General features: G+C 69.4%; 41 protein-coding genes and 2 tRNA genes (1 of these 43 only partly in view). 23 read left to right on the top strand and 20 right to left on the bottom strand.

Annotated elements, in window-relative coordinates; all coding sequences use genetic code 11:
- A protein-coding gene (locus JD292_RS06800; protein ID WP_200131970.1) for a class C sortase crosses the window boundary here: on the top strand, positions 1-59 show its final stretch. The gene continues 874 nt to the left of window position 1, outside the view; only the last 59 of its 933 coding nucleotides appear in the window; its start codon lies off the left edge, out of view; the stop codon is at positions 57-59.
- 65 nt (positions 60-124) lie between these two features.
- Here the strand turns inward: JD292_RS06800 and JD292_RS06805 are convergent.
- Positions 125-212 (bottom strand) — tRNA-Ser (locus JD292_RS06805).
- A 287-nt stretch (positions 213-499) separates the two neighbouring features.
- Between JD292_RS06805 and JD292_RS06810 the strand changes: the two genes are divergently transcribed.
- Complete coding sequence (locus JD292_RS06810) at positions 500-1,132, top strand: CHAP domain-containing protein (protein ID WP_200131971.1); 633 nt, start codon at positions 500-502, stop codon at positions 1,130-1,132.
- 50 nt (positions 1,133-1,182) lie between these two features.
- On the opposite strand, the gene JD292_RS06815 is transcribed toward JD292_RS06810, so the two are convergent.
- The 3 genes from JD292_RS06815 to JD292_RS06825 all read right to left on the bottom strand — a co-directional run bounded on the left by JD292_RS06815 (position 1,183) and on the right by JD292_RS06825 (position 5,012).
- Positions 1,183-2,403 (bottom strand): glycosyltransferase, encoded by a 1,221-nt coding sequence (locus tag JD292_RS06815; protein ID WP_200131972.1) that lies wholly within the window; start codon positions 2,401-2,403, stop codon positions 1,183-1,185.
- 11 nt (positions 2,404-2,414) lie between these two features.
- On the bottom strand, positions 2,415-3,602 hold the full coding sequence (locus tag JD292_RS06820) for a glycosyltransferase (RefSeq protein ID WP_369411177.1): 1,188 nt from the start codon (positions 3,600-3,602) through the stop codon (positions 2,415-2,417).
- 123 nt (positions 3,603-3,725) lie between these two features.
- Complete coding sequence (locus JD292_RS06825) at positions 3,726-5,012, bottom strand: MFS transporter (protein WP_200131974.1); 1,287 nt, start codon at positions 5,010-5,012, stop codon at positions 3,726-3,728.
- Positions 5,013-5,175: 163 nt separating this feature from the next.
- Here JD292_RS06825 and JD292_RS06830 point away from each other — a divergent pair, with 163 nt between their 5' ends.
- Positions 5,176-5,505, top strand: a complete 330-nt coding sequence (locus JD292_RS06830) for a helix-turn-helix domain-containing protein (RefSeq protein ID WP_200131975.1) — start codon at positions 5,176-5,178, stop codon at positions 5,503-5,505.
- On the opposite strand, the gene JD292_RS06835 is transcribed toward JD292_RS06830, so the two are convergent.
- The 5 genes from JD292_RS06835 to dnaK form a co-directional block, all read right to left on the bottom strand.
- A complete protein-coding gene (locus JD292_RS06835) occupies positions 5,447-6,643 on the bottom strand; it encodes a class I SAM-dependent methyltransferase (protein WP_200131976.1) in 1,197 nt (398 codons plus the stop codon). The two genes, JD292_RS06830 and JD292_RS06835, sit on opposite strands and share 59 nt — an antisense overlap.
- Entirely contained in the window at positions 6,640-7,047 is a 408-nt protein-coding gene (locus JD292_RS06840; protein ID WP_200132032.1) for a heat shock protein transcriptional repressor HspR, read from the bottom strand. Before JD292_RS06840 ends, JD292_RS06835 begins: the two co-directional genes overlap by 4 nt.
- A 149-nt stretch (positions 7,048-7,196) precedes the next feature.
- Entirely contained in the window at positions 7,197-8,150 is a 954-nt protein-coding gene (locus tag JD292_RS06845) for a DnaJ C-terminal domain-containing protein (protein WP_200131977.1), read from the bottom strand.
- Entirely contained in the window at positions 8,143-8,745 is a 603-nt protein-coding gene (locus tag JD292_RS06850; RefSeq protein ID WP_200131978.1) for a nucleotide exchange factor GrpE, read from the bottom strand. The genes JD292_RS06845 and JD292_RS06850 overlap by 8 nt, the downstream gene beginning before the upstream one ends.
- A 2-nt stretch (positions 8,746-8,747) precedes the next feature.
- A complete protein-coding gene (gene dnaK, locus JD292_RS06855) occupies positions 8,748-10,598 on the bottom strand; it encodes a molecular chaperone DnaK (protein WP_200131979.1) in 1,851 nt (616 codons plus the stop codon).
- 280 nt (positions 10,599-10,878) lie between these two features.
- Here dnaK and JD292_RS06860 point away from each other — a divergent pair, with 280 nt between their 5' ends.
- Together JD292_RS06860 and JD292_RS06865 are read left to right on the top strand one after the other, a co-directional pair.
- Entirely contained in the window at positions 10,879-12,303 is a 1,425-nt protein-coding gene (locus JD292_RS06860) for an MFS transporter (protein ID WP_200131980.1), read from the top strand.
- A gap of 25 nt (positions 12,304-12,328) precedes the next feature.
- Positions 12,329-13,645, top strand: coding sequence for an ATP-dependent DNA helicase (locus tag JD292_RS06865; protein WP_200131981.1), 1,317 nt, complete (start codon positions 12,329-12,331; stop codon positions 13,643-13,645).
- A 105-nt stretch (positions 13,646-13,750) separates the two neighbouring features.
- Here JD292_RS06865 and JD292_RS06870 read toward each other — a convergent pair whose 3' ends face one another.
- Positions 13,751-14,818 (bottom strand): biliverdin-producing heme oxygenase, encoded by a 1,068-nt coding sequence (locus JD292_RS06870; protein ID WP_369411178.1) that lies wholly within the window; start codon positions 14,816-14,818, stop codon positions 13,751-13,753.
- A 143-nt stretch (positions 14,819-14,961) separates the two neighbouring features.
- On the opposite strand from JD292_RS06870, the gene JD292_RS06875 reads away from it, so the two are divergent.
- Together JD292_RS06875 and JD292_RS06880 are read left to right on the top strand one after the other, a co-directional pair.
- Complete coding sequence (locus JD292_RS06875; protein ID WP_200131982.1) at positions 14,962-16,221, top strand: serine hydrolase domain-containing protein; 1,260 nt, start codon at positions 14,962-14,964, stop codon at positions 16,219-16,221.
- 133 nt (positions 16,222-16,354) lie between these two features.
- Positions 16,355-16,425 (top strand) — tRNA-Gly (locus JD292_RS06880).
- A gap of 92 nt (positions 16,426-16,517) precedes the next feature.
- Here JD292_RS06880 and JD292_RS06885 read toward each other — a convergent pair.
- Entirely contained in the window at positions 16,518-17,474 is a 957-nt protein-coding gene (locus JD292_RS06885) for an AlkA N-terminal domain-containing protein (protein WP_200131983.1), read from the bottom strand.
- A gap of 91 nt (positions 17,475-17,565) precedes the next feature.
- Between JD292_RS06885 and JD292_RS06890 the strand changes: the two genes are divergently transcribed.
- The 3 genes from JD292_RS06890 to solA all read left to right on the top strand — a co-directional run bounded on the left by JD292_RS06890 (position 17,566) and on the right by solA (position 20,761).
- Positions 17,566-18,108, top strand: coding sequence for a TetR/AcrR family transcriptional regulator (locus tag JD292_RS06890; RefSeq protein ID WP_200131984.1), 543 nt, complete (start codon positions 17,566-17,568; stop codon positions 18,106-18,108).
- Positions 18,109-18,381: 273 nt separating this feature from the next.
- The gene (locus JD292_RS06895; protein ID WP_369411179.1) at positions 18,382-19,512 is read left to right on the top strand and encodes a tyramine oxidase subunit B; all 1,131 of its coding nucleotides are present in this window, start codon (positions 18,382-18,384) and stop codon (positions 19,510-19,512) included.
- Between the two features lie 76 nt (positions 19,513-19,588).
- Entirely contained in the window at positions 19,589-20,761 is a 1,173-nt protein-coding gene (solA, locus tag JD292_RS06900; RefSeq protein WP_200131985.1) for an N-methyl-L-tryptophan oxidase, read from the top strand.
- Positions 20,762-20,824: 63 nt separating this feature from the next.
- Here solA and JD292_RS06905 read toward each other — a convergent pair whose 3' ends face one another.
- Positions 20,825-21,493, bottom strand: a complete 669-nt coding sequence (locus JD292_RS06905) for a TrmH family RNA methyltransferase (RefSeq protein ID WP_200131986.1) — start codon at positions 21,491-21,493, stop codon at positions 20,825-20,827.
- A gap of 68 nt (positions 21,494-21,561) precedes the next feature.
- Here JD292_RS06905 and JD292_RS06910 point away from each other — a divergent pair, with 68 nt between their 5' ends.
- A complete protein-coding gene (locus JD292_RS06910) occupies positions 21,562-22,746 on the top strand; it encodes a glycerate kinase (protein ID WP_200131987.1) in 1,185 nt (394 codons plus the stop codon).
- Positions 22,747-22,771: 25 nt separating this feature from the next.
- On the opposite strand, the gene JD292_RS06915 is transcribed toward JD292_RS06910, so the two are convergent.
- Entirely contained in the window at positions 22,772-23,725 is a 954-nt protein-coding gene (locus JD292_RS06915; RefSeq protein WP_200131988.1) for an aldo/keto reductase, read from the bottom strand.
- Between the two features lie 209 nt (positions 23,726-23,934).
- Between JD292_RS06915 and JD292_RS06920 the strand changes: the two genes are divergently transcribed.
- Positions 23,935-24,750: a GIY-YIG nuclease family protein gene (locus JD292_RS06920; RefSeq protein ID WP_200131989.1), complete on the top strand. Its 816-nt coding sequence runs from the start codon at positions 23,935-23,937 to the stop codon at positions 24,748-24,750.
- Between the two features lie 171 nt (positions 24,751-24,921).
- Here JD292_RS06920 and JD292_RS06925 read toward each other — a convergent pair whose 3' ends face one another.
- A complete protein-coding gene (locus JD292_RS06925) occupies positions 24,922-27,171 on the bottom strand; it encodes an ATP-dependent Clp protease ATP-binding subunit (protein ID WP_200131990.1) in 2,250 nt (749 codons plus the stop codon).
- A 237-nt stretch (positions 27,172-27,408) separates the two neighbouring features.
- On the opposite strand from JD292_RS06925, the gene ddaH reads away from it, so the two are divergent.
- Positions 27,409-28,179, top strand: a complete 771-nt coding sequence (gene ddaH / locus JD292_RS06930) for a dimethylargininase (RefSeq protein ID WP_200131991.1) — start codon at positions 27,409-27,411, stop codon at positions 28,177-28,179.
- Between the two features lie 219 nt (positions 28,180-28,398).
- Positions 28,399-28,767, top strand: a complete 369-nt coding sequence (locus JD292_RS06935; RefSeq protein ID WP_200131992.1) for a hypothetical protein — start codon at positions 28,399-28,401, stop codon at positions 28,765-28,767.
- 54 nt (positions 28,768-28,821) lie between these two features.
- Here JD292_RS06935 and JD292_RS06940 read toward each other — a convergent pair whose 3' ends face one another.
- Positions 28,822-29,997, bottom strand: a complete 1,176-nt coding sequence (locus JD292_RS06940) for a thiolase family protein (protein ID WP_200131993.1) — start codon at positions 29,995-29,997, stop codon at positions 28,822-28,824.
- A gap of 168 nt (positions 29,998-30,165) precedes the next feature.
- The gene (locus JD292_RS06945) at positions 30,166-31,221 is read right to left on the bottom strand and encodes an FUSC family protein (RefSeq protein WP_369411180.1); all 1,056 of its coding nucleotides are present in this window, start codon (positions 31,219-31,221) and stop codon (positions 30,166-30,168) included.
- A 225-nt stretch (positions 31,222-31,446) separates the two neighbouring features.
- On the opposite strand from JD292_RS06945, the gene JD292_RS06950 reads away from it, so the two are divergent.
- From JD292_RS06950 to JD292_RS06985, 8 genes are all read left to right on the top strand, one after another.
- Positions 31,447-32,469 (top strand): iron-siderophore ABC transporter substrate-binding protein, encoded by a 1,023-nt coding sequence (locus JD292_RS06950; protein WP_200131994.1) that lies wholly within the window; start codon positions 31,447-31,449, stop codon positions 32,467-32,469.
- 7 nt (positions 32,470-32,476) lie between these two features.
- Positions 32,477-33,517 carry a FecCD family ABC transporter permease gene (locus tag JD292_RS06955; protein ID WP_200131995.1) on the top strand — a complete coding sequence of 347 codons (1,041 nt, stop codon included), beginning with the start codon at positions 32,477-32,479 and terminating at the stop codon, positions 33,515-33,517.
- Entirely contained in the window at positions 33,514-34,557 is a 1,044-nt protein-coding gene (locus JD292_RS06960; RefSeq protein WP_200131996.1) for a FecCD family ABC transporter permease, read from the top strand. The genes JD292_RS06955 and JD292_RS06960 overlap by 4 nt, the downstream gene beginning before the upstream one ends.
- A complete protein-coding gene (locus JD292_RS06965) occupies positions 34,554-35,354 on the top strand; it encodes an ABC transporter ATP-binding protein (RefSeq protein ID WP_200131997.1) in 801 nt (266 codons plus the stop codon). The genes JD292_RS06960 and JD292_RS06965 overlap by 4 nt, the downstream gene beginning before the upstream one ends.
- Positions 35,344-36,330, top strand: coding sequence for a siderophore-interacting protein (locus tag JD292_RS06970; protein ID WP_200131998.1), 987 nt, complete (start codon positions 35,344-35,346; stop codon positions 36,328-36,330). The genes JD292_RS06965 and JD292_RS06970 overlap by 11 nt, the downstream gene beginning before the upstream one ends.
- A gap of 114 nt (positions 36,331-36,444) precedes the next feature.
- Positions 36,445-38,247: an ABC transporter ATP-binding protein gene (locus JD292_RS06975; RefSeq protein ID WP_200131999.1), complete on the top strand. Its 1,803-nt coding sequence runs from the start codon at positions 36,445-36,447 to the stop codon at positions 38,245-38,247.
- Entirely contained in the window at positions 38,244-40,010 is a 1,767-nt protein-coding gene (locus JD292_RS06980) for an ABC transporter ATP-binding protein (protein ID WP_369411181.1), read from the top strand. Before JD292_RS06975 ends, JD292_RS06980 begins: the two co-directional genes overlap by 4 nt.
- 10 nt (positions 40,011-40,020) lie before the next feature.
- Positions 40,021-40,683, top strand: coding sequence for a TetR/AcrR family transcriptional regulator (locus JD292_RS06985; protein WP_200132000.1), 663 nt, complete (start codon positions 40,021-40,023; stop codon positions 40,681-40,683).
- 118 nt (positions 40,684-40,801) lie between these two features.
- On the opposite strand, the gene JD292_RS06990 is transcribed toward JD292_RS06985, so the two are convergent.
- Positions 40,802-41,977 (bottom strand): acetyl-CoA C-acyltransferase, encoded by a 1,176-nt coding sequence (locus JD292_RS06990; protein ID WP_200132001.1) that lies wholly within the window; start codon positions 41,975-41,977, stop codon positions 40,802-40,804.
- Between the two features lie 174 nt (positions 41,978-42,151).
- Between JD292_RS06990 and JD292_RS06995 the strand changes: the two genes are divergently transcribed.
- Positions 42,152-43,510: a D-alanyl-D-alanine carboxypeptidase family protein gene (locus tag JD292_RS06995; RefSeq protein ID WP_200132002.1), complete on the top strand. Its 1,359-nt coding sequence runs from the start codon at positions 42,152-42,154 to the stop codon at positions 43,508-43,510.
- 54 nt (positions 43,511-43,564) lie between these two features.
- Here JD292_RS06995 and JD292_RS07000 read toward each other — a convergent pair whose 3' ends face one another.
- The 3 genes from JD292_RS07000 to JD292_RS07010 are packed head-to-tail and all read right to left on the bottom strand — an operon-like array spanning position 43,565 to position 48,190.
- A complete protein-coding gene (locus JD292_RS07000; protein ID WP_200132003.1) occupies positions 43,565-44,812 on the bottom strand; it encodes a M20 family metallo-hydrolase in 1,248 nt (415 codons plus the stop codon).
- A gap of 46 nt (positions 44,813-44,858) precedes the next feature.
- On the bottom strand, positions 44,859-46,508 hold the full coding sequence (locus tag JD292_RS07005; protein ID WP_200132004.1) for an amidohydrolase: 1,650 nt from the start codon (positions 46,506-46,508) through the stop codon (positions 44,859-44,861).
- Positions 46,505-48,190 (bottom strand): thiamine pyrophosphate-dependent enzyme, encoded by a 1,686-nt coding sequence (locus JD292_RS07010; RefSeq protein WP_200132005.1) that lies wholly within the window; start codon positions 48,188-48,190, stop codon positions 46,505-46,507. Before JD292_RS07010 ends, JD292_RS07005 begins: the two co-directional genes overlap by 4 nt.
- Between the last annotated feature and the right edge of the window lie 126 nt (positions 48,191-48,316).

Genomic DNA, 48,316 nt, shown 5'->3' on the forward strand with positions numbered 1-48,316 from the left:
CCACCGACGGCCTTCAGCGCCCGCGCGCGGCAGGCGCCAGGGACCGCGCCGCCGCGTGAGTCGCCGCCGCGAGCTTCCTCGCGCGGACACGCAAAAGGGCCCCGCACTGCTGCGGGGCCCTTCGTGGCGGAGGATGGGGGATTTGAACCCCCGAGGGCGTGAACCCAACACGCGTTCCAGGCGTGCGCCATAGGCCGCTAGGCGAATCCTCCTCACTGGTCGAAACCAGCGCGCTCCAGTCTAGCGGGTTCGCGGCGATCCGCCGAAACGGGCCCGAACATCCGCGCGCTGCCGGGGTCCGTGCGGGGTCGCGCTCGGTCACGGCGCCCGGGTGAATGGGCCCGGGGAGACTCATTAACGCGCCGCGACACCCCGCCCGGACCAGGGAAACCTCCAAAAACAACGGCCTCGGCTTGAAAGTAACAGAACGATAACGCATACTGTTCTGGTGCCCGATTTCGTTCGGGCCCTGTTCTTGTTGGGCGATCTTGGAGTGCGAATGCAGGGAACCGCGAAGGCGTTCATCGTCGGGTTAGTCGCGTCGGTCACGTTTGCGCTGGGTGCTGCACCCGCCATGGCCGCCCCTCCCGTCGAGGACTTCGCCCCAGCGGCCGTCCAGCCCTCCACCGTGTCGCAGTCGCTCGATACGACCGGCGCGGCCATCGCGGGCGAGGAGATCGACTCGGTGCTCCCCGTCGAGCAGGTCAGCAGCTCCATTCCCGCAGGCTTCGACGTCGAGAAGTCGATCGCGCTCGCCGAGAGCGAGGTCGGCACGAGCCGCGCCACCGGCTGGAGCGCCCCCGGCGAGTGCATCATGTCGGCCCAGCGCTGGATCCGCGCCGGCGGCGGCGCCTGGGGCGGCGGCGGCAACCCCGTCTCCAATTACGAGGGCGCGACCCGCATGACCCTCGCAACGGCCCAGCCCGGCGACATCATCCAGTACGAGAACATCGCCTCCCCGACCTCCTGGGTCACGGGCGTGCACACGCTCATGATCACCAAGATCAACGGCGACGGCACCTTCACCATCATCGAGTCGAACAACCCCGGCGGCTCGGGCCTCGTCAGCAAGGACGAGCACTGGACCCCGAAGCCCCCGGAGGGCTTCCAGGTCGCCGTCTGGCGCTTCTAAGCCCCGCGCGGCTCACCCGGGGTGCGTGCACCGTTCCGTCCGGCTCTTCCTCAGCTCTCGAGCGCCCGCTCGTAGAGCGCGACCAGCTCGCGCACGCGCGTGGACTGCAGGAAGCGCTCAGCGGCCCCCTCGGCCACGTGCAGGCCCGGGTTCGCGGTCAGCTCGGCGACCGCGGTCCGCAGCGCAGCAGCGAGCGCGCTCACGCTGCCGTCAGCCGCGCGCCACTCGGGCGACACCGCGACGTCATCGGCGATGTTCGGGTCGCAAAAGATCGTGGGCGTGCCGAGCGCCGCGGCCTCGAACGGGGTGAGCCCCTGCGTTTCGAAGCCCATCGAGGTCTGCACAAGCGCGTCCGCGTTTCGCATGGCGAACAGGGCTTCCTCATAGGAGACGGGGCCGGGGATCGACACGCGATCCGCGAGGCCGAGCTCGGCGATGCGGCGCTCCACCCGCGGCAGCAGCAGCCCTGCGCCGTGCAGGGCGACGTCGGCGTCGATGCCCGATTCCGCGATCGCCTCGATGAACTCGAGGATGCGCTTCTCCTGGCTCATGCGCCCGAGCCAGACGAGCCGCGGCCTGGAGCGCGGCTCCCGCTGGCGGGCAAGAGTCGCCGCGATCGCCTCGTCGTCGACGCCGTTCGCGGACACCTCGACCTGCTCCGCGACGCCCTGCGCGCGGAGTGTCGCCGCGAAGTGCGCCGACGGCGCCGCGACGACGGCCGCCTCCGCTGCGAGCTCGGCGAGATATCGCCAGGCTCCCGTGGCCCGCGGCTTGCCCGCCGTGGTCGGGAGCGCGCCGCGCACGGCACCGAGGCAGAGTCGTCGCCAGGCCCGGAGCCCGGCGAAGGCGGCGGGCGCGAGCCGGGTGACGGCGCGCGTCCCCTCGTGGACGTTGTTGTGCATCGTGTGCACGACGGGCACACCGAGCCCGCGGGCGGCGCGGAGTCCGATCAGCGCTCCCCAGAAGTCGCCCTGGATGTGCACCAGATCGACGGGCGGCAACTGTGCGAGACGCTTCGCGATGGCGCGATCCGTGCGGCGGCCCGGCCAGCTCACTCCGTACTCGCGGTCCTTCGTGATGGGGCGCGACGGCAGGTCGATGTAGGCCTCCCGATCGGCGGAATCGGTGGCATAGCCTGGCCGGTGCAGCTCGGGCGCGACGATGGTGACCCGGTGGCCGAGCCGTTCGAGGAAGCGCCGCTGGAGCCGGATCGCCACCTGCACGCCGCCGAGCGACTCCGCTTGCTGATCGGTGACGACGAGGATGTGCACGGGGGCGCCGCTCAGCTCTCGACGGGGGTGCCGCGGTAGAGCGACTCGAAGGTGTCGAGGGTGCGGTCGATGTCGTGCACCTGCACGGCCTCGAGCGAGGCGCGCTGCATCTTCTCGTACCCGGCGGTGTCGCGGCGGAGGACGTCCTGGATGCGGTCCGCGAGCTCGCGGTCGTTCCCCGGCTGGAACAGGAACCCGTTCTCTCCGTGGTGCACGAGGTGCGGGAGCGCCATCGCGTCCGCCGCGACGATCGGCAGGCCCGAGGCCATGGCCTCCATGGTGGCGATGGACTGCAGTTCGGCGATCGACGCGATCACGAATGCGCTCGCGCCCGTGAGATGCGCGCGCAGCTCCTCGTCCGAGACGCGCCCCGTGAACTCAACGCGGGAGGAGACTCCCAGTTCACGGGCCAGTTTCTCGAGGTTCTTGCGCTGATCGCCGTCGCCGACGATCGTGAACGAGACGTCGAGCGCCGGATCGAGCCGCGCGAGCGCGCGCAGGATCACGTCGATCTCCTTCTCGAGCGTGACGCGGCCCACGAACACAATCCGGTTCTGCGTGCGCGGCCCGACGACCGCGGTGTAATCGGAGGCCCGCAGGCCGCAACTCACGGGGAGGACACCGCGGCGGTGCGTGTTGCGCTCGAGGAAGTCGGCGGCGCGCCTCGTGGGCGTGGTGATGGCCGAAGCGAGCTTCAGCACCCGGTCGGCGGCGTTCCAGCCCCAGCGCACGAACACGCGCTTCGCTTTCTCGGGGAGCAGCGTGAAGTCGAGCACGTTCTCCGGCATGACATGGTTCGTCGCCACGATCCGGATGCCGCGTTTCGCCCCTTCAATCGCGAGCGCGCGGCCGATGACGATGTGGGACTGAATGTGGATGACATCGGGCTGCACGCGGTCGAGCAGTTCGCGGGCGTAGCGGCGGGCACGCCAGGGCAGGACGAAGCGCAGCCAGTCGTGCGGATACCAGCGCCAGCTCGCCCAGCGGTGCACCGTCATCTTCTCGCCCTCGATCGTCTCGACGAAGGTCCCGGTGCGGCTGTGCCTGATCGACGGCGCGACCACGTGCACGTCTTCGCCGCGGCGGACCAGGCCCGCGGCGAGGCGCTCCGCGAATCGCGCAGCACCATTGACGTCGGGGAAAAAGGTGTCGCACCCGATCAGGATGCGAATTCGAGCGGGACGATCGGTGGTGCTCACGTGGGTACTGAGTCCTTCGGTCGGGGAGGCCGCGGGTGTGCGGGGCGTCTTAATTTTAGGCCGAGGACGCTTGCGAAGTCGGTGAACGGCCGTGAACTGTGGAGAAGTCATCCGAACGGCCGGCTATGGGGCGACGGTCGGAAGAAAACGCGGGATCCACCGAGCGAACCCGGCAGCTCCGAGCACCGCGACCAGACCGACGGCGCCCGCGGCGAGCGGCAGCGAGGCGATCGCGATCGCGGACACCCCCAGCGGGATCACCGCGCCGCCGAAGTCCACGAGCGTGCGCCACGCACCGAGGAACGGCGCCGGCTCCTCGCGCGGGGCGAGGTCCGCTCCGAGGGTGAGGATGATCCCGCTCGACAGCCCGTTTCCGATCCCGATCACGACCGCACTCGCGATCAGCCACGGGACCGCGGCGGGTGAGTCGTGGGTGAGGGCGAGGGCGAAGAAGCTGAGGGCCATCGCGATCGTCGGGGGCAGCGCCGCCCACATCCGCCCGAATCGGTCGGTGATCTGGCCCCCGAGGTAGAAGAGCGCGAAGTCGATCGTGCCAGAGAGTCCCATCACGAGGGCGACGCCCGCGGGGTCGAGGCCGATCGAGACGCCCCAGAGCGGGAGCAGCACGTCTTTCACCGCGCGCAGCCCGGAGAGGATCGCCGCCGATCCGCCCACGCGCCACAGCGCGGACCCGTGCGCGCGCACCGCTCCGATGATGCCGCTCGACCCCCGCGCGGCCGCCGCGGCAGCTCCCGCTCCTGAGCCGCCCTGCCCCGCGGCCGGGCGAGCGGATCCGACCCCCGATCCGGCTTCGCTGGGCGCGGGAAGCGGAACGACGCGCTCCGGATCGGGGGCGAAACCGACGAGCAGCGCGGTGAGCACGAGGCACCCGGCGAACGCCCACACGGCGCTCAGCGGGTCACCCGTCGCGGCGACGAGTCCCGCGGCGAGGAACGGCCCGGCGAAGCGGCCGAGGCGGTGGGAACCGCCGATCAGCGCGAGCGCCCGCGCCCGAAAGGCGAAGGGGACGCGCGTCGTCATGAAGGAGTGCCTGGCGAGCCCGAAGGTCGCGGCGGCAAAGCCCACGACGAACACGGCCACCGCGAGCACCCCGAGGCTCGGGGCGAACAGCACGCCGAGAACTCCGAGCAGGGCGACCCCGGCCGCCACGAGCATCGCGATGCGCTCCCCCGCGCGGGCGACGAGCCAGCTGGCCGGGAGATTCCCGACGAGCTGGCCGATCACCATTGTCGATGCGATCAGCCCGGAAAGCCCGAGGCTCGCCCCCATGCGCACGGCGAGGACGGGGATGAGCGGCATGAGCGCGCTCTGTCCGAGCGTGTACAGGATCGTCGGTCCGTACATGCTGGGTGCCATTCGCAGCAGGATGTGGCGCAGGGAATTCGTCATCGGAGTCCCAGAGTATCGGCGCCAGGGTGCCATGAGCGCGGGGAAGGCGCTCCACATTGACGAGTCGATCGGCAGGGAGTTTGAGTCGTTCGCCTCACGAAATGGCGCGGCCTGTGCATCTGCGACCTGGCATCTCACCCATATTTCACCCCAATCTGGTTCGGTGCCGAAAATTCACTCCGACGCCGCCGCCGAGATCGGGCGCAGAATCCGCGCCCGCCGACATCGCCTCGCGCTCTCGCTCGAGGACCTCGGAGACCTCTCGGGGGTGAGCTGGACCACCGTCGGGAAGATCGAACGAGGCGCGCAGAGCCCGTCGGCGGAGACGATCGTCCGTCTCGCGCACGCGCTCGAACTCGACGCAGGCGAGCTTCTCACCGGGATCTCGATCGAGGACTACGGACGCGAGGAGCGCCGATTCACCGCCCGCGATTTCATTTCGGCTCAGACGGTCCGCGCTGCCCGGATCGTCGAAGCGCGGAGAGCACGGTGAAGGTGCGGTCCCTCGCCACCTGACGCGTCGGCCCGATCGCCCGCTCCACGAGCGGTCGATAGCCGAGATGCGAGTTGAACACGAGCCGCAGTTCGCCCCCCGGCGCGAGCGCGCGGGAACAGGCGCGGATCAGCCGGTGCGCGACTCCGGCGTGGACGAGCGCGCCGCTGTGGAACGGCGGGTTGAGCAGGATCAGCTCGGCCCAGCCGTCCGGGATCTCCTCGACGCCGTCGGCGCGAACGACCTCGACGCGCTCGCCCACTCCCGCAGCGTCGGCCGTGGCCCTGGTGGCCCGTACCGCGGCCGCGGACTGGTCCGTCGCGATCACGCGGGCGTGCGGGCGCGCGAGTGCCGCGGACACGGCGAGCGAGCCGTTGCCGCACCCGAGGTCGACGATCCGGGTCGCCCGAGGCGCAGCGTCCTCGAGTCCCGCGAGGAGGAGCCTGCTGCCGTGGTCCAGTGTGGCGCCCCCGAACGTCGCGCCGAAGGCAGCGAGCCGGAAGCCGAGCTCGGGGTCGTCGTCCCAGCGCGGGAAACCAGGCGAGGTCTCCGGGGCCGGCCGCGCGCCCCGCGCGGTCAGGACGCGCGCCTTCCGCGCGCCGAGACCGGCCGAGACCTCCGAAAAATGCTGGGACAGGACGTCGTTCATGGAGCGGCTCATGTGCTTGACCCGGCCGCCCGCGTACAGGATCGCGTCGGGCGCCGCGAAGCGCGCGACCGCCTCCGCGATCTCGTCAAGCGCGTCGAGCGAGCGCGGGAGCTGCAGCAGCACCACGCGCGCGCCATCCAGCAGGCCCGCTTCGAGCGGCAGAGAGCGGATCCGGTCCGCGACACCCGCGCGCTCAGCGTTCCCGGCGAGCGCGCGCTCGCCGAGGAGGGGATCCTGATGGACGCGAATATCGGTGGCTCCGAGGACGAGCGCGGCCCCGACGGCGAGCGCCCCGTGGCGATCGCCGATCACGGCGAGCTCGCCCGGGGCGACGCCGCGGATCCGATCGGCAGCGGTGGCGAGCAGGAGCTCGTCGGCCGCGTCGTGCGCCTGCAGTTCTGCGGCGTCGAAGTCCGGTTCGCGCGAGAGCGCCGCGAACACCTCGGCGAGGCCCGGCGGCGTCTCCGGGACACCGCGAGGCTCGCTCACGGGCGCCACACGACGACTTCGGAGCTGCGCCGAACCCGCGTGCCGCGGCGCAGCGTGACGACCTCGCCGCCCGCGCCGCCCGCCGCGAAAACACGGCGCTCGGGGCGCTGCAAGCGCTCCTCGGAGAGTGCGCGCTCGAGCTCGCGGACGTGCTCCTCGAGCTCGCGGACGCGATTCTCGAGCTTCAGCACTCGCCGGATGCCCTCCAGGCTCAGGCCTTCGGCGGAGAGCCTGCCGACCTCCTGCAGCTGCGAGACGTCGTGCAGGGAGTACCGCCGGGTGTTCCCCGCGGTGCGCTTCGGGGAGACGAGCCCGATCCGGTCGTACTGGCGGAGCGTCTGCGGGTGCAGTTCCGCGAGCTCGGCGGCCGCCGCGATCGCGAACACGGGGGTGTATCGATCCATCTGAGGGGGAACCACGTCTCGTCTCCTTTCCAGCGGTATTGCGTTGTCTGGGTCCTCGTCCGCGGTACCGACGAGGGCATTCGAGTGTCCCCTGATCCTGGCCGCTTTTAAAATCGTGGCCGGATCAGGGGAAACTCAAAAATCTGGGGCTAGCCCCTGGCGCGCGCGAGCAGATCCTCGCGCGGGTTCTCCTTCGGTTCGACGGCGCGGAAGGCCTCGAGGGCCTCCTTCGCCTCGTCCGAGAGGTGCGACGGGACGACCACCTGGACCTCGGCGAGCAGGTCGCCGGTGCCCTTCGAGCTCTTCACGCCGCGGCCCTTCACGCGCAGCACGCGGCCGCTCGGGGTTCCGGGCTGCACGCGCAGCTTGACGGTCGGGCCGCCGAGCGTCGGCACCTCGACGGTCGCGCCGAGCGCGGCCTCCGAGAACGTGACCGGGAGCTTCAGGCGCAGGTTCTGGCCGTCGCGCTCGAACACCGGGTGCTTGCGCACCGTGACCGTGAGGATAATGTCCCCCGCCGGTCCGCCGTTCGGGCTCGGTTCGCCCTTGCCTCGCACCTTGATCTTTTGCCCGTCGGAGACGCCGGCGGGAATCTTGACCTTGACCGAGCCGGTCGAGGCCTCGAGCGTCACGGTCTTGCCCTGCACGGCCGTCTCGAAGTCGAGGGTCGTGGTGGCGTGGATGTCCCTTCCGGGCTGCGGACCGCGCGGGGCCCCGCCGCCGAACATCCCGAAGATGTCCTCGAAGTTCTGGCCGCCACCCGACTGCTGGTAGCTGAAGTTGCCCCGGCCTCCGCCGAACATGCCTCCGAATACGTCCTCGAAACCCTGTCCGCCGCCACCGCCCGAGGTGAAGCGGGCGCCGCCCGCTCCCATCGCACGGATCTGGTCGTACTCGGCGCGCTCCTCCTTGTCGGAGAGCACCGAGTACGCCTCGCTGATCTCCTTGAAACGCGCCTCCGCTGCGGCATCGCCCGGATTGGAGTCCGGGTGGTACTTCCGCGCGAGCTTGCGATAGGCCTTCTTCAGCTCAGCATCGCTGACGTCTTTTGAGACGCCGAGGATCTGGTAAAAGTCCTTCTCGAGCCAATCCTGACTAGCCATCAGCCCCCACCGCCACCGCTACCTTGGCGGGGCGCAGTTCGACGTCGCCGATCCGGTAGCCCCGCTCGATCACATCGAGGACGGTGTCCTGCTCGGTTCCGGGAACGGGCACCTGGGCGATCGCCTCGTGGATCTGCGGATCGAAGGGCTCGCCCTTCTCGCCGTAGGCCTCGAGTCCGAGTCGCTCGAGCGAGCCCCGAATCTTCTGCGCGATCGTGGCGAACGCGGTTCCCTCTTCGAGGTCGCCGTGCTGTTCGGCCCGATCGAGATCGTCCAGCACCGGCAGGAGCGCCGATACTGCGACCGCGGTTGCCCGCTGCTTCTCGATAACCGCGTTGGCCTCGGTCCGCTTGCGGTAGTTCGCGTACTCCGCGGTCAGACGTCGCAGATCGTCGAGGTACGGGTTGTCGGAACCGGCGGCTTCGCCGTCGGCCTCCGCCGCCTCGCTGCTCTGCTCTGCGCCCAGGATGTCGTCGACGGTGAGGTCTTCGCCCTGCGGCGCGGGGCCGGAGGCACCGGCCTCCGGCCCCGCTGCGGGAACCTCATCGCGCGGCTCGTCTCCCGAGCCCTGTGCGTGCTGCTCCTCGTGCGTCATGGTTACTTCTTCTCCTCGTCGTCCTCGACGACCTCGGCATCGACGACGTCGTCATCGTTGCTGTCGGCCGACTCCGCGCCGGCCTCGGGGGCCTCGGACTGCGCGGACGCGTAGATCGCCTCGCCGAGCTTGCCCTGGCTCTCGCCGAGCTTCTCAGCGGCGGCCTTCACCGCGTCGTCATCCTCGCCGGCGAGCGCCTCCTTGAGCGCGTCGAGATCGCCCTGGACCTCGGTCTTCACGTTCTCGGGCAGCTTGTCCTCGTTCTCCGAGATGAGCTTCTCCACCGAGTAGGCGAGCTGCTCGGCGTTGTTGCGCTGCTCGGCGGACTCGCGGCGCTTCTTGTCCTCTGCCGCGTGCTCCTCGGCCTCGCGGACCATGCGATCGATGTCCTCCTTCGAGAGGGTGGACCCGCCCGAGATGGTGATCGTCTGCTCCTTGCCGGTGCCCTTGTCCTTCGCGGAGACCTGCACGATGCCGTTGGCGTCGATGTCGAAGGTCACCTCGATCTGCGGGATGCCGCGGGGCGCGGGTGCGATGCCGGTGAGCTCGAAGGTGCCGAGGTTCTTGTTATCGCGGGTGAACTCGCGCTCGCCCTGGAAGACCTGGATCGCGACGGAGGGCTGGTTGTCCTCGGCCGTGGTGAAGGTCTCGGAACGCTTGGTCGGGATCGCGGTGTTGCGCTCGATGAGCTTCGTCATGATCCCGCCCTTCGTCTCGATGCCGAGCGAGAGGGGGGTGACGTCGATCAGGAGGACGTCCTTGCGCTCGCCCTTCAGGACACCGGCCTGCAGCGCGGCGCCGACGGCGACGACCTCGTCCGGGTTGACGCCCTTGTTGGGCTCCTTGCCGCCGGTGAGCTTCTTCACGAGCTCAGTGACGGCGGGCATGCGGGTCGAGCCGCCGACGAGCACGACGTGCGCGATATCGGAGACCTTGACGCCCGCCTCCGCGATGACGTCCTGGAACGGCTTGCGGGTGCGCTCGAGCAGATCCTTGGTGAGCTCCTCGAACTTGGCGCGGGTGAGCGTCTCGTCGAGGTTCGCCGGGCCGTTCTCCGTGAGGGAGAGGTAGGGCAGCTGGATCTGGGTGCTCATCGAGTTCGAGAGCTCCTTCTTGGCCTGCTCAGCGGCCTCCTTGAGGCGCTGGAGGGCGATCTTGTCCTTCGAGACGTCGACGCCGGTCGAGTTCTTGAACTGCTGGATCAGCCAGTCCACGATCCGCTGATCCCAGTCGTCGCCGCCGAGGCGGTTGTCGCCAGCGGTCGCGCGGACCTGGATCGTCGAGAAGTCGTCGTCCTTGCCCACCTCGAGGAGGGAGACGTCGAAGGTGCCGCCGCCGAGGTCGAAGACGAGAATGAGCTCGTCCTCTTTGCCCTTGTCGAGGCCGTAGGCGAGAGCGGCAGCGGTCGGCTCGTTGATGATGCGGAGCACGTTGAGGCCAGCGATCTCGCCCGCCTCCTTGGTGGCCTGGCGCTCGGCGTCGTTGAAGTACGCCGGAACGGTGATGACCGCGTCGGTGACCTTGTCGCCGAGGTAGGTCTCAGCGTCGCGCTTCAGCTTCATGAGCGTGCGCGCGCTGATCTCCTGCGCGGTGTAGTGCTTGCCGTCGATGTCTTCCGACTTCCAATCGGTGCCCATGTGGCGCTTCACCGAGGCGATGGTGCGATCGACGTTCGTGACGGCCTGGCGCTTGGCGGTCTCGCCGACGAGCACCTCGCCATCCTTCGTGAACGCGACGATCGAGGGCGTCGTACGGAAGCCCTCTGCATTCGCGATAACCTTCGGCTCGCCGCCCTCGAGGACCGAGACGACCGAGTTCGTGGTGCCGAGGTCAATACCGACTGCACGTGACATATGTGTTTCTCCTTGTTGATTCGTTCTTGATTCGTTCAGAAGGGCCGCAGCGCGACCCCGGGTCTAGGGGGCAAGAGTCGGGGACCTTCGCGTCCACCAAACCCTGAGCCTCATGCACTCAAGTTTACCGAGCGGCACGATTCAGTCAAGCCGGTTTGGGTGAACTTGAGTCGAATACACTCAACTCTCAGCTTCCATTGATTCATGGCGCGATCAGGCCTCCGTAACACCTGCCCCAAATCGTTGCCCTCCGGACTCCTTCGCTCGATACGCTGAACCCATGAGCGACCTCCCCGCCTCCCCCACCCCCACTTCCCCCGAGGGTTCCGGGGCAGACGCCGCAACCGCGGCGACTCCTGGTCACCCCGCCACAGGAGCGTTCTCCGCTCCGGCCGCTCCCCTGGAGCCGGCGAAGAAGCGCACTATCTTCGCCTGGTCACTCTGGGACTGGGGGTCCGCCGCGTTCCAGGCGGTCGTCACGACGTTCGTGTTCACCGTCTACCTCACCTCCGGCGCATTCGGCGAGGAGGCCGAGGTCTCGGTGAAGCTCGGCTTCGCCCTCACGATCGCCGGCGTCACCATCGCGCTGCTCGCTCCCGTGCTCGGCAAGATCACCGACGCCACGGGCAACCGCAAGCACTGGCTCGCCATCACCACGGGCATCACGGTCGCCTGCACCGCGCTCCTCGTGCTCGTCGCCCCGGAGCCGCAGTACCTGATCCTCGGCCTGATCCTGCTCGCCATCGGCAACATCGCCTTCGAGTTCGCCGGCGTCAGCTACAACTCCATGCTCAACCAGCTCGCCACCCCCGCAACGCTCGGCCGCATCTCAGGTTTCGGCTGGGGCATGGGCTACCTCGGCGGGATCGTCCTCCTGAGCCTGGTCCTCGTCGGGTTCATCCTCCCGGAGACCGGCTGGTTCGGCGTGACGAGCGAGGGCGCCTGGAACGTGCGCGTCGCCATGGTGCTGTGCGCGGTGTGGTTCGCGGTGTTCGCGATCCCGGTGTTCGTCGCGGTCCCCGAGGTGCCCGCGAACGAGAACAGCAGGGTCACCGGGCTGCTCTCGGGCTACGCGGAACTGTTCCGCAGCATCGCCGGGCTCTGGCGCGGATCCCGCTCGACGCTCTTCTTCCTCATCTCGAGCGCCGTCTTCCGCGACGGCCTCGCCGGCGTCTTCACCTTCGCGGGGATCATCGCCGCCCGCTCCTTCGACTTCGCGCCGCAGACCATCATCGTGTTCGCGATCGTGGCCAACGTGGTCTCGGGGGCCGCGACCATCATCGGCGGCTTCCTCGAGGACCGCTTCACGGCGAAGGGCGTCATCATCACCTCGCTGGCCGCAATGGTGATCGGCATGCTCCTCGTGTTCATGCTCGCCCCGCTCGGCCCCTGGGTGTTCTGGACCTTCGGGCTGCTGTCCTCGATCTTCGTCGGGCCCGTGCAGGCGGCCAGCCGCAGCTACCTCGCGGCCCGAATCCCGGCCGGTATGGAGGGCGAGATCTTCGGCCTCTACGCCACGACCGGGCGCGCGGTCTCCTTCCTCGCCCCGGCGGCGTTCACCGCGGCGGTCGCCCTCGGCGGCACCACCATCTCCGGCACGATCGGCATCGCCCTCGTGCTGCTCCTCGGCCTCGTCCTGCTCCTCGTCCTGCGCGATCGGAGGCCGGCGGCTTCGCTGCAGGCCGGTCCGGCCAGCGCCGCCTGAGTCGTTTCGCGAGTACCCTGGAGCGGTGCCCCGTCCAGATCTCAGCCCCGAGCAGCTCGCCGTCTACGAGCGGATCGAGCACACGCGGGAGCACGTCTTCGTTACCGGCCGAGCCGGCACGGGCAAGTCGACGATCCTGAACCATCTCTCGTGGAACACGAGCAAGATCATCGCGGTCGCCGCGCCCACGGGCGTCGCTGCCCTGAACGTCGGCGGCCAGACCCTGCACTCCCTGCTCCGCCTCCCCACCGGGATCATCGCCGATCATGAGCTCGATCAGCCCGCGGAACTCAAGAAGATGCTGGCATCGATCGACACCCTGGTCATCGACGAGATCTCGATGGTCTCGGCCGATCTGATGGACGCGATCGACCGCTCCCTCCGCCTCGCCCGAGGGAAACGTCACGATCCGTTCGGCGGGGCCCAGATCATCATGTTCGGCGACCCCTACCAGCTGCCGCCCGTGCCGCCGAGGGATCCGCACGAGCGGGCCTATTTCCACGACACCTACCGCTCGCTGTGGTTCTTCGACGCGAAGGTGTGGGCCACGACCCCTATGGCGGTGATCGAGCTCACCGAGGTCCACCGGCAGCGGGACGACCGCTTCAAGCAGATCCTCGGCGCCGTCCGCCACGGCGTTGTCGAGGCCGATCAGGCCGAGGAACTCAACGCGGCGGGCGCCCGCCCCGCGCCGCGGGACGTGATCACGCTCGCCACGACGAACGCGACGGTCAACCGGATCAATGCCGAGCGTCTCGCCGAGATCAAGGGGCCGGCCCTCCGCGCCGTCGCCGAGGTGAACGGGGAATTCCGGGAGAACACCTACCCCGCGGACGAGGTGCTCGAGCTGAAGCCCGGAGCGCAGGTCATGTTCCTCCGCAACGACTCGGACGGCCGCTGGGTGAACGGCACGATCGGCACGGTGTCGAAGGTCGACGGAACCGTGTGGGTCGAGGTCGATCGCGAGGAGTTCGAGGTCGAGCCGATGGTGTGGGAGCGGTACCGGTACCGCTACGACGCCGAGACGAAGAAGCTCGAGAAGGAGGTCGTGGCCGAGTTCGAGCAGTTCCCGCTGCGGCTCGCCTGGGCCGTCACGGTGCACAAGTCGCAGGGCCACACCTACGACGCCGCGATCGTGGACCTCGGTCCGCGCGCGTTCAGCGCTGGACAGACCTATGTGGCGCTCAGCCGGGTGCGTTCCCTCGACGGGCTGTTCCTGAAGCGGCCGCTGCAGCCGCGCGACGTGATCGTCGATCCGAATGTGGTGCGGTTCATGAATTCGCGGGTTGCGGCCGCGGGCGCGGGAACCGCTGCCGGGGCGAACGGCTCACCCGCGGCCTAGTCCCTGCGCCGTGCGCTTCGGTGCCGGTGCCGAGACTGGAGCCGGGACCGGAGCCGGCGCGCTGAGGCCCTCGCTCGCGGGCCCGCCGCGCCCCGGCCTCACCGCTCAGGCGCTGGCGGAGGCGTGCTCGCGCTTGCGCTTGCCGAGGTCCACGAACACCGCGGTGTTGAAGTGGTAGGCCGTGCGCACCTCGTCGAGCATGCGCTCCCGCTCCGCCTCGTCGAGTTCGGGGCCCAGCGCGTCGAGCGCCTCCCGGTAGGCAGCCTTGAACTCGGGGATCGAGCCGAGCTCCGTGAAGTCGTAGAAGGCGATTCCGGCCCGATCCAGCTCGTGCTGCTTCGCGACGCGCTTCGCGATCATCTGGCCGCCCGAGAGGTCGCCGAGATAGCGGGTGTAGTGGTGCGCGATCACCCCGGCGGCCCAGCCTTCGGCCGCGACCTCGTCGATCCGCGCGACGTACGCCTCGGTCGCGGGGACCGGGGAGATCCGATCACGCCAATCGGCGCCGATGAGGTGCTCCAGATCCTCCTCGAGCGCCGGCAGGCGCACGAGGGCGGCGGGGTGGAACGCCGCGTATGCGGGATCCGCGAGCACCCGGGCGGCCGCGGCTTCGAGGGCCACATACATGAAGTAGTGCTGCGCGACGAGGTCGATGTAGTCCTCGCGGGTGCCGTGACCGCGCATGATGTCTTCCATGAACGTTGCGCCCTCGCTGTCGGAGTGATCCGACCAGGAGCTCTCGCGGATCACCTTCGAGAACTGCTTCTCGCCCTCGGGCTCGTGATCGGCTCCGTGATGAGCGTGTGATCCATGGGCTGCACCGCCGTGCGCCCCACCGCCGTGCGGCCCCTTCGCGTCCCCCTCGGCCGGGGCGTGCTCCTCGCGCGCGGGAACGCCGAGGCGTTCGCACGCGGTGCGGTACAGCTTGACGACCTCGCGCCGGATCTCCGGGCGCTCGCTGATTGATCCGCCGGGCCAGGCAACCTCGAGATCGCTGGTGCCTTCCGCGTCGGTAACCGACCAGACGCCGCCCTCGCTCGTGACCCCCACCATCGTGCTCGCGGTGGCCCCGGGACGCCCGAACGCACGCGCGATCAGAAGATTATCGTCGGAATGGTCGCCGTTCATGTGGCCGGTTACCCCGGCGACGACGGCCTCGCTAAAGGAAGTCACCCGACTATCCTAGGCCGCGAAAATGCCCGCTGTCAGGGGCCATAGGTCCGATCTACCCGCCCGTTCCGAGGCGTTTTCAGAGAGACCTACTAGACTTCCGCGTGTTCTGTGTCCCTATCCCTCGTGGAGTTAGGTGGTCGAGTGTGAGCTCGAGAATTGCGCGCCGCGCTCGCGCCGTCGTCATCGGTATGGTCGCGGTCGCTTCGCTCGGACTCACGGCCTGCTCGGGCGGGAGCGGCGGCGGCGGCAATAGCGGGACCGACACGATCGACTCCGCGCTCTCCGGCTCCATCAACGGCGCCGTCGAGAACGCGATGCAGAAGAGCGGTTCCACGGAGGCCATCGTCGGCGTCTGGGACGGCAAGAAGGGCGAGTACGTCAGGGGCTTCGGCAACGAGCACCTCGACGGTAACAGCGTCATCCGCGGCGCGCAGGCCACTCAGCCCGTCATGTGCGCGCTCCTTCTCGAGATGGCCGAGGAGGGCAAGGTCAAGCTCGACGCCGAGGTGTCCAAGGACCTGACCCGCCAGCCCGGCATTGATGGCATCACCTACCGCCAGCTCTGCGACGGCCGCTCTGGCCTCGCCGATTTCAAGGCCGGTTACACGGACATGAACGCGAACAACCCGACTCGCCCCTGGCCGGAGCAGGAGATCCTCGCACAGGGTCTCGCGCACTCGCCGCTGTCATGGCCGGGACTCGACTTCCACGCGTCCGACACGGATGCGGTGCTCCTCGCCCGCGCGCTCAAGGTCCGCAGCGGCGAGGACATCAACCAGCTGCTCAGCGAGCACGTGTTCGGCCCTGCCGGCATGGGCTCGGCCTCGTACAATCTCTCCGCGCTCACGGTCTCGGGCACCACGATGTCCGGGCTCACCTACCCGTCGAGCGGCGGGAAGCCGGTGTGCGACGCCGACCCGGTGAAGGTGGCAGAGGTCTCGCCGACCATGCTCGCCGGCGCCGGCGCCACGACCACGTCGGTCACCGACCTCAAGAAGTTCTACGAGAAGTACCTCTCGGGCGGCTTCGGGGGCGAGAAAAACAGCAAGCTGGCCACGGAGGCCACCCCGACCACGAACCCCAAGCGCGACAAGGAGGGGAAGCCCACCGAGGAGGTCAAGCCGGAGGGCCAGCAGTGGGCCTTCGGGACCGAGAAGATGGACGCGCTCTACGGTCGCGCGGGCTCGATCACGGGCACCGCGACGGCCGCCTACCACGATCCTTCGACGGGCTACACCGTCATCGTCTCGCTGAACAACTCCTCGAGCGGCGGCGGCATCGCGCGCGCGCTCGCCTTCGAGATCGCTGCGCTCTCCAAGGCGTCGGGCACCGGCCCCGAGGTGGGCTGGAGCGCGGAGGACCAGCAGAAGCAGATCGGGGAACTGGCGATCTGCCAGAAGTAGCGCTCCCGCGCCCGGTCACTCGTCCGGGCGAGGAACCGCTGCGCGCGGCGCCCCGCGCACCCGGCTCACGCTCGGGTGGGGCCTCGCCATGATCTGCTAGGGTGTTCTGGCAGGCCCCTCCGGGAACCGCTCCGGGGATGTAGTTCAATGGTAGAACTTCTGCTTCCCAAGCAGACAGCGCGAGTTCGATTCTCGTCATCCCCTCTGATCAGGCCCTCTTCCTCAGGAAGGGGGCCTGTTGCGTGTGGCCCGAGCGCTCGTTGGCGATCTATTGGCTCTTTTGCCCGCGGACGCCCTCACGGCCGCCCCTCGCGCGGCCGTGACAGGAAGTCCGTCCAGAGGTGCTGCGTCGCGTACCCGCGCACCGGGCGCCAGGCCTCCGCAAGTTTCTCGGCGCTGCGGGCGGTGCGATCGCCGAGGGCGCGGCGCAGGATCAGGTCGCCCGAGGGGAACGCATCGGCGTCGCGCAGAGCCCGCAGGGCGATCACCTCGACGGTCCACGGACCGATCCCCCGGATCTCCGCGAGCGCCTCGCGGGCCGTCGTCGCGTCGGCCTCCGCACCGAGGTCGAGACCCGCCGCGACCGCGACTGCGAGCGCGCGCAGCGTGGCCGCGCGGGTTCCGGTGATCCCGATCGCCTCCCGCAGCTCCGCCTCGGGGACCGCGGCGACCGCCGCGGGATCGGGGCCGAGCACGAATCGCGAACGCTCGTCCGGCCCGCCGCGCGCGAAGCGCCGCGCGAACCTGCCCTGCAGGGTGCGGGCCGCGGCCAGCGAGACCTGCTGCCCGAGAACCACCCCGAAGGCGAACTCCACGGCCTCCCGCGCGCCACCGACGCGCAGTCCGGGACGCGCGGCAACGAGCGGCCCGAGCACGGGGTCCTGCCCCAGGCACGCGCCGATCGCGCCGGGATCCGCGTCGAGGTCGAGCATGCGGTGCAGCGTCGACGCGACGTGCGCCTCGTCGGCCGGGTCCGCGAGTTCGAGGTCCACCGGGATCTCCACGCGTTCGGCGTCCTCGACGATCCGCGCCCACTCGACCCGCGCGAGCGCGAGACCGCCCGGGGCATCGATCGCGTGCAGGGAAAAGTCCGGGTGCAGTTCGTCGCGGCCGGGGATCGCGTGCGCGACGAGGAAGGCCCGCGTGCCCGCAGCGTCGTAGGGGGCGCGGCACGCAAGCCGCACCTCGCGCGCGCTTCGTACCCGCGCATCCGGAGCGCGGGTCGGGTCCGTGTCTCTAGCTCGCCGCGTCATGGGTCCATCCTGCCGCACGGATCACCCCGACTTCCGTCGATTCGCGGCCGCTTGGGGGACGGGAGGCGCTCGACTCGCTACGCTCGATGCCATGGCCGACCCATCCGGGCGCACCGCCCTGCTCCGCGCGACGATCGTCGTCGTCGCGAGCGGCGGCCTCCGCGCGCTCACCTACCGCGGCGTCGCGGCCGAGGCGGGGGTCTCGCACGGGCTGGTCAGGCATCATTTCGGGACGCGCGATCAGCTCGTGGCCGAGGCGATGGAGTTCGCGATCGATGAGAGCCTGCGCGGCTCGAACATGCTCGAGCAGGGACTCACCGCCGAGGAGTTCGCGGGGGGAATCGAGTCTCTCGCGGATCGCGAGAGCGAGCTGCAGTCCTTTCAGTACGAGCTGCTGCTCGAGACGCGCCGTCGCCCCGAGCTGCGGCCGCTCGCCGAGCGGCACTATCGCGCCTACCGCGAGGCAATCGAGCGGCAGCTGGGCCGGCTCGGCGTCTCGGACCCCGAGCTCACGGAGCTCATCTGGTTCGCGCTCGACGGCATCGTGTTCAAGCAGCTCGTCGACCCCGCGGATCCGGCGTCCGCGCTTCGCCTGATCCGACGGCTGATCAGCGAAAACAGTGCGCGCGCCTAGTCGCGTGGCACGCGGAGGCCAGCCGCCGACCCCGGGTTCGACCCTGCGTTCGACGCGGCGTTCGAACCGGCCTTCGACCCTGCGTTCGACGCGGCGGCGGACCGTCTGACCGGCGGCCAGCACCAACCATCGCTCACACCCTCCGCCGAAGACACCCTTTCCACAGCTTTCTCCCGCACCCTTGACTATCCAAATGGATAGTTTTAGGCTGTCCGAGCCAGCACCGGCATCCACCTCGCGCAACGCGGCCGAGACACGAAGGGACACGCAGACGTGTCAGATACCCGGATCGAATTCCTCTACCTCAGCGAGCCCGACATGATCCGCGCGGGCGTCACCGACATGGCCTCCTGCGTCGAGACGATGACTGACGTGCTCGGCCTGTTCTCCTCCGGCGACTACCGAATGGCGGGCCCCGAGAACAACGCGCACGGCGCGCAGATCTTCTTCCCCGATGAGGAGCTTTTTCCGGGAATGCCGGTCGACGGCCCGGACCGCCGCTTCATGGCGATGCCCGCCTACCTCGGCGGCGACTTCCAGGTCGCGGGCTGCAAGTGGTACGGCTCCAACATCGCCAACAAGGAGCGCGGCCTCCCCCGCTCGATCCTCACCTTCACCCTGAGCGACAAGGACACGGGCGCCCCGCTCGCGATCATGTCCGCCAACTTGCTGAGCGCCTACCGCACCGGGGCGATCCCGGGCGTCGGCGCCCGCTTCCTCGCGCGGGAGGACGCGCGCGTGGTCGGGATCGTCGGCCCCGGCCCTATGAATCGCACCTCGCTCGAGGCGTTCCTCGCCGTGCGACCGGGCATCACCACCGTCAAGGTCGCCGGGCGAGGCCAGGGCTCGATCGACGGCTACATCGCCTGGGCGAAGGATAAGTTCCCGCAGCTCACCGAGGTCGTGCAGGTCGCCGACACGGAGGCCGCGGTTCGCGACTCCGACATCGTGAGCATCGCCGTTCCGAGCAAGATGGGCTCCGAGAACTACCCGTACGTCGCGAACGACTGGGTGAAGCCCGGCGCCTTCCTCTGCTGCTCCGCCCACCTCCAGCTCGAGGAATCCCTGATCACTCGCGCCCGCCACGTCGCAGACGCGCGAAAGATCTACGAGGCATGGGCCGCGGAGATCCCGGGGCTCGCGCACGAGACCGTGGGGATCTGGGGCATGCACCTCGTCGACCGCGTGCGGGACGGGCGGATGCGCCCCGAACAGTTCGAGGACGTCGGCGAGATCATCCAGGGCGAAACCCCCGGTCGCACGAGCGAGGACGAGGTCTTCATCTACTCCGTCGGCGGCATGCCCGTCGAGGACATCGCGTGGGCGAGCAAGGTGTACGCGAACGCGCTCCGCGACGGGATCGGCCAGAAGCTCCTCCTCTGGGACGAACCCGCGTTCGCCTGACCTCCCCAGGGGCGACCCAGCGGCTGCCCCGCCCGAACACCCAGCCTTACCGCTTTCCACCCGAAGGGAATCCCTGATGGACCTCCAGAAAACCGATGTTCTCGTGATCGGAGCCGGCACGGTCGGCTCGATGGCCCTGTGGCAGCTGAGCAAGCGAGAGGGGCTCGACGTCGTCGGCATCGAGCAGTACGGCCGCGTGCACGCCCACGGCTCCTACGCTGGCGAGTCGCGGGTCTTCCGCACCGCGTACCACGAGGGCGGACTCTACGTGCCAATAATGAACCGCTCCCGCGAACTCTGGCGCGAGCTGGAGCGCGACTCCGGCCGCGACATCTACGCCGAGGTGGGCGCGCTGAGCATCGCCCCGGAGGGCTTCCCCGACCTCGTCACCGCCATGGGCACCGCCCGCGACTACGACATCCCGCACCGCATCCTGAGCGAGGAGGAGCTGCGCAAGGAGTATCCGCAGCACCTGATCCAGCCCGGCGACATCGGGCTGCTCGATCACCACGGCGGGGGCATGCGCCCCGAGGTCGCCGTGGGCAGCGCGCTCGACGCGGCGGAGGCCCGCGGCGCGCGCCTGTTCTTCAACACGGAGGTCATCGACATCGAGGAGCGCGCGAACGGCGTTGTGGTCCGCACCACGCAGGGCGCCTGGCTCGCACACCGGATCGTCGTCGCGACGGGATCCTGGTCCGCACGCCTCAGCCCCGAGCTGAACGAGCTGCTCCGGCTCCAGGTGCTCGGCCTCACCTGGTTCATGCCGCGCCGCATCGCGGACTTCCTCCCCGCGAATTTCCCCGCCTTCCTCCGCGACGCGGGCCCCGTGCACTTCTTCGGCGCGCCCAGCTTCGACGGCTTCAGCTTCAAGGCGTGCACGAACCCCGAGTGGCCCGTATTCCGCGACGTCGACGAGGTCCCCACCTCGCACACGCGGGAAGAGCTGATCAGGATCGGCCAGCGCGCCGTCGAGCTCTTCGCCGACGTCAACCCGGAGCCCGTGCGGCAGAGCGTGCACCACTGCGCCTACACGCCGGATCGCCTGCCCGTGGTTGACCGCTCGGCCTCGGGCCGCGTCGTCACGATCACGGGCCTGTCGGGCCACGGCTTCAAGTTCGCGCCGCAGCTCGGCGAGTGGGCCGCAGCCCTTGTCGCGGGCGAGGCCGCGGGCGTCGATCCGCGCTTCGCGCTCGCCGCGCACCTGGAGCGGCTCGCCGTCACCGGGCCGTACACGGGCGGAGGGCACTAGTCGGGCCGAGGGCACCAGACAGCCGGCTCTCCGCCAGGATCAGCGCCGGAATCGCCGCGGGGATCAGCCCCGCGGCACGAGCGGCGAGTGCTGCTGCACCCAGGAGTACATCGCGACGGCCGCCGCGGCCGAGGCGTTGATCGAGCGCGTCGATCCGTACTGCGTGATCTCGACGACTGCCTCCGATGCGGCGATCGCCTCATCGGTGAGGCCGGGGCCTTCCTGGCCGAAGAGCATGACGCAGCGCTCGGGCCACTCGAACGTCTCCATGGGCACGCAGCCGGGTACGTTGTCGATCGCGATGATCGGGATCCCCTCCGCGGCCGCCCACTCGGCGAGCGCTGCGACGTCCTCGCGGTGGGTGACGTGCTGGTAGCGGTCCGTGACCATCGCGCCACGCTTGTTCCAGCGCCGGCGGCCCACGATGTGCACCGTGTCGGCCGCGAAGGCGTTCGCGCTGCGCACGATCGAGCCGATGTTCATGTCGTGCTGCCAGTTCTCGATGGCCACGTGGAAGGGGTGCCGGTGCTCGTCGAGGTCGGCGACGATCGCGTCCATCCGCCAGTAGCGGTAGCGGTCGACCACGTTGCGGGTGTCGCCCTCGGCGAGAAGTTCCCGGTCGTAGTGGGGTTCCGTGGGCCATGCCTCGGGCCCGCCCGGCCACGGGCCGACTCCCGAGGTGGTGCGCTCCGGGTGCGGGGTGGCCTGGGTCGCGTCGCTCGGCTCGGTCATCCCGCCATTGTCTCAGTTTTGGGCGCCGGTCTGGCGCGACGACCGCCCGACCCGCCTAGGCTGGGGTCATGTCGCCAGGTCCCGTGATCGTCGTCGCCCCGGACTCCCTCAAGGGTTCGTGTTCGGCCCCCGAGGCCGCGCGCGCGATTGCCGCGGGCGCGCGCTCGGTGCTCGGCCCGGGCGCCCGCGTGATCGAGCTGCCGCTCGCCGACGGCGGGGAGGGCACGCTCGACGCCCTGATCGCTGCACGCGGGGGACGGATCGTCGGCGTTCCGACGACGGACGCGCTCGGGCGCGAGCGGACGGGCCGGATCGGCTTCGTCCCGACTGCGGGCGACGCGGATAGCGCGGGCGCCGAGACCGCCGTGATCGAGGCCGCCGAGGCGAACGGACTGCCGCACGTCGAGGATCAGCCGTTGCGCGCGCTCGACGCGGACTCGGCGGGGGTGGGCGTGCTCGTCGCGGCCGCCCTCGACGCCGGGGCTCGGGAGATTCTCTTGTGCATCGGCGGTTCGGCGACGAGCGACGGCGGGGCAGGAGTGCTGCGGGCGCTCGGCGCCCGGCTGCTCGACGCCGAGGGTGAGCCGGTCGGGCCCGGTGCGCGCGGGCTCGCCGGGCTCGCGTCCGTGGACCTGTCCGGAGTGCATCCGGCGGCGAGCGCCGCGCGCTGGCGGATCGCGTGCGACGTCGAGAATCCGCTCGTCGGTCCGCGCGGCGCAGCCGAGGTATTCGCCCCGCAGAAGGGCGCGACGCCGGAAGAGATTCCCCTGATCGACGAGGGGTTGCGGCGCCTCGCGGGCGCGCTCGGGCTGCCCGACTCCGCCGCGATTGAACGTGCGGGGCTGGGCGCGGCCGGCGGGCTCGCGCTCGCGCCGGTGGCGCTGTGGGGCGCGGAACTCGTGCCGGGCGCGGAGCTCGTCGCTGAGGCTGCGGGGCTCGACGTGGCGGTGGCGAGCGCCGATCTCGTGGTGACGGGCGAGGGCCGGCTGGACGCGCAATCGCTCGACGGAAAGGTCGTCTCGCGCGTGCTCGGGGCCGCGGCGCAGTCGCCTGTCGCGACGGTGATCGTGCTCGCGGGAGAGGTGTCGCTCGGCGCCGACGGGTGCCGGGCCGCGGGGATCACGGCCGCGGCGTCGATCGCGCGCGGCCCGGCCACGCTCACCGAGCTCCGCGAGCGCGCCCCTGCGCTCCTCGAGGACGCGGCAGCACAACTCGTTTCGGTGTGGACCGCGGGCCGCTCCCGCGCGTGCTGAGTCCGACAGCCGGGGGCCGCCCCCCCTACACTGCGCCGAGCGCGGCCAGCTCCTCCGCGCTGAGCTCCACCCGGAGCGACGCGAGCAGCTCGGCGAGCTGTTCCTCGGTGCGGGCGCTCGCGATGGGCGCCGCGACCGTGGGCTGCTGACGCAGCCACGCGAGCGAGACGGCCGCGACGGGCGCCGAGTGGGCGGCGGCGATCTCGTCGAGTACGGCGAGCACGGCGCGACCGTTGCGTTCGAGATAGGCAGCGGCCTCCCCCGCGCGCGGGCTCGCGCCCGGCGCCGAGCCGTCCGCGACCTCGCGGTACTTGCCCGAGAGGAAACCGCGGGCGAGCGAGTAGTAGGGGAACACCGAGAGTCCCTCCTGCTCGGCGACGGCCCGCAGACCATTCGTTTCGAAGGCGCGCTCGACCAGGTTGTACTCGGGCTGCAGCGCGACCGGAAGGTGCAGGCCGCCCTCGCGGGCGATGCGCAGCCACTCGGCGATGCGTTCCGGCGCGTAGTTAGAGACGCCGATGGCGCGCACCTTGCCGGCGTCGACGAGCGCGGAGAACGCCGCGGCCGTCTCCTCGAGCGGCACCTTCGCGTCGTCGAAGTGGGCGTAGTAGAGGTCGATCCGGTCCGTGCCGAGGCGGGCGAGCGAGGCGTCAGCAGCGCGGCGGACGTTCTCGGCCGCGAGGCCGAAGAACTCGGGGTGCGTGGAGACCTTCGTGGCGATCGTGACGCTCTCGCGGGCTCCACGGACAGCGATCCACTCCCCGATCAGGGTTTCCGATTCGCCGCCGGAGTTGCCGGGCGCCCAGTGGGAGTAGCCGTCCGCGGTGTCGATGAAGTCGCCGCCGCCCGCGAGGAAGCCGTCGAGCACGGCGAACGAGGCTTCGCGGTCGGCGGTCCAGCCGAACACGTTGCCGCCGAGGGCGAGGGGCGCTATCTCGAGCGCGGAAGATCCGATCCTGGTGCGGGGTGCTGCGGTCATGGCGATGCTCCTTCGACGATGAGTGCGGCGCACCGTCCGGGGGCCGGATGGCGCGGGCGCGGAAGCGCGACTCCTCCGAAGCTAACAGGCGCCGCTGACACGAACACGCCCGCCGGCGCCCAATGTGAAGAACTGGGACGCCGGCATCCGATGACGGATTGGGGCCCAATCGGCCCGGAGAGTTTGTGGCAGCTGCCACACTGATTGATATGAGCACTCAGGTGGCCCCGAGTATGTCCACACCCGCCCAGGAAGGTCATTTCGTCTATCTCTATCGCTCTCCTGGAGGAAAGATACGCTATGTGGGCTACGGGGAATCTCCTTCGCGTGCGCTGAGCCACCAGGATTCAAGCCACAATGATCGTCTCAAGCGGTTCATCGAAAGCAAAGACTATTCGTTGGAAATTGCGGGCCCCTATGGGAGCCGTGAGGAAGGACTCCACGTCGAAACCGCGCTGATTTCCGCACTGCACCCGGAATTCAACGACGCCCCAGGCGACCAGACCCGTTTCCGGCCACTCGGCGTTCCCGGGAATCTCGCCGATCGTGTCCCGCTCGAACCGCTTAGCGAGTCAGAATTAGGACGCATCGGCCGCGGGGCGCTCGTCGTATATTTGGCCGCCGGTGATTTCATGAAGGACGGCCGCAAGAAGGCGAACCCTGCATCACCGGATGTCGAGATTATCGCGAGGGACTGCGAAAAATGGTGGCAGGTCCAACGGCACATGGAATCGTGGCTGAGCGGGGAGTCTCCCGTGCCGCAAACCCTCGTCGCTGTGTTTGGTCCGCGTCCAGCCTCACGTTTTATCATCGGCGCGTTCGAGATCGATCGCGAGCGTTTCGGACGCGATCCTGACCGCGACCGGGACGGTTCCAACTGGGTGATCCCGCTTCTGGACCGGACAAACGCGGACGCGCAGGGACTCCGGGGACGCCGGTTGAAGCCGATTCGTTTCGGCCAGGGAAAACACCGCATCTACCACTGGATCGATGGGGACGGCACCGTGCGTTGGAACGGCAACTGAGCGAGGATCCCCCCCCTCGAATCCACTCATCCGACATCTGAAGCATGTCAATCGTGTTCAAATTTCCCCTGACACGAACGCCCGCCGGCGCCCAATGTGAAGAACTGGGACGCCGGCGGGCGTTGTGCACGAAGCTCGCGAGCCGAGCTGCGTGAGGGGAGAACCGCGGACTTACTCCACGATCTCCGCCTCGACCACGTCGTCATCGGGGCTTTCGCCCGCAGATCCCGATCCCGATCCGGATCCGTGCGGGGCCGGGGTTTCGACGCTCGTGATCTCGAGCGAGTCGCCGTCGGGAGCGACGCCCACGAGCACGGACGATCCGTCGCGCACCTCGCCGGAGAGGATCGCGCGGGCGAGCCGGTCGTCGATCTCCTTCTGCATGAGGCGGCGCAGCGGACGCGCGCCGTAGATGGGGTCGTAGCCGCGGTGCGCGAGCCAGCCGCGCGCGTCCGGCGTGACGGCGAGGGTGAGGCGACGCTCCCCCAGCCGGCGCTGCAGCCGGTCGATCGACAGCTCCACGATCTGCGCGAGATCGTCCTCGGAGAGCGGGTGGAAGATCACCATCTCGTCGAGCCGGTTGATGAACTCGGGCTTGAAGGCGCGGCGCACGGTCTCCCGCACGGCGTCTTCGCGCTCGCCCCAGGGCATCTCGGTGTCGATGAGGTACTGGCTTCCCAGGTTCGAGGTGAGAATCAGGATCACGTTGCGGAAGTCCACGGTGCGGCCCTGGCCGTCGGTGAGCCGGCCGTCGTCGAGGACCTGCAGCAGGATGTCGAAGACCTCGGGGTTCGCCTTCTCGACCTCGTCGAGCAGCACGACCGAGTACGGGCGTCGCCGCACGGCCTCGGTGAGCTGGCCGCCCTGCTCGTAGCCGACGTACCCGGGAGGGGCGCCGACGAGCCGCGAGACGGAGTGCTTCTCGCCGTACTCGGACATGTCGATGCGCACCATGGCGTGCTCGTCGTCGAAGAGGAACTCCGCGAGCGCCTTGGCGAGCTCGGTCTTACCGACGCCGGTCGGTCCGAGGAACAGGAACGAGCCCGTCGGCCGGTTCGGATCGGAGATTCCGGCGCGCGTGCGGCGCACCGCGTCAGCAACGGCGCGCACGGCCTCGCCCTGGCCGATCAGGCGCTTTCCGAGCTCCTTCTCGAGCGAGAGCAGTTTCTCGGTCTCACCCTGCATGAGGCGCCCGACCGGGATCCCGGTCCACGCAGCGATCACGCCGGCGATGTCCTCGTCGGTGACCTGGTCATTCACCATGCGGGGCTCGCCGCCGGGCTCATCAGCCATTTCGGCGTTCTCGGCGTCGGTGAGCTGCTTCTGGATCACGGGGATCTCGCCGTAGAGCAGCTTCGATGCCTTCTCGAGCCGGCCTTCGCGCTGAGCAACCTCGGCCTCCTGGCGCAGGTGGTCGAGCTTCTCGCGCAGCTCGCCGACCTTGTTCAGGTCGCCGCGCTCGCGCTCCCACCGCTTCTCGAGCACGTCGAGATCGGCCTGCTTGGTCTTGAGATCCTCGCGGAGCTCCTCGAGGCGCTCCTTGGAGGCTGCGTCCTTCTCCTTCTTGAGTGCGAGTTCCTCGAGCTTCAGCCGGTCGACGGCGCGGCGCAGCTCGTCGATCTCGACGGGGGCCGAGTCGATCTCCATGCGGAGGCGCGACGCGGCCTCGTCGATCAGGTCGATCGCCTTGTCCGGGAGCTGGCGGGCCGTGATGTACCGGTTCGACAGCGAGGCCGCCGCGACGAGCGCGGAGTCCGCGATCGTGACCTTGTGGTGGGCCTCGTAACGCTCCTTCAGGCCGCGCAGGATCGCGATCGTGTCCTCGACGGTGGGCTCGCCGACGTAGACCTGCTGGAAGCGTCGCTCGAGCGCCGCGTCCTTCTCGATGTACTCGCGGTACTCGTCGAGGGTGGTGGCGCCGATGAGGCGGAGCTCACCGCGGGCGAGCATGGGCTTCAGCATCTGGGACGCGGCAACGGACGATTCGCCGCCTCCCGCTCCCATCAGGGTGTGGAGCTCGTCGATGAAGGTGATGACCTTGCCGTCGGAGTCCTTGATCTCCTGCAGCACGGCCTTCATGCGCTCCTCGAACTCGCCGCGGTATTTCGCGCCCGCGATGAGGGCCGAGATGTCGAGGGAGATGAGTTCCTTGTCCTTCAGCGAGTCGGCGACGTCGCCAGCGACGATGCGCTGGGCGAGGCCCTCGACGACGGCGGTCTTGCCGACACCCGGCTCGCCGATCAGGACGGGGTTGTTCTTGGTGCGCCGCGTGAGCACCTGGCTGACGCGACGGATTTCTGAGTCCCGGCCGATGACCGGGTCGAGCTTGCCCGAGCGGGCGACTTCCGTGAGGTTGACGCCGAACTGCTCGAGGGCGGATTGTTCGCCTTCGCCCTGGGCGGGCTGCCAATTGGCCTGCATATGGGTCCTTTCTCGGTGCAGACGGTCACGATCCCTTGATCGCAAACTTGAGTGTATGTGACTCAACTTTATCCCAGAGCGAACGAAATCACCACCCATTTCTTTGGCCCGGACCTGGGAATTCACCGAAGCGACAGCATTTCGACCCGTCGGATCCGGATCCGGATCGCCGCCACCACTTCCGCTCCGAGCCGATACGCTGGAATTCCGGCAGCAACCGAAACGGAGACACCCCCTATGTCCAAGATCGCCCTGGTGCGCCAGCCCAGCTCGCAGCTCGACGACGGCATCGTCGACCACATCGAGAAGGTCGCCGTCGACCTGGATCGCGCCCGTGTGCAGTGGCGCGGCTACGTCGACGCGCTGCAGGAGCACGGCTGGACCACGATCGAGGTCGATCCCGCCGAGGACTGCCCCGACTCCGTGTTCATCGAGGACACCGTCGTGATGTTCCGCAACGTCGCCATCATCAGCCGCCCCGGCGCCGACAGCCGCAAGCCCGAGACCGACGGCACCCGCCGCGCCCTCGCCGAGCTCGGCTGCCCCATCGCCGAGATCCGCGAGCCCGGCACCCTCGACGGCGGCGACATCCTCAAGGTCGGCGACACCGTCTACGTCGGCCGCGGCGGCCGCACCAACGGCGAGGGGATCGCGCAGCTGCGCAAGATCATCACCCCGCTCGGCGGCACCGTCGTCGCCGTCCCCGTCACGAAGGTGCTGCACCTCAAGACCGCCGTCACGGCGCTCCCCGACGGCACCGTGATCGGCTACCCCGACTACGTCGACAACCCCGCGATCTTCGACCGCTTCCTGCCGGTCCCTGAGCCGCACGGCACCGCCGTCGTGATCCTCGGCCCCGACGAGCTCATCATTTCCGCGAGCGCCCCGAAGACCGCGGCCATGCTCCGCGACCTCGGCTACACGGTCACCGAGGTGGAGATCTCCGAGTACGAGAAGCTCGAGGGCTGCCCGACCTGCCTCTCGGTGCGCGTACGCGCGCTCGACTAGGGGCTGATCCCACCACGGATCGGGCCAGTACCGCAGCGCGCGGTGCCGGCCCGATGTGTGTTTCCACAAGAAAGAAATTACGGTATTCGCCACAGAATCGTAAGCATTCTGCCCTTGAAATCACTCGAGCGAGATGTTGTACTCGCAGCACGAGTACGGCGCGAACCGCGCTCCGTCCGCGACCACCCGGGTTGTCCGGGCCCCCAAGGCGGAATCCAAATGTTCTTCGATGCGATTCTCCAGTCAGCTCCCGGCGCGTACGCGTGCCTGATCATCGTCGGCGCGTGCTTCGGCATACAGATAGCGGACGCGACGGTCCCGGTCGAACGCTGGGCACCAAAAATCGCGAGCCTGTGCACTCTCTTCGTCGCGTTCCTCTACGCCCATTGGATCGTGCAGATCGCCCCGCTCGGGATAGCTGTGTTCATCTTCGCCGAACTGATTGCGCAGTCGCTGTGGACAGCGCGGCTCTACGGCGGAATTTCCGAGTACTCCGACCTACGTTTCGGCCAGCGGCTGCACCTGGTGATCTGGCCGAGTCATCCGGTGGGTGATTTCAGTAAGAATGCCGTGCCCGGCTCTCGCTGAAACCCGCGCCCCCTCGGTGATCCGGAGCCTCAGACCGGCCGCATCCACGGCGCCCTACCGCTCGAGCACGATCGCGAGCCCCTGACCGATTCCGATGCAGATCGCTACGACCGCGATGCCGGATCCGCGGCGCGCGAGTTCGTGGGCAGCGTGCCCCACGATGCGGCCACCCGAGGCGCCGAGGGGGTGGCCGATCGCGATCGCCCCGCCGTGCACGTTGAGGCGTTCGGGATCGAGGTCCGGCCAGCCCGCGAGGCACACGAGCGCCTGTGAAGCGAACGCCTCATTGAGTTCGACGAGGTCGACGTCGCCCCAGGAGCGGCCCGCACGCGCGAGCGCCCGATTGGCCGCCTCGATCGGGGCGAACGGGAAGTCCTGCGGGTCCACGGCGAAGGCGGCACGAGCCGCGATACGGACGAGGGGATCGGCGTCGAGCGCACCCTCGGCCCCGAGCAGCACCGCGGAGGCGCCGTCGCTGATGGGCGACGAGTTTCCCGCGGTCACGCTGGCCGCGTCGTCGGTGGCGAACACCGGTTCGAGCGCGGCCAAGCGTTCGAGCGAGGTGTCGGCACGGATCCCCTCGTCGCGCGCCAGCTCGACTCCCGGGACCCGCATGACCTCTCGGTCATAGACCCCCGCACCCCACGCCTCTGCGGCCAGCCGGTGCGAGCGCAGGGCAAACGCGTCCTGCGCCTCACGGGTGATCCCGCCGATTCTCGCGGCGCGCTCCGCGACCTCCCCGTTCGGGAGCGTCCACTCGCCCGGCAGGCGCGGATTCGTCATCCGCCACCCGATCGACGTGTTCCAGATTCGCGGGGATCCCTGCGCCGACCAGGGCTTCGCGTCCTTCTCAAGCACGTACGGCGCCCGCGTCATCGACTCGACGCCGCCCGCGAGCACGAGTTCGGCGTCGCCCGACTCGATCGCCCGCGACCCCTGGATCACGGCCTCGAGCGAGGACCCGCAGAGCCGGTTCACGGTCGCGCCCGTCACGGACGTGGGAAACCCGGCGAGGAGCGCGGCGAAGCGCGCCACGTTCCGGTTGTCCTCGCCGACCTGGTTCGCGGCGCCCAGGATCACGTCGTCGATGCGCGCGGGGCCCAGTCCCACGCGCGCGACCGTCTCAGCGAGCACCGCGGCCGCGAGATCGTCGGGGCGGACCCCCGCGAGCGCGCCGCCGACCCTTCCGAACGGGGTGCGCACGGCGTCGAACACGAATGACCCGGTCATGATGCTCCCTCACGTCACGGGCACCGCGTGCGCGGCGCCGCTGCCGATCCGGATCCGGCATGGCCGAAGTCCGATCCTGAGCAGCATTCTGCCCGGTCAGCACCCAGATTCCTACGCCATCGACGCCCACCGGCCGGGGGAAGCGCTGTGCAGGCCCGCCCCGCGGGACTAGTTGCGCCGGTGCAGGACGCCGGTGACAACGGCGAGACACGAACCGATCACGGTGTCGATCACCCGCTCCCAGGTGGGGCCGATCACGTCGCCGGCGCCCGTCGCCGCGACGGTGATCAGGAGCACGAGCGGCGTAATGAACACGAGCGCGAGCGCGTAGTTCCGCACCACGACGAGCTCGATCAGGAACTGCAGCGCCGTCACCACGAGCACGAGCGCGAGCGCGTTCCTTCCGAGCGGGGCGACGGCGAGCGCCAGCGCTGCACCGAGCAGCGTGCCGACGGTGCGGTGCACTCCCCGCGCGATCGCGTGGCTGCGCACCGCGCTCAGGCCGACGACCGCGACACCGGTGGAAACGGCCCAGTACGCGCGGTGCGGATCGGCGAGCCAGGCGCTCAACACGATCCCGAGAACAGCGATGATCAAGATCCTGAACAGGAGTTCCAGCTCACCCTTGCCGAGCCACGGGCCGGGGAGCAGCTCGCGAATCGGACGGGCAGCGCGCCAGCGCTCCGCAGGGCGAACAAGCGGAGCGAGCGCCACGAGATAGGAGAACGCAGCGCCCGCAGCGACGGCCAGGAGGTAGACGACGGGGTCGTTGACGCGCTGGCCATCGACCACGGTCGTGATGTTGCCAGACAAGCCGTACACGAGCACGAAAAACACCGGTCCAGGCGGGCCGAGGCGGTAGCCGAAGGCGAAGGCGCTCGTGCCCACGGCGACGACGACGAGGCCGATCGCGGTCCAGATCACGCTGGGCGCGAGCAGAACGCCGAGCGCCGCGCACGCGATGATCACCCCGGCAACCGCCGGCAGCACCTTCGCGCGCTCCCTGGCGCCGTGTCCAGCCGCGTAGAGCGCGACGAACGCACCGGCCGAGGTCTGGATGCCGATGGCCTCATGCCCCAGCGCGGTCAGGAGACCAAGCGGGACACCGATCGAGATCGCGGCGCGGAGCGCGATCCAACCGCGCGGAGGTGCGTCGCTCGAAACGACGAAGAGGCTCAGAAACGCCGTGCGTGCGGCCGAGAGCATCCTGTCGAACCCGTGCACGCCGCTCCCCTCACGAAAGGGCCATTCTATCGGGGATTACGCCGTTGATTCCCGACGTCTCTTGCGCCCAGCAGCGAGAGTCCGACCGCTCGCCGGGCCCTCCTCGAGGAAATCTCCCGTTTCCTGAATCGCCGTTGTGCCCTATAGTCCTGAGGGTCACCTAACCTTCAACAGATGATGTTGATCCACCCCCTCCGTGGCACCCCCCCCCCGAAAGGAATGCCCATGCGTCTCTCCCGAACCCTTGGCTTGATCCTGGCCGCCTCACTCTCCCTGACAGTCGCGGCCTGCTCTTCGTCGCCGGCGTCAGAGCACAGCGACCATCACGCAGGCGCGTTCGCCACCATCGAGCACGTCTACGGAACGACCGTCATTCCGAAGAAGCCCGAACGCGTCGCGAGCGTTGCGTGGGGAAACAACGAAGTCGCGCTGGCGCTCGGCGTCGTCCCGGTGGGCATGGCGAAGATGACCTATGGAGATGACGACGGGAACGGGGTCTACCCATGGGTGGAGGACAAGCTCAAGGCCCTCGACGCGAAGACGCCGGTGCTCTTCGACGAGACCGATGGCATCAACTTCGAGGCCGTCGCGGATACGAAGCCGGATGTGATTCTGGCAGCGTTCTCCGGAATCACCAAGGAGGAGTACGAGACGCTGTCGAAGATCGCACCGGTGGTCGCCTACCCCTCGATCGCCTGGGGCACGAGCCTTGAACAGACGATCGAAATGAATTCCAAGGCGATCGGCAAGGAAGCCGAAGGCCAGGAGCTGGTCAAGGATCTGCGCACCAAGAGTGAGAGCACGCTCGCTTCCTTCCCTGAGCTGCAGAACAAGAAGGTCCTGTTCGCCTCAGTGGATCCGAGCGACCTCTCGAAGCTTTCCGTCTTCACCCTTCCCGACACCCGCCCGGGCTTCCTCCGCGACCTTGGGCTGCCTCAGCCGAAGCTCATGGACACCCTCCCCAAGGACAACACCCGCTTCTTCGTGGAAGTCAGCTCGGAAGACGCGGACCGTCTGAATGACGCCGATGTGTTCGCTGTCTACGGCGACACCAAGGGCAAGTTGCTGAAGCAGCTGCAAGCCGACCCGCTGCTCTCGAAAATTCCCGCGATCAAGAACGGTCATGTTGCCGTCATTCCCGATAACACTCCGCTTGCGGCGATGGCGAATCCGAGCGCGCTGTCCCTGGACTGGGGCCTCAAAAAGTACCTCGGCATTCTCGCGGACGCCACCGGCACGAAGCAGTAACGGGTTCATGGCGCTTCGCGGCGCCGAGCTGCCGGGTCTCGCTGCCATGCGTCACTCCGCAGCTCGGCGCAGTCTGCTGTTCTGCTCATTGCTGATCCTCATCCTGCTTCTCGCGACAATCTCGCTCCTATTCGGCGTCAAAAGCGTCGGCGCACCAGATGTCTTCCATGCGCTCAGTGGGCACGTGCAGACGGTGGCTGAGGCCGCTGCGGCGAAGAGAATCCCGCGCGCGCTCCTCGCCATGCTCGTGGGTGCCGCGCTGGCGCTTTCCGGTGCGACACTCCAGGCCGTCACGCGGAACCCGCTCGCCGATCCGGGCATCCTCGGTGTCACCGGCGGGGCAGCGGCCGCGGTGATCATCGGCATTGCATTCTTCGGGATCAGTACCCAGTTCGGTTACATGGGGGCCGCGACCATCGGGGGCCTCGGTGCTGCCGCGTTCGTCTACGGGGTCGGGTCGATCGGTCGCGACGGACCGACCCCGCTCAAGCTCGCCCTGGCCGGTGCGGCGAGTTCAGCGGCATTCGTGTCGCTCGCGAGTGCGGTTCTGCTGCCCCGGGTCGACCTCATGCAGCGCTTCGAGTTCTGGCGGGTCGGCGGCCTCGGCGGCGCGAACTGGGCATCGCTCGCGACGGTGGGGCCCGTGATCGCCGCGGGCGCCCTCGTGGTGGCTCTCATGGCACGTCCCATGAATTCCCTCGCGCTCGGTGACGAGCTCGCTGTCGGGCTCGGAGAACATGTCAATCGCAACCGGCTGGCCGCGGCTGCGGCCGCCGTCGTTCTCGCTGCGGCTGCGACCGCCGTCGCGGGGCCGATCGGATTCGTCGGACTCGTCGTGCCGCACCTCTGCCGCCTGCTCATCGGGCCGGATCACCGCTGGCTGCTGCCGTTCTCCGCGGCGTTCGGGGCCGTACTGCTCCTCGCCTCCGACATTGTCGGCCGGATCATCGCGCGACCGCAGGAGATCGAAGTCGGAATCATCACTGCGATGCTGGGAGCGCCCTTCTTCATCTGGATCGTGCGGCGGCACAAGGTGCGTGCACTATGAAGACGACGCTTTCGCAGCCCGCCGCGCGCGTGCGCGCCGACGCTCGTTGTCGATTCCGCAGGACCCTGATCGTCTCGGTCTTCATCGGGCTGATCCTGCTCGGTGTCGCGGCGCTATCCCTCATGGCGGGCCGCACCTTCTACACGCCGGGCGAGGTCGCGGCAGTGATCCTCGGCGGACAACCGACGAGCGCCTCCTTCACGGTGGGGCAGCTCCGCCTGCCGCGCGTGATCACCGGCGTACTCGCCGGGTTCGCGTTCGGCGCCGCAGGAGCAACATTCCAGTCCATGCTGAGGAACCCGCTCGCTTCGCCCGACATCATCGGCGTCAGCACGGGCGCAGGCGCGTTCGCCGTCATCGGTATCATCACACTCTCGCTCGGCGAAACCGCGGCGTCGTTCTTTGCGCTCGGCGGAGCACTCCTCACGGCCGCGGCGATCTACCTGCTCTCGAATCGCAGGGGCTTCACGAGCGTGCGGTTCATCTTGATCGGGATCGGCATCGCAGCCATGATGCAGAGCCTGATCTCATACGTACTCACGCGTGCACCGTCGTTCGAGATCCAGGCCGCGATGCAGTGGCTCACGGGAAGTCTGAACGGTTCCTCGTGGGAGAAGCTCCCGCCGCTCCTGATCGCGTTCGCGGCGTGCGTGCCTGTGCTGATCGCCTCATCTCGCGGCCTCGACCTGCTCCGCCTCGGAGACGCCACGGCAACCGCCCTGGGAGTTCCGGTACGGTTCGCGCGGGTGACCGTGATCCTCGCTTCGGTCGCGCTGCTCGCGTTCGCAACCGCCGCGACCGGCCCGATCGCGTTCGTCGCTTTCATGTCCGGTCCGATCGCCGCGCGACTCGTCTCGCCGGGCGCGAACCTGACCGTACCCGCGGGCCTCGTCGGGGCACTCCTCGTGCTGATCTCCGATTTCGCAGGACAGTACCTCTTCGGCACGAAGTATCCCGTCGGGGTGATCACGGGTTTGCTCGGCGCCCCGTACCTCATCCTCTTGCTCATCCGCATGAACCGCACAGGAAGCACAATATGACCGTCTCGCATCAGCTGGAGGCACAGGAGCTCAGCCTCTCCTACGGCTCCCACCGCATCGTGGAGAACCTCGATCTCCGGATCGCCCCCGGGAAGATCACCTCGATCGTCGGGGCGAACGGCTGTGGCAAGTCGACGCTGCTGAAATCGCTCGCCAGACTGCTCCGCCCGACCTCAGGGCACGTGATCCTCGACGGCGTCTCACTCCGCCAGCGCCCCTCCAGAGAGGTCGCCCGCGTTCTCGGGCTGCTGCCGCAATCCCCGATCGCGCCCGAGGGCATCACGGTGTCGGATCTGGTGGGGCGCGGCCGTCATCCCCATCAGGGGGCGATGAGCCGTTGGAGCGCGCGGGACTACGAGGCGGTCGCCAGCGCACTCGAGGCAACGCACACGAGCGAGCTTGCCGACCGTTCCGTCGACGAGCTCTCGGGCGGGCAGCGGCAACGGGTCTGGATTGCGATGGCGCTCGCGCAGGACACGGACATTCTGCTGCTCGACGAGCCAACGACCCATCTCGATCTCACGCATCAGATCGAGGTGCTCGATCTGCTCACCGATCTCAACCGCGACCGCGGGACGACCGTCGTCATGGTGCTCCATGACCTCGGGCTCGCGGCGCGCTATTCGGAGTATCTCATCGCACTCCGAGCGGGCGGCGTCGCGGCGGCCGGAACCCCCGCCGAGGTCCTCAGCATCGAAACAGTCCGTGACGTGTTCGGCCTCGACTGCACGATCATCGAGGACCCGGTCTCCGGATCGCCGCTCATTCTCCCGAGAGGACGACACCATGCCAGATAACACTGCCGCCGCGGGTTCTTCGATCGAGGCCGACTCGGAGCCCTCGCCGTACGCGGTCGCCCGCGCACGCGTGGACGCCGTCGAGCAGATCACGCCCTCGTTCGTCCGCATCCGATTCAGCGGCGATTCTCTGCAGGAACTGGGAAATCCCGGTCGGAACTTCGATCAGCGGATCAAGCTCATCTTCCCGAGCCCCGGCCACGGACCCGCGCCACTGGAGGGGTCGGGCGACGAGTGGTATCGGGTCTGGCTCGACCTGCCCGAACACTCCCGCGGATCGATCCGCACCTACACCATTCGTACCCTAGAGCTTGACGCGGATGCGGCCACCCGTGTCGTCGTCGACTTTGCCCTGCACCCGGGCGGCGGCGAACTCGGACCGGCATCGCGATGGGCAAGCGCGGCGGTTCCCGGCGATGAACTCCTCATCGTCGGGCCCCGACGTGGCTCCTTCGTCGGAGGCGGCATCGAATACGATCCGGGTGATGCGGCCACGGTAATGCTCGCCGGCGACGAGACTGCGGCTCCGGCCATTGCGAGCATCCTCGAGGATGCGGATCGGAGCAGCCGCGGGATCGCGTTCATCGAAGTGCCGCTGCCCGCAGACCGGATGGAGATCGCCGCTCCGCCAGGTTTCGAGGTTCGCTGGTTGCCGAGAAACGGAGCGGCACACGGCTCACTCCTCATTCCGGCGGTACTCGAGCAGCTCGAATTCGAGAGCGCGACCGTTGAGGTCGAGGACTCGGGAACCGCCGACCCCCTGTGGGAGACACCGACGTTCTCGGGCCTCGGAGAACGCCTCGACGAACACCTCGAGGGTCCCGACACCGTGCCGAGCGAGCGCTGGTTCTGGCTCGCCGGCGAGAGCGGCGTCGTCACCACGCTGCGCAGACAACTCGTGCGGGAACTCCGGGTCGACCGCGCCGATGTCGCGTTCATGGGGTATTGGCGTCACGGCGTGGCGATGCGGGGCTAATGGCCCTTGCCACGCCGCCGACTTGCACTTATTCTGAATCGCGTTCACTAATACATAAGGGAACCCTGTTCTTCATCAGATGAGAAAAGGTAGGGTGTGATGTCGGCAAGCGACGTGCCAGATCAGAACTCGGGAACCGCGCCCGAGGGGCGGGACACCGCACAGCAGCTCGCGGACAAACAGGCATTGAAACGGCTGTTGCGCCCGGTCTCCACGCACCTGACGCTCGGCCGGACGCTCGCCGTGATCACCGCGGTCCTCGCCGTCGTGCCGTACATCGCGCTCGTGCACATCGGCGCGCTGCTGATCGAAGCCGCCCTCACCGGTGCCGCGGTGGATGAATCCGGGGTCTTCCTCTGGCTCGGGATCCTGCTGGGGACCTTCACATTCCGCTTGCTCGCGTACCTCGCCGCGCTGCTCATCACCCACCTGGCGGATATCAAGCTCGGCAACCACATTCGGCAGCAGATGGTCCGACGCTTCTCCAAGACCCCGCTGAACTGGTTCACCTCGACCAATTCTGGCCGGGTGCGCAAGGCATTGCAGGACGACATCGAGACCATCCACCACCTCATCGCGCATCAGCCGGTCGACGGCACGGTCGCGGTCGTCATGCCGGCCGCGTTGATGCTCTACGCGTTCGTCATCGACTGGCGTCTCGGCCTGCTCGCGATCGCGACCATCCCGCTGTACGCGATCACGATGGTGAGCAGCATGCGCGGCATGGGCGAGCGCACGGTGCAGATGGACCAGAAGCTCGGGGTCGTGTCGGCGCGCATGGTCGAGTTCGTCACCGGGATCACCGTCGTGAAGGCTTTCGGTCGCGTGGGCCGGGCGCACAGCGCCTATCAGGAGTCGGCCAAGGAATTCCAGGTGTTCTACTTCAACTGGGTGGGGCCCCTCATCAGGGTCAGCTCATTGGGGCTGTCACTCCTCGCGGTCCCCCTGATCCTGCTCATCAACCTCGGCGGCGGGGCCTTGCTCGTCGCGGGCGGCGGCGTTACGGCGGCGGACGTACTCGCAACCTCCCTGATCGCGCTGCTGATTCCCCACGGTATCGAGGTGCTTTCAGGATCGACGTGGTCCTCGCAGCTGGCCGGGGCGTCGGCCCGCCGCATCAACGATCTCCTCGATACACCGGTTCTCACGGAGCACCACGCCCTCGCTGCGCCGCAGGCGCATGACGTCGTGTTCGACCACGTGACCTACTCGTACGGAACGAGCGATCATTCCGCACTGGCGCTCGACGATGTGTCGTTCGAACTCGGCGCGGGAACGATCACCGCGCTCGTCGGCATCTCCGGATCCGGCAAATCGACGATCGCCACGCTCCTCGCGCGCTTCGACGACCCGCGCTCCGGAGAGATCCGGATCGGAGGCGTACCGGTGGATCACGTTGCAGACCTCTACCGGCACGTCGGCTTCGTCCTGCAGGACCCGCAGCTCCCGTCGATCAGCATCCGGGACAACATCACCCTCGGCCGCCCCGATGCGACCGAGGAGCAGATCCGCGAGGCGGCGCGCGCGGCCCGGGTGCTCGAGGAGATCGAGGCCCTGCCGCGAGGATTCGATACCGTGTACGGCGCCGACAGCGGGCTTTCCGGGGGTCAGGCGCAGCGCATTGCGATTGCGCGTGCGATCCTCGTCGACGCCCCCGTGCTGATCCTCGACGAGGCGACCGCCCTGACCGATCCCGAGTCACAACACCAGATCCAGCACGCACTCGCACACCTCGTGCGCGGCAAAACCGTACTCATGATCGCGCACCGGCCGGAGGTGATCAGCGGCGTCGACCAGATCATCCTCGTCGAACAGGGCCGCGTGATCGCAACCGGCACGCACGATGACCTGCTCTCAGAACCGGGATACTCCAAGCTCTGGATCAACTCCCCCGCAGCACTCGGAGGCGCCAAGTGAATCTCCCCCTGATCGACATCATTCCTCGCATGCGGCGCATGATCTCGCGCCCCGAGGCCATCACGCCGGCAATCTTCGCTGCCGCGCTCTGCGGAGTCGTCGAGGGCATCGCACTCGCGGCGCTGCTGCCCGCGGTCAGCTCGCTCGCCTCCGGCGCCCCGGTGTGGGGCCTCGACCTCGCGGGCTGGCTCATCGTGTTCGCGGCGCTCGCCGCCCTCAGCTTCGGCCTCAACTACTGGCAGGCGAAGCGCGCGTACGGGGTCGCACTCGACTTCCTCGAAAGCATCCACAGGCTCATTGGCGACCAGGTCGCAAAGCAGCCGCTCGGCTGGTTCGCGCGCCCCCTCGCCGGCAAGCTGTCGCGCATGGTCTCCAACGAGCTCATGCAGGCCGGCGAGATTTACGCGCACATGTTCGGGCCGCTCATCACGAAGATCACCTCGGTCGTCGCGGTGGTCCTCGCCGCCTGGTTCTGGAATCCGCTCCTGGGGCTGATCCTGACCGCATCGATCCCGGTATTCATCGTCATCACGCTGGTCTCCAGCGCGCTCATGCGGCGCGGCCGGCGTGTGCACGAACCCGAAGAGGTGAATCTGGCAGGCCGCATCATCGAGTTTGCGCAGTGCCAGGGCGCCCTGCGCTCCTGCGGGCAATCCGATCACTTCGCGCCGCTCGAAAACGCCCTTGGGCGCAGCAGCCGCGCGAAGAAGCAATCGCTGTGGAGCGAGATCATCGGCTTTCTGCTGAGCGGCATGGTCACGCAGGCCGTGATCGTCGCCCTCATCACCGTCACCGGAACCCTCGCCGTCGCGGGGACGCTGGCGCCGATCCCCGCACTCGCGTTCATCGGCCTCGCGCTCCGGTTCACATCGACGCTTTCCGCCATCACCGAGGGCGCCATGGGCCTCGAATCGCGGCGGCCCCTCCTCGACGCGCTCGAGGGCGTGCTCACCTCCGATCCGCTCCCCGAACCTCCGGCACCGGGCGAACTCAGCGCGCCAGGCACCATCGAACTCGACCGCGTCTCCTTCTCGTACGCCCCGGGAACTAAGCCCGTGCTGCGCGAGGTATCGTTCTCCGTTCCGGCCGGTTCGATGGTCGCGCTCGTCGGCCCCTCAGGCAGCGGGAAGACCACGATCGCTCGGCTGATCTCGCGCTTCTACGACGCCGATGCCGGCACCGTGCGGGTCGGCGGCCTCCCCGTTCGCGAGCAGACCGGCGAACAGCTCATGGGACAGCTCTCGATGGTGTTCCAGGACGTCTACCTCTTCGACGAGAGCCTCGAGGCGAACATCGCGATCGGCCGCCCCGAGGCCACACAGGAGGAGATTCGTGAGGCGGCGGATCTCGCCGGAGTCACCGAAATCGCCGAGCGGCTGCCCGACGGCTGGAACTCACGCGTCGGAGAGGGCGGACGCGCCCTCTCCGGCGGGGAGCGCCAGCGCGTGGCGATCGCCCGCGCGCTGCTGAAGCGTTCGCCGATCGTCCTGCTCGACGAGGCGACCTCGGCGCTGGACGTCGAGAACGAGGCGCACATCGTCGCGGCGGTCGAGCGGCTGCGGACGACCGCCACCGTCCTGATCATCGCGCACCGCCTCGACACCATCGCCAAGGCGGATCGCATCATCGCGCTCGACGAGCACGGTGGGGTCGAAGCCCAGGGCACCCACGAGGAGTTGCTCGCGCAGGGCGGCACGTACGCGCGCTTCTGGGACCGGCTCCAGGAGGCCCAGGGGTGGCGGATCACGGAGGTCGCGCCGTAGGCTGACCGGGATGAACGAGACGACCACGCCCCGGCACGGCGCGGCGCTCGTGGGGAAGAAAGTCGGCCGCAAGCCGGTGTTCACCGCGGCCGAGGTCGTAGAGGCCGCGTGCGCCGAGGGGATCGACCGCTTCACCATGGCCGCCGTGGCAAAACGCCTCGGGGTGGTGCCGGCCGCGATCTACCGGCTCTTCCCCTCGCGTGACGACCTCGTGCTGGCCTGCATCGATGCCGTGGGAGCAACCGTGGCCCGCCCCGCTCCAGGAACGCACTGGCGGTCGGCCTTGCAGCTGTGGGCGGACGAGGCCTGGCGCCTGTGCGAAGACTTCCCGGGCTTTGAACGGGTCCTCTTCTCGACCCCGACCGCGGCCGTTCGAGTGGAACCCGTATTCCGCGACTACGCCGAGCACCTCGGCGCGCAGGGAATCGGCCTCCGCCAGGTGACGTTCGCACTCGACTTCATCGGGGACACCGTGTTCGCCTCCCACCTCGGGGTCGCCGCCATGCGAGCCACCCGTGACGACGGCAGGACCGGCCTCGAAGCCGCCCGCGACTCCACCACCGACGCGGACGCGCTGCTCCGCCCCGAAGACTCCTGGGCCACCCGCGCAATCCTCGACGTCAAGATCGACTTCATCCTGGAGGGCCTCCACAGCAACTGGCCGGAGTTCTAGGGCCCCCTGCGCCATGGCCCGGATCCCGCGGCGCCGGATCTGGGAAAAGGGCCTGTCCCGGAAATGACGACGCCGTCCCCCGCGCAAGCGAGGGACGGCGTGACAGCGGGGTCGCCGATCAGAGCGCCCGCAGCACCACCGCGCTGCCCTGCCCGCCGCCGCCGCAGATGCCGACGGCGCCGAGCGAGCCGGAACCCGCCTCGGCGAGCTCGCGGGCGAGGGTGCCGACGATGCGCGCGCCCGAGGCGCCGATCGGGTGACCCAGGGCGATCGCCCCGCCGTGAATGTTGACGACGGCCGGATCGAGGCCCAGCTCGCGGCCCGATTCGACGCCGACCGCGGCGAACGCCTCGTTGATCTCCACGGCCGCGAGATCGGCCGCGGCAGCGCCGCCCTCGACCTTCGCGAGCGCCGCGGTGATCGCGCGGGCCGGCTGCGAGTGCAGGTGCAGGTCGGGGCCGGCGACGAACGCGGTCGCCTCGACCTTCGCGATCGGGAGGAGGCCGAGACGCTCGGCGGCCGCTTCGCTCACGATCACGAGCGCGGCGGCGCCGTCGGTGATCTGCGAGGCATTGCCCGCGGTGATCGTGCCCTCCTTCGAGAAAGCCGGGCGGAGGCCGGCGAGCGTCTCGACCGTGGTGTCCGCGCGGATCCCGTCGTCGGCGGAGACGACCGTGTCGCCGCGGCGCGAGGCGACCGTGAACGGGGCGATCTCGCCCGCGAAGAACTCGGCCGATGCCGCGGCGCGCTGGTGCGAGGCGGCGGCGAACGCGTCCTGCTCCTCACGGGTGAGGCCGAGCGGGCCGTTGCCCTGCTCGGTGAGCGCGCCCATCGCGGTCTGCTCGAATGCGTCGGACAGGCCGTCGTGGTCGACCGTGTCGACGAACTGAGCCGTGCCGTACTTCGTGCCGGCGCGCAGCGGGGCGACGTGCGGGGCGAGCGACATCGACTCCTGGCCGACCGCGAGCACCACGTCGGCCTCGCCCGCGTTGATCAGGCGAACGGCCTGCGAGACGGCCTCGGTTCCGGAGAGGCAGACCGCGTTGATCGTGATCGCGGGAACCGTGAGCGGGATCCCGGCGCCGACCGCCGTCTGGCGTGCGGGGTTCTGACCGGCGCCCGCCTGGAGCACCTGCCCCACGACGACCGAGTCGACGGCCTCGGGAGCAACCCCCGCGCGCTCGAGCGCGGCCTTCGCTGCGTGCGCCCCGAGGACGGTTGCGGCCTGGCCGGCGAGCTGGCCGGTGAAGCGGGTGAACGGGGTGCGGGCGTAGCCGGCGATCAGCGCGGTCATCTGGGACTCCTTCGGAGGGGCGACGAATCGGTGCGGCCGTGCGGCTGCGCACTCCGGGCGCGGGGCCCGATCCTGTCATCCTGCCAGGTATCCCTGGCCGGCTCCCAGAGAACCTCGCACAGGACCGGCCAATTCAACTGTGCACGCCCACCTGGCGCGGGTAGGATTCCCCGGGTGAAGAGCAGTTCCCCAATTGCCGCAGCCACCGGACCGGATGGTCCTCCTGAGGCTCGGCCCGAAGGCGCGCAGGGAGCTCCGAGCGGCGAGCGCGCGCAGACGCCCAGACGCCGGCCGCCGCGCCGCCACGCGCGCGTCATCATCGGGTCGATCATCGCGATCGCGCTGCTCGCGGGCGGGTACACGGCGGCGTGCGCGACGGCCGCGCTCCCCGATCCTCAGATCACGCTGTCACCGGAACTGAGCTCAGGGGGACCTGAGGGCCTCGTCATCGACGTGGGCCCGGTGCAGGAGCTCGTCGACGGCCAGCAGGGGCCCTCGGCCGTGGGCTGGTCGGAGGGGACCGAGGTCTGGAGCAACAGCGATCGGCCCCGCCCGATCGCGAGCATCACCAAGGTCGTCACCGCGCTCGTCTGCCTCGAGCAGCAGCCCATCGCAGCGGGCACCGACGGCGCGGTCCACACCTGGACCGAAGCGGACGCCGCGCGCGCGAACGCCTACGCCGAGCAGGGAGGCGTCACGTTCCCGATCCCGGTCGGCACCCGGGTCACGGCGAAGCAGATGCTCACGATGATGCTCCTCCCCTCCGCGAACGACTTCGCCGCGGCCTATGCCGTCTCGGTGTTCGGCAGCGAGGACGCCTTCGCCGCCGCCGCGCAGACCTGGGCCGCGAAGAACGGCCTCACCAGCCTGCAGATCTTCGAGCCGACCGGGATGGACGAGTACAACGTGTCGACCGCGGCGGACCTCGTGCGGCTCGGCAGGCTCGCCATGGCGAACCCGACCGTGTCCGAGATCACCCGCCTCCCCAGCGCGAACATGCCGTGGGGTATCGGCACGGTGAAGAGCAGTAATCCCCTGCTCCGCAAGGGAAACGGGATTCTCGGGATCAAGACAGGCAGCACGAGCGCCGCGGGCTACGCGCTCCTCTCGGCGGAGCATCAGGACGTCGACGGCCGCGACATGATCCGCTTCAGCGCCGTCCTGCAGCGGGAAACGACGGATGAGCGCCGCGATTCCAGCTGGGCCCTGCTCGACGGCATGGGAAAGCTCGCCGTCACTCAGGAATACGTGCAGAAAGACCAGGTCGTCGGATCGGCCCGCACGATCGACGGCGCGAAGATCGACCTGCTGGCCACGAAAACCGTGAGCGCCGGCCTCGTCCCAGGCGAGCAGGCGAGTATCGCTGCGAAGCCCGGGACGATTCACGTCGGCAAGGCGGGCCAGCGCGCGGGAACGGCGCACCTGCGATCCCCGGCCGGCTCGACGGAGATCCCGATCGTCACCAAGCAGGCGATCGAGGATCCCGGGCTGTGGTGGCGGATGACCCACCCGCGCGAGCTGTTCGGGAAGTGAGCCGGTTGGGCTGAGCGCTCCGCGCGAGCGCGGGCGCCCGCCCGCCGCCGCGGGCTACTCCGTGAGCGCGCCCTCCGCGAGCCTGCGGACGACGCCCGTGAGCTGGTTGAGGCCCGCGATCAGGTCCTCGTCGCGCGTGAACTCGTTGAGGTTGTGGGAGACGCCGTTGACGCTCGGGACGAAGAGCATGACGGTGGGCACGTCGTCCTTCATGTTCGTGGAGTCGTGGCCGGCGACGGTCATCACGCGGGAGTTCGTGAGCCCGAGCTCGGCCGCGACCTCGGCGGCGAGCGCGACGCCCGCCTCGGGGTACGGATTACGGTCCCACGAGTGCTCGGCGACGACCTCGATCTCGACGCGATCCTCGCGCTGCACCTGCTCGACCGTCTCCATCAGCATGCGATGCGCCTCGCGGATCACCTCGGCGCTCGGGGAGCGCAGATCGAGGAGCAGGCCGACCTCGCTCGCGACGACGACGGGGGAATTCGGGTAGACGTTGAGTTCGCCGCAGGCCGTGTGCAGGGCCTCTGGCTCGAAGCGGTCGACGAGTTCGCGCGCCGCGACGACGAGCCGGGCTGCTCCGAGCAGCGCGTCACGGCGATCCGCCATGAGCGTCGATCCGGAGTGGGCCTGCTCGCCCGTCACCTTGAACTCGAACTTGTGCGCGGCCCAGGTGGCGTCGACGAGGCCGATCGTCACGCCGTCCTCCTCCATGCTGCGGCCCTGCTGGACGTGGATTTCGGCGTAGGACGCGACGTCGATCCCGAGCTTCTCGCCCAGCTCGCCGAGCCCACCCATCGCCTCGGCGACGGAGACGCCGGCGTGATCCGTCGTGGCGAGGGCGTCCTCGAGGGGCATCTTGCCGGTGAATACCGAGCTGCCCATCATGGAGGGCTTGAAGCGCGACCCCTCCTCGTTGAACCAGTTCACGACCGCGAGGTTGTAGCGCGCCTTCGAGGGATCGGCGCGGAGCTCGTCAGCGACCCGGAAGCAGGCGTGCGCCGACGCCATCACGCCGTACGCGCCGTCGAAGCGGCCGGCGGTCGGCTGCGAGTCCATGTGGGACCCCGTGAGCACGTACGGGGCGCCGGGCACGAGCTCGAGCAGGCCGAACTGGTTGCCGATCTCGTCGCGCTTCACCGTGAAACCGTGCGACTCGAGCAGTTCGGCGAACCACCGCCGCTGCTCGCCGTCGGGCTCCGTGCCCGCCTGCCGGTCGACCCCGTTGGTGCCGGGCACGGCGCCGAAGCGGGTGTGCACGGCCCAGTCGGCGAGGAATGCGTCGTCGTGCTGCTGCGTCATGGTGAGATCCTAACTTCGTGAACGTTGTTCCCGATCGGCGGCCTGATCAGGCGCGCGAATCGAAGGTGATGTCGCCGCCGACGAGGGTCGCGACGATGTCGAGGTCCCGCATGTCGGGGGCGGTCAGCGGCGAGGCCGAGAACACCGCGAAGTCGGCGAACTTGCCGCGCTCGAGGGTGCCCTTGTCGGCGATCTGACCCGTTGCGCGCGCCGCCCACTCGGTGTGCGTGCGGAGCGCCTCCTCGGGCGTGATGCCCTCGGCGGCGGTGAGGATCCGGCCGCTGTCGGTTCGGCGGTCCACGGCGGCCTGCATGCCGCGTCGCAGATTGTTGTCGGCGACGGGCAGGTCGGAGGAGCCGGCGAGGATGATCCCGGCGTCGATCACGGAGCGACCGCGGTAGAGGAACGGCTCGCGATCGGGGCCGACGAGCTCGGCCATCTGATCGCCGATCGGGCCGATGAAGCCGGCCTGCGGGGTCACCGCGATGCCGAGTGCGCCAGCGCGCTCCACCTGGTCGGGACGCGCGATGCCGAAGTGCTCGATGCGGCACGGCACGGGATGGGCGCCGTAGCGCTCCTGCGCCTCCGCGATGAGGTCGAGGGCGAGATCGATCGCCGCGTCGCCGATCGCGTGCAGCGCGAGCGGCCAGCCGGCGCGGTACGCGCCGAGGACGCGTTCGCGATAGGCGGCGGGGTCGTCGAGCAGGTAGCCGGTGTTGTGGTCGTGCCCGCAGTAGTCCTCCGTGACGGCGGCGGTGGCGCCGAGGAGCGAGCCGTCGAGGAACACCTTCACGTGGCCGAAGCGCACGACGTCGGTGCCGAAGCCGGTGCGGATCCCCAGATCAAGCCCGGATCCGGCGCCCTCGCGCGCGAAGTCGGCGGCGTGGCCCGTGAGCGGGCGGAGCGCGTCGATCGCGGGCATGAGCTGGGCGCGAGCGCGCAGGCGGCCCTGATCGGCGGCCGATTGGTACGCGGCGACCTCGATCGGGCTGTGCCCGATCCAGCCGCCGCCGACACCGGCCTCGGTGAAGCTCGTGATGCCCTCGGCCGCGTAGCGCGTGGTCGCAGCCTCGAGCGCCTCGACGAGCCGCTCGGTCGAGTACGGGAGCAGCAGGGCCTGCACGAGGCCCTGGGCCGCCTCCTCGACGAGACCGGTCGGGTTGCCGTCCGCGTCGCGCACGACGACGCCGCCGGTCGGGTTCTCGAAGCCGGGTTCGAGCGCGCCGACGAGGCGCAGCGTCGCCGTGTTCGTGATTGAGGCGTGTCCGGAGGTGTGGCGCAGGTAGATGGGGCGGTCGCCCGTGAGCGCGTCGAGCTTCGCGATGTCGGGGAAGTGCCCGCCGTGATGCGCCTGGTTGAAGCCCGTCCCGTGCACCCACGAGTCCGTGTCGCCCGCGGCGTCGAGGCGCGCGACCTCGGCCTCGATCAGGGAGTAGATCTCGTCGAGGCCGCGGGCCTTGCTCAGGTCGAGTGCCGCGAGGCCGAGACCCCACCACGCCGTGTGGCAGTGGGCGTCGATCAGGCCGGGCGTGACGACCGCGTCGCCGAAGTCGAGCTCGCGCTCGGCGTCGAGGCCGGCGATCTCCTCGTCGAGGCCGACGATCCGGCCGTTGATGACGCCGACCGCGGTGGCCGGCGGGCGCGCGGGATCCATCGTCAGGATCTCCGACGCGCGGACGATCAGATCGAGTTTCATGCGGAAACCTCCTCAGTTTCCGGGGCGATCTCGGCGGAAGCCGGGGGCATCACCTCGGAATCGATAACCACGTGCAGGAGGGCAGGACCCTCAGCGGCGAGCGCCCGGTCGAGGGCGGCGGCGAAGTCCGCCGTGTCCTCGACGCGCTCGCCGAACCCGCCGAACGACTGCATCCACTCGGCGAAGTTCGGATTCACCATGCGGGTGCCCGACGGGCGGCCCGGATAGTGGTTCTCCTGGTGCTGGACGATCGTGCCGTACACCCCATTGTCGACGACGATCACGAGGGGCGCGCCGCCGTGGGCGATTGCGGTGGCGATCTCCTGGCCGTTCATCAGGAAGTCTCCATCGCCGCACACCGCGACCGCCGTGCGATCGGGGAAGGCGATCGATGCCGCGACCGCGGCGGGAACCGCGAGGCCCATCGCGCCGTTGCGCGCTCCGACGAGGCTCGCGGGGTTCAGGTGGCGCACGAAACGGTGCGCCCAGATCGTCGCGTTGCCGGCGCCGAAGGTGAGGATCGCGTTGCCGCCGAGACGATCGTCGAGCTCGCCGAAGGCGACGCCGAGGTCGACGCCGCGGCGGGCCACGGCCTCCGCGTTCGCGCCGGGCACGCTCGTGTCGGGGCGATGCGCTGCGAAGCGCTGCTGAGCGGCCGCGCGGCCCGCCATCCAGGCGTCGTCGCGTGCGCCGCGGGCCGCGGCCTCGCGCCCGGCGAGCGCCGTGGCGAAGCCGGAGGGCGTCGCGAGGATGATGCGGTCGATCCGGCCGGCGTGCTGCGTGGCCTCCGGATCAGCCTCGACGATCACGGTCTCGGCCTCGAAGCCGACCGTGTAGCCGTCGCTCAGCACGTCCGAGCGGGTGCAGCCGACGAAGACGAGCAGGTCCGCCTCGGCGTAACCGGCGGCGACCGCGTCGGCGCGGCCGTAGCCGAGCCAGCCCGCCCAGGCCGGACCCTCGTGCGGGACGGCGTCGTAGGCGCGCCAGTCGCAGAACACCGGGATCCCGGCGGCCGAAGCGAACTCGGCCAGTGCGCGCCCCTCGCCGCCCTGCCAGCCGTCGCCACCGAGCACGAACGCGGGCCGCTCGGCCGCGGCGAGGCGCGCGACCAGGTCATCGAGCTCCGCCTCGGACGGCGTGGGCTGCGGGGCTGGGATCGGGGTGGGCGCCTGCGCGTCCGTGAGGTGCACGAGCACGTCCTCAGGCAGGCCGACCACGACGGGCCCCGGGCGCCCCGAGGCCGCGATGCGCAGTGCCTCGGCGACGAGTTCGCCCGCGCGATCCGCGTTGTCGATCGTCATCACGCGCTTCGCGGTCGAGCCGAACCAGCCGGTGAGGCTGAACTCCTGAAACGCCTCGCGCTCCCGATCGGCAACCGGGACGAGACCCACGAAGAGGACGAGGGCGGTCGCATCCTGCCAGGCGGTGTGGATCGCGATCATCGCGTTCGCGGCGCCGGGACCGCGGGTCACCATCGCGATCCCCGGGCGCCCCGTGAGCCGACCCTCCGCGAGCGCCATGAATCCCGCGCCGCCCTCGTGGCGGCAGACGACGGTCTCGACTCCCGAGTCGTGCAACCCGTCGAGGACATCGAGGTAGCTCTCACCGGGGACCGCATACACGCGCTCGACGCCGTGGGTCTCGAGCGTTCGAACGATCAGGTGGCCGGCCGACTGCGACATGGATGCTGGTCCTCTCAGGGTGGTGAAGAAAGAAGTGGCGGGGGGGGGGGGGGGGGGGCCCCCCCCCCCCGGGGGGGGGGGGGGGGCCGGTGAGGGGGGGGGGGGGGGGTGGGTTTACCGGGGCGG

Source organism: Leucobacter edaphi, assembly GCF_016522535.1.
Classification (GTDB): Bacteria; Actinomycetota; Actinomycetes; order Actinomycetales; family Microbacteriaceae; genus Leucobacter; species Leucobacter edaphi.

Excerpts from the sequence above, each read along its gene's own strand:
- JD292_RS06810 (WP_200131971.1), top strand. The coding sequence starts at position 500 with ATGCAGGGAACCGCGAAGGCGTTCATCGTCGGGTTAGTCGCGTCGGTC.
- JD292_RS06825 (WP_200131974.1), bottom strand. The coding sequence starts at position 5,012 with ATGACGAATTCCCTGCGCCACATCCTGCTGCGAATGGCACCCAGCATG.
- JD292_RS06840 (WP_200132032.1), bottom strand. The coding sequence starts at position 7,047 with ATGGATCGATACACCCCCGTGTTCGCGATCGCGGCGGCCGCCGAGCTC.
- JD292_RS06845 (WP_200131977.1), bottom strand. The coding sequence starts at position 8,150 with ATGGCTAGTCAGGATTGGCTCGAGAAGGACTTTTACCAGATCCTCGGC.
- JD292_RS06850 (WP_200131978.1), bottom strand. The coding sequence starts at position 8,745 with ATGACGCACGAGGAGCAGCACGCACAGGGCTCGGGAGACGAGCCGCGC.
- dnaK (WP_200131979.1), bottom strand. The coding sequence starts at position 10,598 with ATGTCACGTGCAGTCGGTATTGACCTCGGCACCACGAACTCGGTCGTC.
- JD292_RS06860 (WP_200131980.1), top strand. The coding sequence starts at position 10,879 with ATGAGCGACCTCCCCGCCTCCCCCACCCCCACTTCCCCCGAGGGTTCC.
- JD292_RS06885 (WP_200131983.1), bottom strand. The coding sequence starts at position 17,474 with ATGACGCGGCGAGCTAGAGACACGGACCCGACCCGCGCTCCGGATGCG.
- JD292_RS06890 (WP_200131984.1), top strand. The coding sequence starts at position 17,566 with ATGGCCGACCCATCCGGGCGCACCGCCCTGCTCCGCGCGACGATCGTC.
- solA (WP_200131985.1), top strand. The coding sequence starts at position 19,589 with ATGGACCTCCAGAAAACCGATGTTCTCGTGATCGGAGCCGGCACGGTC.
- JD292_RS06905 (WP_200131986.1), bottom strand. The coding sequence starts at position 21,493 with ATGACCGAGCCGAGCGACGCGACCCAGGCCACCCCGCACCCGGAGCGC.
- JD292_RS06910 (WP_200131987.1), top strand. The coding sequence starts at position 21,562 with ATGTCGCCAGGTCCCGTGATCGTCGTCGCCCCGGACTCCCTCAAGGGT.
- JD292_RS06915 (WP_200131988.1), bottom strand. The coding sequence starts at position 23,725 with ATGACCGCAGCACCCCGCACCAGGATCGGATCTTCCGCGCTCGAGATA.
- JD292_RS06920 (WP_200131989.1), top strand. The coding sequence starts at position 23,935 with ATGAGCACTCAGGTGGCCCCGAGTATGTCCACACCCGCCCAGGAAGGT.
- JD292_RS06925 (WP_200131990.1), bottom strand. The coding sequence starts at position 27,171 with ATGCAGGCCAATTGGCAGCCCGCCCAGGGCGAAGGCGAACAATCCGCC.
- ddaH (WP_200131991.1), top strand. The coding sequence starts at position 27,409 with ATGTCCAAGATCGCCCTGGTGCGCCAGCCCAGCTCGCAGCTCGACGAC.
- JD292_RS06935 (WP_200131992.1), top strand. The coding sequence starts at position 28,399 with ATGTTCTTCGATGCGATTCTCCAGTCAGCTCCCGGCGCGTACGCGTGC.
- JD292_RS06940 (WP_200131993.1), bottom strand. The coding sequence starts at position 29,997 with ATGACCGGGTCATTCGTGTTCGACGCCGTGCGCACCCCGTTCGGAAGG.
- JD292_RS06950 (WP_200131994.1), top strand. The coding sequence starts at position 31,447 with ATGCGTCTCTCCCGAACCCTTGGCTTGATCCTGGCCGCCTCACTCTCC.
- JD292_RS06955 (WP_200131995.1), top strand. The coding sequence starts at position 32,477 with ATGGCGCTTCGCGGCGCCGAGCTGCCGGGTCTCGCTGCCATGCGTCAC.
- JD292_RS06960 (WP_200131996.1), top strand. The coding sequence starts at position 33,514 with ATGAAGACGACGCTTTCGCAGCCCGCCGCGCGCGTGCGCGCCGACGCT.
- JD292_RS06965 (WP_200131997.1), top strand. The coding sequence starts at position 34,554 with ATGACCGTCTCGCATCAGCTGGAGGCACAGGAGCTCAGCCTCTCCTAC.
- JD292_RS06970 (WP_200131998.1), top strand. The coding sequence starts at position 35,344 with ATGCCAGATAACACTGCCGCCGCGGGTTCTTCGATCGAGGCCGACTCG.
- JD292_RS06985 (WP_200132000.1), top strand. The coding sequence starts at position 40,021 with ATGAACGAGACGACCACGCCCCGGCACGGCGCGGCGCTCGTGGGGAAG.
- JD292_RS06990 (WP_200132001.1), bottom strand. The coding sequence starts at position 41,977 with ATGACCGCGCTGATCGCCGGCTACGCCCGCACCCCGTTCACCCGCTTC.
- JD292_RS07000 (WP_200132003.1), bottom strand. The coding sequence starts at position 44,812 with ATGACGCAGCAGCACGACGACGCATTCCTCGCCGACTGGGCCGTGCAC.
- JD292_RS07005 (WP_200132004.1), bottom strand. The coding sequence starts at position 46,508 with ATGAAACTCGATCTGATCGTCCGCGCGTCGGAGATCCTGACGATGGAT.
- JD292_RS07010 (WP_200132005.1), bottom strand. The coding sequence starts at position 48,190 with ATGTCGCAGTCGGCCGGCCACCTGATCGTTCGAACGCTCGAGACCCAC.